Origin of the sequence: Microcoleus sp. CAWBG640 (genome assembly GCF_020883015.1) — a bacterium.
Taxonomy (GTDB): Bacteria; Cyanobacteriota; Cyanobacteriia; order Cyanobacteriales; family Microcoleaceae; genus Microcoleus; species Microcoleus anatoxicus.
The window spans coordinates 1-57,671 of sequence record NZ_JAHRFC010000031.1 but is presented as its reverse complement, the minus strand read 5'-3'; the positions used below and the strand labels follow the sequence as shown (position 1 = coordinate 57,671).

The window sequence follows — 57,671 nt, the reverse complement described above, 5'->3', positions numbered from 1 at the left end:
CGAGCAATCCTTTGAATGTTTCGGGGGTTCCTGAACCGGCGGAATGGCTGCTTTTGGGGTTTGGCGCGATCGGGCTTTTGGCGATTTTATACCGTCAATGGCGATCGAAAATAGTATAAACTACGCACGATCCCAGAAACCGGGTTTTTCACCTAATTTAGAGTGTGTAACCAACTATTTCGTAAAACACCCGGTTTCTTTGTCGGAGTGCGTAAATCCTGTAATTACTGAAACTATTGCTATTGTGGCATTTTCTTACTTCCCTCTTCTATAGTGAGTCTAAATAAGTCCTAAAACTCTCTTCTCTTTCCGTTCTTCGCGTTCTTCGCGCCTTCGCGGTTCGTTATATAACTAATTGATTTCTACAAAAACGCGATCGCCCTCAATCTTAATCGGATACGATTCGAGAGAATCCGCAGGTGCATTCAAACATTTACCGCTATCCAACCTGTACTGATATTTATGAAACGGACAAGTAATGATACCGCCACTTACCTTACCCATGTCGATGGGATATTCCAAATGAGTGCAAGCATTGCGGTAACAAGTGACATTCATGCCTTGACGGTTTAAAATCAGTGAAATCTCCTCAACTTTTACTCGTAAAATATCCGATTCGGGAATCTGATTGAGCGCTGTTATTTCTACCCACATATGATTTTTTGATTTAAATAAATTATGACAGAGATCTTGCACCATTCTCAATTAGCTGTAGGGGCGGGTTCACCAAAGGCCTTTCGGGTTGCAAACAGGTTAAATAAACCCGCCCTCCCTCACCAAAAATCCCCTTATTGACATTGCTGCAAGATCTCAGTTATGACGGACTGATTTGCTGCTTCAGCATCAGGATAAGTTCCAGGTTGCAAATGTAGCTCAGCTATGAGATAATATATCAAAAATTTCTATTTATGAAAATCAAAATCTTGACGGGACTCCTGACAGGGCTAGTTGTTGCTGCTAGCACAGTAGCGCTGTTTAGTCAACCCAGCCGTGCGGGAAATAATAGCTTTTTTTGCGCTACTCTCAACAGACAGCCTGTCACCTTCGCTCGAAACTCGCGGGGGAGTGTACCCCTTGTCCGCTGGACTTCTAACAGCTATTTTCCGCCGCCGTGGACTGCTCAAAGACGCTGCCAAGAGGTAGGTCGAAGATTTCAGCGAAACTACGACAACGGTACTCTCAAATATATTAACACTGGGACTCTGAACGGAGAACCGGTGGTATGTGCTGCTGTTAACAAAGACGATGCTTGTACGAATAGGACTTTGCTATTCACTCTCAAGCGGGGGAGTGATGCTGACGCTACTTTGCAAAGATTGATGGATCGTCGCGGGTTGGCTTCTGGATATGTACTATCTGAAACTGGGCCTGGTTCTGTTGATGTGGAGAGGTATCTGGAAGACACACCGGTTGAGGAAAATGTTTCTCCTATGTCTCCCTAGGTGACTATTCATTATGGGCGATCGATCGCCATAGGGCGTGTTTTGAAACCCGGAGATCCCCCCTAGCCCCCCTTAAGAAGGGGGGGACAAGAGAGCATTCAAAGTCCCCCTTCTTAAGGGGGATTTAGGGGGATCGAAGCTTGGATACAAACGAGAGAAACCCAAGAAAACTCAAAGTCCCCCTTCTTAAGGGGGATTTAGGGGGATCAAACCTTGGATACAAACCATAGAAACCCAAGAAAACTCAAAGTCCCCCTTCTTAAGGGGGATTTAGGGGGATCTAAACTTCGACTCCAACGATAAAATCCAAGAAAACTCAAAGTCCCCCTTCTTAAGGGGGATTTAGGGGATCGAAGCTTGGATACAAACGAGAGAAACACAGGACAACTCAAAGTCCCCCTTCTTAAGGGGGATTTAGGGGGATCGAAGCTTGGATACAAACCATAGAAACCCAAGAAAACTCAAAGTCCCCCTTCTTAAGGGGGATTTAGGGGGATCGAGCCTTCGATACAAACCATAGAAACCCAAGAAAACTCAAAGTCCCCCTTCTTAAGGGGGATTTAGGGGGATCAAACCTTCGATACAAACGAGATTTCCGAAGGTACAAATTAAATTAAATTCAACTCATCTCTTCCATTCACCAATAAAATCAATGAACTTCTCTAACAAAATTCCCATCGCCTTAATCGGTACAGTTGCAACTATTGTCATCGCCCAACCAGCCACATTTGCCGCAATATCTGCTGATGAAGTCGGCAAAATCGCTAAATCAATTACAGTCCTGATAGACAGTAAAAATCCCGGTTCTGGAATTATTATTAAGCGAAATGGCAACACTTACACGGTGCTCACAGCCCGTCACGTTTTCAAAGATGCTCAAGCTAAATATGAGATTGTCACCCCTGATGATAAGCGGTATTTGCTCAATTATAGCAGTGTGAAAAAACTGCCAAATATTGACTTAGCAGTTGTCGAGTTTACCAGCACTCAAACTTACAGCGTGGCTAAGATTGGCAACTCAGATTTGGCGACAGAAGGGAAAGCTGCTTATGTGGCAGGTTTTCCGAAGACTTCAGCGGCGATTAATACTTCGATTTACAATTTCACGGATGGGCGGATTACTGCTAATGCTTCTCGACCTTTAGAAGATGGTTATGCGTTGGTTTATAGTAACAATACGCTGCCGGGAATGAGCGGTGGGCCGGTGTTGAATGAGAATGGCGAGGTGGTGGGAATTCACGGGAGGGCGGATACGAGGGCGGCGGAATCTAGCAGTATTAATCAGAATATTCAAATTGCTAAGACTGGTTTTAATCTGGGGATTCCGATTAATACGAGTTTGAGATTGTTGGCTTCGTCTCAAGTGGATTTAGGGGTGAAGGTTCCGAGTGCACCTGTGGCGACTGGGCCGAAAGCTGATGATTTCTTTATTCAGGGTATGGAAAAATTAAATAAAGGAGATTATCAGAATGCTATACAAGATTTCAATCAAGCAATTCAGCTTAATCCTAATTATGCCGATGCCTACATAGGTCGGGGAACAACCCTAAATGTTTTGGGAAATAAGCAGGGTGCTCTTGATGATTATAACCAAGCTTTGCGAATCAATCCCAATATTATTAGTGCTTATGTTGGTAGGGCAATGATACGGATTGATAAAGATAAGCAGGGTGCAATAGATGATTTGAATCGAGCTGTGGGAATTAATCCTAATGATGCTGATTCCTACAACAACCGAGGAATTGCTCGCTCTTTCTTAAAAGATAGGCAGGGAGCAATCAAAGATTATACGCAAGCCCTGAGCATTGAGCCCAGCCGTTTTGATTTTTACTTTAACCGGGGCGTTGCCCGCAAAGATTCGGGAGATCACAAGGGTGGGCTTGCAGATTTCAGTCAAGCTTTGCGAATTAATCCTAACTTTGCCCCAGCATATAAAGCTCGCGGGTTCGCACGCTATAAACTGGGAGATAAACAGGGTGCAATTCAAGACTTACAAAAAGCCTCAGATTTATTTATGGAGCAAGGAAATATAGATCAATACCAAGATACACTAAAAATAATTAGGATATTTAGGATATTTTAATATTATCAGGTAGAATCAATGAACTTCTCTAACAAACTTCCAGTCACGTTAATTGGTGCAGTTGCAACTATTTTCATCGCACAGCCGCTAGCAGTTTTTGCCATATCTCGCGAAGAAGTGGACAAAATTGCTGAATCAATCACAGTGTTAATTGACAGTAAAAATCCTGGTTCCGGTGTAATTGTCAAGCGGGAAGGCAACGTTTATACGGTGCTGACAGCCCGTCACGTTTTCAAAGAACCTGAAGCTAAATATGAGATTGTCACCCCTGACGAGAAGCGTTATTTGGTCACTTACAGCAGTATCAAAAAAATGCCAAATGTTGACTTGGCTGTTGTGCAGTTTACCAGCAGTCAAAATTATACTGTGGCTAAGATTGGCAACTCAGATTTGTCAATCAGAGGGAAACAGGTTTATGTGGCTGGTTTCCCGAAGACTTCAGCAGCAATTAAGCGCTCGATTTACCAATTTGAGAAAGGGGAAGTCACTGCTAATGCTTCTCGACCTTTAGAAGATGGTTATGCCTTAGTTTATAGTAACAATACGCTGCCGGGAATGAGCGGAGGGCCGGTGTTAAATGAGAGTGGAGAGGTGGTGGGAATTCACGGCAGAGGAGAAACTACGATTGTTAAATCTGATATTGACCCGACGATTGCCGTACTTAAAACTGGCCGAAATCTGGGGATTCCAATTAATACAAGTTTGAGATTTTTGGCATCAGCTCAAGTGGATTTAGGGGCGAAGGTTCCGAGTGCGTCAGTGGCGACTGGCCCGAAAGCTGATGATTTCTTTATTCAGGGTGGGGAAAAGTATCAGAAAGAAGATTATCAGGGTGCTATAGCAGCTTACGAGCGAGCAATTAAACTTAATCCTAATTATGCCCTTGCCTACAATAGTCGGGGGGCTGCCCGTTATAAATTAGGTGACAAGCAAGGTGCGATTGATGATTATAGCCAAGCTTTGCGAATAAATCCTAACTTAGCTTCTACCTACAGCAACCGGGCGGCCGCTCGTGGAGAGTTAGGAGACAAAGAAGGTACGATCTCAGATTTCAATCGAGCTTTGCAAATTAATCCTAACTTTGCTGATGCTTACTTAAACCGGGGGATGTTTCGTTTTGCTCGATTACAAGACTACCAAGGTGCGATCGCTGATTATAGCCAAGCTTTGCGAATTAACCCTAACTATGCTAATGCCTACTTCTTGCGAGGAAATGCCCGTTCTGACTCAGAAGCTTACCAAGCTGCAATTGAGGACTATCAGAAAGCAGCCGACTTATTTCAGCAACAAGGAGATAAAGGTCTGTATCAATATACTCTAAAGATGATTCAAGTAGCTAGAAATTCTGAAAAAAACGCGCCAAATCGACCAATCTCTAACAACATACTCAGTATTTATTACTCATTAATACCCGGTAAATCCTCTGTACTTCCCTCCGATGGAAGTCTGTACGAGCTACATACTTTTGAAGGAAGAGCAGGTCAATCAGTTACAATTAACGCAGAAAGCCGTAATTTTGATATTTCTGTGGCACTCTTTAGCGCGGATGGAAAAAAGCTAGCAGAAAATGACGACATCAGCCGATCGAATTCCAATTCATCCCTCACCGTCACCTTAGCTACTAGCGGCCTCTATGTCGTGAGAGTCAATGCTAATAAAAAAGGTGAACAAGGTCAGTACACTTTGACAGTCCGCTAGTATTAAATTACCTACAGACTTTTATAATGACTCAACAGCCCAGAATACCCGATTTAGAGACAAGACAACAAAATGTTGCTAGGATGCGAGAATCTTGTCGCCTGCTTGATGCTTGGACGCTAAAATTAGATGAAGTGCTGGCAATGTTAGAAGCTGATAACCGCCGTCAGCGACAAGAACGTTTAGATGGTAAATATAGGCGAGTACCAGAAAAAGTAGCCGAATCCTAAATAATTGCCCAAACCTTTTGACTACAATATCTGTTGCTCATTTGATGGCAAAATAAGGATTAACTATCATTATCTAATTTCAGGGGAGGAATTTGATCGGCAGTTAAAGTAATTACTTTGCCATCTTGCCAAATGCTAATTGATTCCCCTAATTTCCGGTGTTTTTCTATAGCTTTAGCAATAGCAATTTTAACCCCAGCATCAATTTTTTGATGGAGTTCTGTTAGAGTAATTTGCGGTTTACGATCCAAGGGTGATTTGGTTCCAGATTGGGGGTTCATAAATAATGACCTCTTGATTGTTACCGGATGCTGCCACTAATTGAGGTTGACTTTTAGTATTATTATACACCATCCAATTATCGCATAAAGGTAAATACAAATCTATTAAGTTTTTCCGTCCCCGTTCGTAGCGACGGCGGATAGTATCTTCTGGGATATTGTGGCCCCCACTTTCTACCCGTCGGCGTACCCGCGCAATGGCTAATTCAGGACTTTGTAACCAAAAATAAATTAAGTTGATTTGATAACCTTTAGTTTTACACTCTCGCAAAAATCGGGCAAAATTTCGAGCAGCTAGAGTAGTTTCAAAAGCAAAATCAGCTTCAGCCTTGACTAAAGTTGATAGTCTTTCTAACATTAATCGTCCCGCTTGAATAGCTACAGATTCAGGGTTAAAAGGAGAAAGACCCGCCGCTATTTCATCGGCGTTGACATATTCAAAAACTTCTAGGAAGTAAGGTAAAATTTCCCTAGCGGCGGTGGTTTTCCCAGAACCGTTAGCACCGCCAATAATGTATAAATTAGGCATTTAATAATTATTAGTTTCTCAAATATTCTGTAGTTTGCGCGTCCAATCTCCTATCCCCTTATAGCAAAATTCCCAATCTGCCAAATCAATTTCCCACAAATTACTAACCTTTGATTCTAGATTGACGATAAAAACTTCATCTTCAGAAAGTCGCTGGTTAAAAGTGAGATAATCCATCCCATATTTAGCTTGATACTGAGCATTTCTGTGTCGAAGTTCAGCAACTTTTGCGGTAATCTGCTCGATGGTATAGCGTTGGATTGCCAAATCCATAGCCGCCTGCAAATCACCCAAAGCACTCAACACTTCAACATATTCGTCTTTGATTGATACTGTCACCATAATCTGACAACTGCCTCAATAAATTTATTTGCTGTCTTGAACTTCCAGCGACTTAATCATTTTCTCAACAACCGGCAAAAACTGATCATACTTCCCCGCTTCCGCCTCATAGGTTATCAAATAAGCCTTGTCATTTTTCATTGTCCAAACATTCAATTTTTTAAACTCTTCATTCCCTTCTTTTGTTGTATAAACAACTCTATACCCGTTTTTCCCAGCCAGAGTAGATTCTTCCTCTTTATCTATCTTAGCATTTTTATCTAAATGCAGGATTTCTTGTTTAGATAACTTGGTATATTCATCAAGGGTTTTATTATTCGTCGTAGGTTCGACTGTCACAATCAACCGTTCTTGAAATTTATCGCCCTCGTTTTCTTTAGGTGAAATAAATTGAACCACCTCTTTGGTAACGGCGTTAGACTCTTCTTGTTTAGTCCAATTATCGGGATATTTGATTTTAATACCTTGGGCTGTATTGTCATAACTTGCCAGATTATCAGCAGCCTCCAATCCCAGAATTATTCTAATTTCTGGTGTCAGAAATCCTGCTACACCAAATATAGCAGCCAAACCAACCCCAAGCAAACCAATTATATGATCTCGCGTCCAGTTACTCATTAATGTCAATAAGTTAGGAGATGATATTACAGTAGTAGATGTTGAAATTCTCCTCAAATTATTGAGAGCTTGCAACACCTCTGCGGCTGACTGGTAGCGATCGCGAAAATGATACCGCACCATTTTGTTTAAGATATTAGCAAAGCCGTCGCTAACTTGAGCCCGATCGCGCCAAACAATTTCACCATTAGCATCCTTTGGTAACTCGTGAGGAAGTATCCCCGTCAGCCATTCAATCCCAGTCATTCCCACAGCATAGATATCGCTGCCAAAGTTAGGATGTCCGTTATTTTGTTCTGCTGGCATATAGCCATTTGTGCCGATGCCAATAGTCGGCGGATTTGACCCTGTGGTGTTAACTATGTGAGTGCTAATTCGTTTAACAGCCCCAAAGTCAATTAAGAATATTTTGCGATCGGAATTGCGCCTCATTAAATTAGAAGGTTTAATATCCCGGTGGATGACTTTGTGCTGCTGAACAAACACCAATATTTCTACTATCTCCTGCAAAATAGCCATAACTTCCGACTCGCTAAGCCGCTGGCCAGGGGTAATTTCTTTACTTAAATCTCTCCCCTCAATCAACTCTTGAACTAAATAAAATTCCTGATTTTCCTCAAAATGATCCAAAAGTTCAGGAATCTGAGGATGAGTTCCGAGATTGTGGAGAGTGTCTGTTTCTGTTGTAAATAAACGTCTAGCTATCTCTAGAGTTTGCGGATCGGTAAACTGCGGCTTGAGTTGCTTGACGACACACCGAAGATTACCCGATCGCCTTTTATCTTCAGCCAGGTACGTCTGACCGAAACCACCGCCTCCCAAGTGTTTGATAATGTGGTAGCGTCCTGCGAGTATTGGTCCTTGCATAAGATTTATGTTGGGTAGCAGTAATGTGGGGGCTGAACTATTGATAGTTTAGTTTAGTTTGGGAAACCTGTCATGTATAACAGCTAGCTTCAGACTATCTCGATTTTGTCGAGTATTAGGGATGAATCTGACTCAAAATCACCCGCAACCGATCGTAATCATCCTTCAACAAAACACTCAAACTCCTCCCCGCTTCCACCAACCAAGATCGATCGCGCTTTCGCAACTGATAAACCTCCCGAATCGCCGCCGCCGTCAGCGCCTCCACCGGCGCATTAGCCACCCCCAGCAGCGTCCTCAAAAAATCCAACTGAGCACTAAAATCAATCACCTCATCCGGTTCGCACCGATACACTGCCTGGTGAATTTGCGGCGGCCGTGGCGGAATATACTGATAAATAGTTCCCCGTTGTGGTGCATAACCGTTCAAGCTTTCACCAGCCGTTTCAAAACCCACAATTGCCGATCGAAACTCGGTCTTTAACATCGCAAAAATCTGCGGTTGTTCCTCCCGCAACTCTTGCAACGACATCCCCAAGGCCCGTGCTCTGTGCACCGTGTCGATCGGGCTAGTTGTCGCATGATAAACTATTGCTATCACCAGATTTCCCGACTGTTCGTCCGTCGCTTTCACCCAACTCCCGAAAGGTGGCATCGGTGGAAAACTCAAGTCTTCTGGATCTAAACATTGGGCTAAAAATTCTGTAGTTGTGGTTTCAATAATTTCGCCAATATGGTCGTTGAGACGCTCTTTCTCTGGAAATTGGGGGAGGTTTATACGCATCTTGGGAATTGGGAATTGGGAATTGGGGATTGGGGATTGGGGATTGGGAATTGGGAATTGGCAGTACCCTGAGCGTAGTCGAAGGGTCGAAGGGTTATTGATTATTTGTTATTTGTTGGGTGGGGGCGGGTTTATTGAGATTGTTGATACTTCTTATATATTGTTGGTGAACCCGCCCCTACGAAAATTCATCAGGAAATAATTTGACTATTTGGTTCGGCCTGCGGTAGCATCCACAAGTTCTAATTGTGACAGCCGAAATGAAATCAGTTTGTCCCAATTGCCACCTTCAAATAGTACCGCGACTTTCCCGTCGGTGACTCGCTGGACAAGTCCTTGAAAGCCGTAGTAAATCTCGGTGGTATCTTTAACTCGAACTGCTGAACCTGGAAAAATCATATTTTTTTGAATGTTGTGTTTGCTGTTTATAGCTTACCGTTTTTTGGCGATCGAGTTTGGAGACGGCAGTGCCCATTGGTGTCAACTTAAGCTGTCAGCTCGCCAAGCCCGTCTGTGGGCCCGCGAGTCCGCCAGGGAATGAATTCCCTGTCTAATAGCGAAAGTCCTCTTAAGAGGACTAATGAGTTCTTCAGTCCTCTTGAGAGGACTTTCGCTTTGAGACAGGGGTTTCAACCCCTGTCGGACTGTGGAATGAACGTTAAGTTGACACCAATAGGTATTGCCGTCTCCTGATTTAAGCTAAGGCTGCTACAGAAACTTTACCCGCAATCCTACCCGCGATCGCCCGCAACTCCCTCGCCGAAGCAGAACCCGGTTGTCCCACCACAATTGGTACACCGGAATCCCCACCTTCCCGCAACGGAATTTCCAGCGGAATCCGCCCTAACAGCGGCACTCCCAACTCCTCCGCCGTCCTTTCCCCGCCACCAGAACCGAAAATATCATATTGCTTATCCGGCATATCCGGCGGCACGAAATAGCTCATATTTTCCACAATTCCCAACACCGACACTCCTAACTGCTGGAACATCTTCAACCCTTTGCGGGAATCCAACAGCGAGACAGTCTGCGGCGTAGTCACAATCACCACACCGGCCATTGGTACCGCTTGGGCCATCGTTAACTGCGCGTCTCCAGTACCCGGAGGCATATCCACAATCAGATAGTCCAAATCGCCCCAATTCACTTGGTAGAGAAACTGCCGAATGATCCCATTCAACATCGGGCCTCGCCAAATTACAGGCTGGTCTTTCTCAATTAAAAAGGCCATCGACACCAATTTGACGCCGTAATTGAAGGCTGGTTGAAGGGTTTCGCCACTTTTTCCCTCTTGAACCATGACTTTTGCATCACCGAGTCCCAACATGGTCGGGTCGTTGGGTCCATAGATATCGGCATCTAGCAAACCGACTTTAGCACCGGTTTGAGCCAGGGCTACTGCCACGTTTACCGCCACTGTACTTTTGCCGACGCCACCTTTGCCGCTGGAAATTGCGATAATATTTTTAACGCCTTCTATGCCTTGGCGATCGACCATTCCCTTCTGTTGCGGTGTTTCTGCTGTCACCTCCACAGTCACTGTTTCGACACCGGGCAACTGTTTGACCGCTCTTTTGCAATCATCCACAATGAATTCTCGCAGCGGACAAGCTGGCGTTGTTAGCACCAAGGTGAAGCTGACGACTCCGCCGTCGATTTGGATGTTGCGGATCATGTTCAATTCCACCAAACTCTTTTGGAGTTCGGGGTCTTGGACTGGTCGCAGGATTTCTAAAACTGAACTAACATCAAGTGTATTGGGCATTATGTTCTCCACCATAGCTCTGCAATTGGGTCTGTAATTTGCGATCGATCTTTAAGTATATTTTTATTGCCATTTTTTAATGTAACTTCATAGATATCTTTTTCAGACTTGGGGTGGCATAATTACAGGACGACAGGATTTGGGAACTATCGTACATCTCAAACTCACATCCGATCGCTAAGAATTTCTACGACTGAAAGCAATTTGGTCAAAATCCCCGAATTGATCCGTGGTGGCAATTCTTCAATCTAAAATCTAAAATCTAAAATCTAAAATCGGATGACAGTTTCTACAACTCTTAAAACAGCGACTTCCCCGTTTTTGCCACCCACTGACTCCAGAGCTAGAGTCAGTGAATTTATGAAGACCATACAAGATGAAATTTGTCAAGGCCTAGAACAACTAGATGGCAGTGGCAAATTTAAACAGGATTCTTGGGAACGTTCCGAAGGCGGCGGTGGACGTTCTCGCGTCATGCGCGAAGGGGATGTGTTTGAACAAGGCGGAGTGAATTTTTCCCAAGTTTGGGGCGAAAGTTTGCCTGCTTTGATTTTGACCAAGCACCCAGAAGCGGCGGGTCACGATTTTTATGCTACTGGTATTTCGATAGTGCTGCACCCCCGCAATCCCTATTTGCCGACGGTTCACCTGAATTACCGCTATTTTGAAGCTGGGCCGATTTGGTGGTTTGGCGGTGGTATCGATTTGACTCCTTATTACCCGTTTGCTGAAGATGCTACTCATTTTCACAACACTCTGAAAGCGGCTTGCGATAAGCACCATCCCGGATATTATCCGGCTTTTAAACTCTGGTGCGATGAATATTTCTATCTCCCCCACCGCCAAGAAACTCGCGGTGTCGGTGGCATCTTTTTTGACTACCAAAATGGTAAAGGCCCCCTTTACCGCGACCAGAATGTCAAAGGGAAGGCTGCGGCCTATAGCAACGAAATCGGCAAGCCCGAAGATCGGAGTTGGGAGTCGGTGTTTGCCTTTGTCCAGGACTGCGGTAGGGCATTTTTGCCGGCCTATGTCCCAATTATTGAAAAACGTCGCTCGACACCCTACGGCGAACGGGAGCGCAATTTCCAGCTATACCGTCGCGGTCGCTATGTCGAATTTAACTTAGTGTACGATCGCGGCACGACCTTTGGTTTGCAGACAAATGGACGCACTGAATCGATTCTGATGTCCCTACCGCCTTTGGTACGCTGGGAATACTGTTTTGAGCCAGAAGCCAACTCTCCAGAAGCCGAACTGTACTCCAAATTCTTAAAACCACAAGATTGGGCAAATTAGATGCCTCTGTAGTTACCGACCTGAGTTAAACTACTGGGAAAGTAACCACCGCGATAGATAATAATTTTGAGGGAAGGGTCAGTGATTCATATTGATCAAAAAACCCACACGCTTCAAGACGGTACAACAGTTATCGTCTTAGCACCGACAGGACGGCTGGACATCACAACAGCTTGGCAATTCCGCCTCAAGTTGCAAGAGTGTATTTCCAAACTCAGCCGCCATGTTGTAGTGAATCTTGGTCAGGTTAACTTTATTGATAGTTCTGGCCTGACCTCACTTGTAGCTGGTATGAGGGATGCGGATAAAGTCAAGGGGAGTTTTCGGATTTGCAATGTTCATCCAGAAGCCAAACTGGTGTTTGAAGTCACCATGATGGATTCTGTGTTTGAAATTTTTGAGACTGAAGAAGAAGCTTTGGAGGGGGTGCCTCGCGCTAGTTGAGGACATATTGCATCGGTTGCGATGTAAGCAAATCTGAAGATTGAGAGTCCCATACTCCCAGGAACACAGCAAGGGAAGAACAGGCTGAAGGTAAATTTTTGCCTTCTGTCCTAGATAACTAAATCTTTCTTCCTTGTTCTTGAATTTCCACCCATCCCCCCACCCCCCTCCCCCCTTGGGTGGGGCACTAGGGGGGTGGGGGGTGACTTCTTCCTTCAGACCAATATCTCAGAAGCGAAATCCTGACGCTTGACAAATCTAAAAGGGCCCATTAGAGCTCCCCAAATAGCCTTGCCTGTTTTGGGGTCTATTCCCTTGTCATAGCTGAGAAATTCTGTGGCGGCGGCTTCAAATCCCAAGTCTACTTGGTAATTTTGCCCTCCGTAGGCAAAGCAGCATGGAGTACCCACGGGCAAAGATGCCCGAAACCGATAACGGTTGGGGCCTAAATTTTGCACCGCAACTGAAAGGGTACAGCCTGGAAGGAGTTGGATTTCCTCCCGATTTACTTTTCCTAGTAAGTCTGGGTTGCGACCAGCTCCTTTGATGGCTTCAATATCCTTGAACATATAATACTGAGCTTCTAGCAGTCCTGGCGCTGTCTGTGATTGCCTCAGTTGCACGATGCGGGGACGGTATGGTTTGTCTAATTCCAGAATGTTGGCTTGTTCTGCAAACAGGGCAATGCTGGGTTCTGAAAATAGAGCAACGGGTACTGGTCTTTGCCAAAAACGAAGATGCACGTACCATACCGGCTCGGCAAGTGCTTGTTCCCGATTGTCAAAATCGCCAGCCATGTATGTGGCTAAAGCGATTAATTCTGGAGAGAGTGTCATGGATTCTAGATTTGAGATTGGGGATTGAGGATTTGGTCGCGCAGGTGAATCTCGCGGTTGGGGATCGCATTCCTTGATGGCGATCGCCATCGTAATATTAGACCTTTTAGCTTGACATTAAGACTTGATTGTGCAATCCCAAAGCAAATTTCAACTAATCAGAATATTAAGTTTGTTAACGATTCCAGCTAAGATATAATTGTACAAAAGCCCCTAAGAAAATTAGGAAAATATGTAAGTCAGCGCCTGTAGTTGATTTATCCGGTCAGGTTTTGGCTTCGGTAGTGGCGATACCGATGTAAAAAAAATGGCACTTTTTGTCAGCCCGATCGCACGCAGTTCCAATCCCCGACTTTACTCATGCCGCTGAGCACGCTGGCTACGGCAAAATTATTATTAAGACTCAGGTGAACAAGAACCGTACTGTTTCAGATACTAAGCGAAGTTTCTATACGATTCACACTCGGCCGATCAATTCTATTTACCGTCGAGTGGTAGAAGAGTTGATGGTAGAAATGCACTTGCTTTCGGCAAATGCCGATTTTCACTACGACTCAATCTATGCTTTGGGTGTAGTGACAGCATTTAATAGATTCATGTTGGGATACGTCCCAGAACAAGACCAGGACTCAATTTTTAACGGTTTGTGCAAAGCTGTAGAGGACGATCCCGATCGCTATAAGCAGGATGCTCACAGACTTGAAAGCTTAGCCCAAAGACTTTCGGGTAGTGAGTTGCTTTCGTGGCTAGCTCGCTCGACCAGTTTTGAGGATACAGGAGATTTGCAAGGGTCTTTAGAGGCGATCGCCAATAACCCTCAATTTAAGTACAGTCGCTTATTCGCGATCGGCTTATTCTCCATGTTAGAAAAAGCTGACCCCAACTTGGTCAAAGACCAAGCAACCCTCAACGATACACTCAAAAAAGTCTGTGGGGGGTTGCATTTACCCGAAGACAAAGTTAGCAAAGATTTGGACTTGTACCGCAGCAACTTGGAAAAAATGGCTCAAGCACGAATCGTGCTCGAAGATGTAATCCAAGCAGAACGGAAAAAACGGGAAAAACGCGATCTAGCCAATCAAACCAGTCCTAACCCATCCCTAGACTCAACTGAAAGCACAAATTAACGATTTTTGCAATAGAAATAGCCTTTTTGAGACAGACAGGCTAGAATTTAGATATCCGACTTTTTCAAGAGGTCGGATATTTTGATATTAGAACTAATTTAGCTAAGGTTGTTGCTCAAAATTAGTAGCATTCGCCTGCAACAAATTGCTTAAGCTGGAGATAACTTCATTTCCAGAAGACTGCTTAGCAAAAGCTGTCGGGTTGACAGGTTCTGGTCTGTCCAAGTTACGGGCGATCGCTGCGTTGACTTCTTTGGAAATCAATTCATGAAGTTGCTCTTTAGCCCTAGCCCTTTGAAAGTGAGCTCCTTCTTCAGTCGTAGCATAAAGAGGCGGCAATCTATTTAAAGCATAAGCCGCAATATCTCCCACATCAAGAGTCTGGTCGCTACTGGCCTCAATTTCAGCAACCCTGGCGATCGCATCACTAAGCACCAACTCTTCCATCACATTGATGAACTGTTTGCGAGGAAGAACCACAACTTCCCCAGTTAATAAAGCTCCCATCAAACGATCGAGAGCCATATACTCTTCGATCGACAATTCGGAAGCCGTATTGCAAATTCGTCCTACTTCAGCTTCCATAGACGGCGTTAAATAGCCATCCTGCAAAGCTTGTTCAACAATTTTTTCAATACTCATATATGCTTCCCGCTCAACGGCATCATCAATAAAGTTTTGTGAAGACGCGATTACTGCGTCTGGAGATTGGAATTTGGAGCCGGTCGTTGAGAATTTTTCTAAAAATTCTAACTTAACACTTATAACTTAACTTACAAGTGCGATCGGCACGCCCCAGCCACAAACTTACCCCATAATGACTGGTAAATTCATCAAAGTCTGGAAAAATTATTACTCAATTCCCTGAAGTCGCCAAGGTACCGGATCGATCGACTGCCCGTTTACATACAGTCCCCAGTGCAGGTGAGGACCTGTGGAAGCCCCCGTGGAACCCAAAGCGCCAATTACTTGACCAGGCTTCACGAAATCGCCTTCCTGGACATCAATGCGACTCAGGTGCATCAAAATACTGGCCAACCCTTGACCGTGGTCAATACCAACTACATTGCCATGGATTTTGAACCCTTGAGATTCGCGTCCTACCAGAGAAACCCGACCAGCAGCCGGTGCGATGACAGGAGAACCATAAGCACCAGCATAATCAACACCACGATGGTAGTAATCCTGGGCAAACACCCCATTATAGTATCGGCGCACCCCGTAAACAGTAGTAATTTCGCCAGCATTGGGGCGCAACAGAGGGCCATTCCAAAACTTTTGAGTTGTCACCAGTGCTTTAAAGGCATCTACGCGATCGAATTCGGCATCAGTACCTTCACTGTCTTTCCCTGGTGGTAGCGTGATAGATTGAGTCGGAAAATTGCGATCGCGCACTTGCACGCTCAAGTTTTGCACCTTTCCGTCACCAGTGACTTTGATTTGGCGCGCACCAGCTTTTTCTAGTGGCGTCGTCGGTAGCAGAGCCCGAAAGCGGTTATTCCCCATCGGAAAAGCTGGGTAGTTTTTCTGCTGTAGAGAAACCGTTGGAGTTTCCCCAGGGCTACCATCTACCTGAATCAAGACTGACAAAGTGTCTCCTAATTCGGGATTTGGCGGACTCACCTGAACCTGCAAAGCTTGCACCGGCAAGACAAAACTCAGAATGCTAGCAACAATTGGGCCACTCAAACTCGCTCTTTTCATAATTCTTCTCAACATATAGTAATCCTCGGATCATTTGTGAATTTCTTACTCCCGGACCTTAATCAGGGGATGGTTGGGGTAGGGTAAAAAATTTACTACTCATTAAAGTACAAAATAATTTGGCAAAATAGAGAAAATCACCCAATATTCCCCAAACCCATGAATCACACCTCTGACAACAACTCCCCGTTAGACGATTTCATGCAATCCCTCGGCCTTGATACCCATCAACCAAACAACATCGAACATTCTCACAACAACTTACACGACAGCAGCCAACTCCACAACCTCAACCACCCAGCAACATCAGACATCACCCACAACAATTGGACAGATAATTGCCACAATATCCACCAGCAATATCCCCAAAGCGACTGGACTCACAGCAACGATATTCACCACGCAGATAATCAGTGGCAAAATCCAGAACACGGATTCGCAAGCGGAATATCAGCAACTCCCAGCGATTGGACTGATACTTCGCACAATTTCCACCAGCAAAATCACCAAAGCGACTGGACTCACAGCCACGACATTCACCCCACAGACACTCACCAGCACAATTCCGAAACCGGATTTGCATCAGCAACAAATCATCACGACACCCACACAAATGCAGCGCCCCATGTCGTCAATTCCTCCTATTCTAATTCAGGAGACGGCCCATTCATTCACATAGACCGCAGCGGCGACGTGCACCTACACAAACTCGACGGAACCACACAAATAGTAGGTCACGTACACGGGCGAGATTTCTACAACTCAGCCAGCGAACATATCGGATATCTTAGTAAAAACGGACACATTTGTCGGTGGGCCGATGACACATCCGTAGGACGAGTAGAATCAGGACACATTTATCGAGAAAATGGCAAAGAAGTCGGTAGAGCCGATACCGATTTAGAAGGTGCAGCCCATATGCTATTTGCAGTTCGCGGCGGCACTTACTAATCTTTGTATTCAAGTAGTTTGCGGTAGTTACAAAATATTTCAACAATTGGAATCGGAACAATATCTTTTGTAGTAAGGACTTAAGTCCTTTCTAACTGGCTAACTGGTAACTGGTTAACTGGTTCCCAGGCTCTGCCTGGGAATCCATATCTAGAGGCTCTGCCGAATCTCCAGAAACCGGGTTTTTCGCAAAATCTATGGAGAAAACCGTAAATCTCAAAAAAACCCGGTTTCTTCAACCCTACCCTAATCTCCAGAAACCGGGTTTTTCGCAAAATCTACGACTCAAACCCCAAATCTCGAAAAAACCCGGTTTCTTTAACCCCATTCACCTACCCAAAGGAACAAACAAATGACAAAAGCACTACCAGGAAAAAAAGGATGGCTAGCCCAAGTTGGCGATTTCGCTAAAGCCGCATTCATGCCCGCAGTATATAACACAGACCGCATTTCCGAAACCCACATCGAGAACACAGGCAGAACAATCCAAGCCAACAAAGAAATCGAAGCAAGCAGGCAAGAACTCCGCCAAAAAGAACTCGTACTACAAGAATTTCAACGACAAGCCAACCTCACTTTTCAAGCCGAAGAAGGTAATCTCAACCGCTCCTTACAATCAGAACTAGCAAGACTAAACCGCGAATCCCAAACCCAAGAAGGAATGCTAAACCGTCAAATGCAAGAACAACTTGCAAAAATCAACCGCGACTTTCAAGCCAACGAAGGCAAACTCAATCGCGAACACCAAATCCAACTAGAAATATTTAGAGGCGAACTCCAAAAATGGTGCATCGAACAGCAAAAAGAACTGCAACTACACCTCAAAAACCTCGACGCTCAACTCGCCCGCGAACTCCGAATTTATGACCGACAAAGTAGCATCGAAGCTATTCAAGAACAGAAAAGACAAAACAACTCTCCCATCTGGTTAATCGCCCAAGATATAGTCAACTCCAATCCCGCTCAAAACCCGATTCCCCTGCGAGTTTTCCTCTCGCCTCCCAGCCTACAATTCGACCGTTCCGGCGATGGGAATGATGCCGCCAAAGGCTTTCCAGATATGGAAAAATTTCTGGGAATTTACCTGCAACAATTCTTTGAAAAATATTCCGCCCAAGGAAGACCAATCGAATTTTTATCTGGTGCTTGGACAAGCAAGTTTTTTCACAGCCAAGCAGCCACAAAAACCATGTTTAACGGCTTAAAAACCGAGCCGACATTAATTTTAGAATCCGTTGCGGAAGGCGATATTTTCAACCTCAACTTTGGTTATTGGGGTTTGAATTGGGCAACTTATCGTTACAAATCACCGATTCCCATGCTACCTTGGCGCGAGGTACTTTTTGATTTTGCTAAAGACAGGGCATTGCAGTGGCAAGCTCAGCGACAAGCCTACATTGCTCAGGGTAATAGCGCTGAAAAATTTGATAAAGTTTTAGGTAATGAAGCTGTTAATAGTTTCTTGCACAACCTCGAAATTATTGACAATGAACGGATGTGCGAAGCAATGGGAATTGACCCCACCGACAGCCCGCGTCCCTACAGCATTCACAAAAAAGATTATGAAAGATTTCAGCAATTTATCGGTGTTTGTCACTGTTTGATTGCTGGATTGCTGGCCGATGAATACTTTTTGATTCACGTCTCCTCAGACGTGCGGCAGCGGCCTCTATTGCCTCAGTTACTCCCTGATTTGTTGCAAGATATGCCCAAGGAGGAACAGGAACAATTAGTAGAAATAGCGATTAATTTCTACGAAATGTTGTATAATATTATTGGCGAATCTGAATCGGCATGGATTCCTGAACTGAAGTTAGATTTAGCTGAAGGTTTGCTGAATTTGCCGGATAAGCGTTGGGCGGCGACACAAATTTTTGAGTCGGTGAAAGCTTGGCTAAAATTACGCGGTTTGTCGGTACCGGAAACAAACAAGGAAATTTTGGATGCCCTCGATGTGGCTTTGACAATTGATGATTTGAAATATGCTGGAAAACTGAATAGCTGTTTGGTGGCTGTGGGCAAAACTCGCCAATTTAGCGTGATTGAATCTTGTTACAACCGAGCGATTGGGCGCTGCAAACAGGAAAACTATGCAGCGGCAATTGTGGATTTCAATCAAGTGCTGCAACTGAATCCTAATTTTGCTAAGGCTAATTTCAATCGGGGATTGGCCTATGCTAAGTTGGAGCAGTATCGGGCGGCGATTGAAGATTACACTCAATATTTACGGCTGGACCCCAACAATGCTGATACTTGGAACAATCGAGGTAATGCTTATTACAAGTTGAGAGAATACGAGCAGGCAATTTCTGATTACAATCAAGCCTTAAATCTCAATCCAAATTTGTCGAGTGTAGCGCACAATCGCGATGTGGCTCAAGGTGTTTGGGATGAGAAAAAATGGTTGCGGCAACAAGAAGTAGAGAAACAGCAGCTTCAGGCTGAACAAGAACGTCAGCGGAAATTAGAAGCAGAACAGCAACGTCGCGCTGAAGAAGAATCTAAGGGGAAAGAATTTCAGTTCGAGATTGTTACTGTTAATAATCGAGGGCAAGAAGTTAGCCGCAAACCGGGGAAATCTTATCAGAAAGTTGCAGATTTGGGCAATGGGGTAAATTTGGAAATGGTTTATATTCCCGGTGGTAGCTTCCAGATGGGTTCATCTGAAAGTAGTTCGGAACAACCAGTGCATCCAGTAACTGTACAACCTTTTTATCTAGGCAAATATCCGATTACTCAAGCACAGTGGGAAGCGGTGATGGGAAACAACCCATCTCGTTTCAAAGGTGCGAAACGTCCTGTAGAACAAGTAATTTGGGATGAGGCTGTGAAATTCTGCCAAAAACTTTCTGAAAACACAGGGAAGACTTATCGTTTACCTGCGGAAGCGGAATGGGAATATGCTTGTCGCGCCGGAACTACAACACCTTTCTATTTTGGTGACACGATTACGCCGGATTTAGTTAATTATGATGGCAATAATCCCTACGGTTCTGCGCCGAAGGGACTTTACCGCGAACAAACAACGGATGTGGGGAGTTTTCCGCCTAATTCCTTTGGTTTATACGATATGCACGGGAATGTTTGGGAATGGTGCAGCGATAAATGGCATGGTAATTATAGTGGCGCACCGACTGACGGAAGTTCCTGGGAAACTGGAACAGATAATAACCGGGTGCAGCGTGGTGGTTCTTGGTACGGCAATGCGGTCAATTGCCGTAGTGCCAATCGTAGCTACTACTCGGCGGGCGACAGGTGGAGGGACAGGGGTTTTCGCGTAGCGGTTGCTTCGATTTCTTCCTCGTCCTAGTTTTCCCGGCGAGGACTCTTCTCTACTCTCTAGCCCTTTTTCCCTTTTCCCTCTTTCCTCTTTACCCTTTTAGGCGCGTCAGCGCCCTTTAAATTTTTTTGGAAAATGGGGGTGACATCAAGTAGTAGGGTGCGTCGCCCGCAACAATCTACAAATCAAATCGACAATCTCACAGCGACGCACCGCAACAGACAGTCACTTAGGTGCGTCGCCATCTCAAGTCTGCCAATTTCATCTAAAATCTCACAGCGACGCACCCTACAAATTTGTAGCACCGCGACAGTCACTTGCGTAAACTTTTCTTACATTCGACTTAAGTAGCGATTTATTTGAGATTATTAGAACGTATCCATTTTTCTCGTGGAAGCGAGAGAGTGGAGAAGGGATAGGCACTTCCGAGTGCAGCGTGGTGGTTCTTGGAACGACAATGCGGTCAATTGCCGTAGTGCCAATCGTAACTACAACTCGGCGGACAACAGGTGGAGGAACAGGGGTTTTCGCGTAGCGGTTGCTTCGATTTCTTCCTCGTCCTAGTTTTCCCGGCGAGCACTCTTCGCTATCAGAACTAGCAGATGGGAATTTGTTAGGCGTGTAAGAAGAGTCCAGACCTGTTCCCGTGATGAAAGCAATTTTATCCGAATATAAAACCGAATCGGGGAGCTTGGTAGGAATTCCGAACAGTTTCCCGATTTACAATTACAATACTCGGCGGTTGAAACCGCGTCTACACAGACGAAACCCGCCTTCGCGGGTTAAGATTTTAATGAATGAATTGCCAATTATTCAAAAAACCTATGACTTGATTAAATGGTATGTTCCCATTTTAAACCGACTGCCAAAAGATTACAAGTTTACGCTAGGTAACAGAATTATTGAGGGAATGTACGATTTCTTAGAAGGTTTAATTATCGCCCGTTATGCCTCGGAGAAACTATCTTTACTGACCACCTTAAATGCTAAGCTAGATATCTTGCGCCATCAAACCAGATTGCTAGTAGATTTTAATGTTATGTCAACAGAACGTTATGAATATGTAGGAAAATTATTCAATGAAATCGGCGCGGAACTAGGCGGTTGGATTAAACAGCAGCGACAAAAGAAATAACATTAAAAATAATGGTACAAATTTTAGATCCCCCTAAATCCCCCTTAAAAAGGGGGACTTTGAGAAGAACCCCTAAATCCCTCTTAAAAAAATGCCACAAATCTTAGATCCCCCTAAATCCCCCTTAAAAAGGGGGACTTTGAGAAGAACCCCTAAATCCCTCTTAAAAAAATGCCACAAATCTTAGATCCCCCTAAATCCCCCTTAAAAAGGGGGACTTTGAGAAGAACCCCTAAATCTCGTTTTTAAGGAGGACTTTGAGTATATTCTTGTCCCCCCCTTATTAAGGGGGGCTAGGGGGGATCTAGCATTTGCAGCAAACATTAAAGCAATTGATATAAAGCCATGAAGCGTTACGGTAATCTTTGGCAAAAAATTGTAGATTTTGGCAACTTGCTGTCAGCAGCAAAGCTAGCACAGCAAGGAAAAAAATTTCGCCCTAATGTCCTTGCTTTCAATTATAACCTAGAACGAGAACTGTTTAAACTGAAAGAAGAACTAGAATCAAAAACTTATCGACCAGGCCCTTATAAAACCTTTGAAATTGTCGAACCAAAGCGGCGGATGATATCGGCAGCGCCTTATCGAGATAGAGTGGTTCACCACGCTTTGTGTAATATAGTAGTCCCGATTTTTGAACACACTTTCATCCACAATTCCTATGCAAATCGCATCGGTTTTGGGACTCACCGCGCTTTAAGGAAATTCACAGATTTTGCCCGTTCTAGTTCTTATGTTTTCCAGTGCGATATCAAAAAATATTTTCCCAGTATTGACCATGAAATTTTAAAGTTATTGGTAAGAAACAAAATTAAATGTGCCGATACATTATGGTTGATTGATACAGTTATCGATAATAGCAACCCGCAGCAATCTGTGGTAGAATATTTCCCAGGAGATGATTTACTATCGCCGCTGTCGAGACGTAGGGGTTTACCAATCGGCAATTTGTCGAGTCAGTTTTTTGCGAGTGTTTATCTCAATGGTTTTGACCATTTTGTTCTCGAACAGCTAAAAATTTCTAAATATGTCCGTTATGTGGATGATTTTGCCTTGTTTAGTGATGACCGTTTGCTACTGCAAGATGCTAGATTGGCAGTAGAGGAATATTTGGTTAAGTTACGGGTGAAAATTCATCCGATTAAAAGTCAGTTATTTGAGACAAAGCAGGGAGCAACTTTTGTGGGGTTTCGGGTGTTTCCCGACACTATCCGTGTGAGACAAGAAAGTTTGCGTAGGGGCCGTCGTCGGTTGAGGCGCTTGCAAAGAGAGTACGCGAATGGTGAAATAGAGTTAGTACAATTTGCTCGATCGCTTCAAAGTTGGGTGGCGCATTTGCAACATGGCGACACTTGGAATTTGAGACAAACAATGTCGATTTGTGGGATCAAAAATAAGGTTTGAAGCAAATATTTGGAAAAAAAACCAGTTCCTGAATTTTCGCACGAGGACTAATTCCCAATTCCCAATTCCCAATTCCCAATTCCCAATTACTAATTACCAATTCCCAATTACCAAACTATAATATAACTTTACACTTTTTTCATATAAGTTGTGCAAGAAGACTTCCGACTGATCGTTGACTTAGTTCTAGTTCTCGCTGCTGCCGCAGCAGGAGGATTGTTCGCATCGCTTTTGCGACAGCCGGTAATTCTGGGCTATCTCCTCGGAGGGATGGTAGTGGGGCCTGCTGGTTTAGGGCTGATTAAAGAATTAATTCAGGTAGAGACTTTGGCTGAATTCGGCGTTGCTTTTTTGTTGTTTGCGCTGGGAGTTGAATTTTCCTTCGCCGAACTACAGAAAGTTAAAGCAATTAGTCTCGGCGGTGGGACTTTACAAATTGTCCTCACCATCGCAATTACTACTTTCACCTCTTTAGCTGTAGGCTGGGTAGAATCACCAGCCCAAGGCGTGTTTCTGGGGGCAATTCTGTCACTCTCCTCCACAGCAGTGGTACTGAAGTGCTTGATGGAACGCAATGAAGCTGGTACTTCCCACGGTCAAGTAATGCTGGGAATATTGGTAGTTCAAGATTTAGCATTGGGACTAATGCTAGCAGTTTTGCCCGCCCTCAACCAGCCCATAGAAACCATTGGGATCACGATCGCCTTTGCGCTGCTGCGAATTAGTTTATTTGCTGCGGGGGCTGTAGTTGCGGGCATTTGGGTGATTCCTCGCTTGCTGCGCTATTTGGCTAGAACAGAGAGTCGGGAACTGTTTTTGCTGGGAGTTGTGGTTTTGGCTTTGGGGATTGCGCTGCTGACTGAATATTTGGGTTTCTCGATCGAGATGGGAGCATTTGTAGCAGGTTTAATGATTTCGGAGGTGGAATATGCTGACCAAACTCTAACTTATGTGGAGCCTTTGCGAGATATATTTGCATCCCTATTTTTTGTCACCATTGGAATGTTAATCGACCCGTTTTTTCTCTGGAACCATCTAGAATTAATCCTGGGACTGGTATTTTTAGTATTTGTCGGCAAGTTCTTGATTATAACGCCGATCGTCCGATTGTTTGGCTATCCACTAAAAACAGCATTAATCGCAGGTTTGGGCTTAGCTCAAATTGGAGAATTCTCCTTTGTTCTCGCCAGTTCCGGCCAAGCATTGGGACTGGTTTCGCGAAATGTTTATCTATTAATTTTGGGAACGACAGCAGTTACCCTGGTACTGACACCATTTGTATTGAGAAGTGTCCCACAGTTATTGAAGTGGGCGGAAAACTTCGGGCCTTTGCGGCGCTATTTTGATGAAACATCTCAACCTGTGGAAATAGCTGAAAGTTTGCCGGAACAAAATCATATTGTGATTTGTGGCTACGGGCGAGTTGGTAGGAATTTAGTCAAAATGCTGCAAAGTCGCAACTGTTCGGTGGTGGTAATTGATGAGTCGGAAAGTAGAATTCAAGAGTGTAGACTCCAGGGAATTCCTTATATTTATGGTAATGCTGCTAGCTTGCACGTATTGGAAGCTGCGGGGGTGGAACGGGCAAAAGCAATGGCGGTGACGCTTCCCGATCCGATGAGCACTCGTTTGTGTCTCAAACGTGCTTTAGAATTAGTGCCTGATTTAGATATTGTGGTGCGAGCCAACAAAGATAAAGATATCGAATTGCTTTATCAACTTGGGGCTTGGGAAGTTGTGCAGCCGGAGTTTGAGGCTAGTTTGGAGCTTTCTTCGCATTTGTTGGCTGGTATTGGTTTGTCAGGTATTGCTATTGGCCGGGAAGTCCAGCAAATTCGCAGCAGTCGCTATCTGGAATTCCGACCTTCACGGGGAAATGCTGCTATTTCGCGGGATTTGCAAGTGGCGGTTCGGGATATGAACAGTGGTTGGTACAACCTCCCGGAAGGTTCTCCTATCGCTAGCATGACTCTGGAGGAAACTAATTTGCGGCAGTTGACAGGGGTCAGTGTGATGGCGATCGTCCGTCAAGATGGGGAAGAAATTGACTATCCTAATGGTAAGACTGCTTTGGAGTCTGGCGATCGCCTTTTGGTAGTCGGAGAACCGGAAGAACTTGTGAGTTTTGAGTTGCTGGCGAAGGGCGAAGCTGCTGTGCCCCAGGGGGATAGTTCTTGTCAGTGGCTGAGATTGCCAGCAAACAGTCCTTGGGTGGGCAAAAAACTCTCTGAGGTGGAGTTGCTGACTCAGTATGGGGTGGAGGTACGCGCCATCCGACGGGAAGGGAAATTTAGTCGCTGGCCCGATGGCAGTACGGATTTGCAAGAGGGCGATCGTTTGTTGTTGTGCGGAGGCTTCTACGAAATCGGCTTGATGCAGCGAACTGCTGCACCTCTGATTCAGCCACCTGTGGTCAAACTGCCTTTTGTCACCGCTCAAGTTAGCGAAAAGCTGTTTAGTGATTAGTCAGTGGGCAGTGGGCAGTGGGCAGTTGGTGGTTGGCAGTGGGCAGTTGGCAGAAATTATGCCCCATGCCCCATGCCCTAATCGCTGGTTTTGATATAAGCAATGGCTTGTCGCGAAACCAGAATTTGTTTTTCTGAGTCATCAAGGACGCAAATACAGTTATTGTCTTGCCAAAAAATTTTACCCACTAGCACGTCGTTGGTCACGAGTTTTAGTTCTATCTGTTGTTTGTCTTTGATGTAGCTTTGTATTAGGCGAACGCTGGGCAATCCGGTCTCAAATTCAGACATACTAGGAAATGGGTTATTTGGTCATTAGTCATTAGTCATTAGTTATTAGTCAAAGGACGAATGACTAATGACTTTAGAAGTCTATCAAGTAATCAGTTTTAACCAAAAGGGGTTTTATGCCGATCGAGTTTGCGAAGTATCATGGACTGGGCAATGATTTTATTCTGATTGACAATCGCCAGTCCTCAGAACCTGTGGTGACACCAGAACAAGCTGTGGTATTGTGCGATCGACATTTCGGGATCGGTGCAGATGGTGTGATCTTTGCTCTCCCTGGGCAAAATGGCACTGACTATACGATGCGGATTTTTAACTCCGATGGTTCGGAACCTGAAATGTGTGGTAATGGGATTCGCTGTTTGGCTAAGTTTATCGCCGATTTGGAAGGAGTGGAAATTTACCCCCCCCAACCCCCCCTTAGTAAGGGGGGGAGTGAATCTCAATCTGGTCTTAGTCAGGGGGGGAGTGCATCTCAATCTCGTCTTAGTCAGGGGGGGAGTGAATCTCAATCTCGTCTTAGTAAAGGGGGGAGTGAATCTCAATCTGGTCTTAGTCAAGGGGGGAGTGAATCTAAGACGCAGTACCGCATCCACACTCTGGCGGGTGTGATTAGCCCGGAATTGCGATCGGACGGTCAGGTTAAGGTGGATATGGGAGTTCCTCGGCTGCTGGCTGCGGAAATTCCGACAAGTTTGGCGGCACCGGATGCCAAAGTGATAGATGTGTCGATCGCGGTGGCAGATCGATCTTGGTCTGTTACTTGTGTCAGCATGGGTAATCCTCATTGCATTACTTTTGTGGAGGATGTTTCGGCTGTTAGTTTGGAAACTGTGGGCCCTCAATTTGAACACCACTCAGCATTCCCACAGCGTACAAATACGGAATTTATTCAAGTGATACATTCCGATTATGTAAAAATGCGGGTGTGGGAAAGAGGCGCAGGTGTTACTCTAGCTTGTGGAACTGGTGCTTGTGCTGCTGTGGTGGCTGGGGTATTGACTGGTAAGTGCGATCGAACCACTTCTGTTGAACTCCCTGGCGGCGTGTTGCAAATCGAATGGTCAGAAGTCTCAGGACGGATTTATATGACTGGGCCGGCACAGCGAGTATTTACGGGCTTGATTAGTCAATAGTCTGTTAACAGTTGACGGTTAACCGTGGATAGTTAACTGTTAACTGTTTGTTCAAAAATCTCAATTGTAAAATTAATTAGGTGAGCGTGCATGGCTGGAGGTATTTATCTGATTCAGGATGACGACAGGCTGCTGGAAATGATGGAACAGCCCTATGATTCAGAAGATCAGTTACAAGACTTGCTTGTAACTTATCCTAATCTGATTGCTGGAGACCAAATAGATCGGGCTACAGCGCGTAAGTGGTTGTTGATTTCGCGGGAAGTTTCAGTGCCGAGTGATGAGGAAACAGCCGTGCAGTGGTCTCTGGATCATTTGTTTATCGACCAAAATGCAGTGCCTACTTTGGTGGATGTCAGGCGCACTCCTAATGCTGCTCTCCGCCAACAAGTTTTAGGTCAGTCGATCGACTATGCTGCTAATGCCGTAGTTTATTGGCCCATAGATTCAATCATTGCTTTTTTTGAAGCTAATTGTCGCGATCGGGGTCGCGATCCAGAACAGATTTTTGAGGAATTTCTCGGTGCGGATGCAAATGAAGATCGGTTTTGGCAGAAGGTGAAAACTAATTTACAAGCTGGTAAAATCCGTTTGGTTTTTGTAGCTGAGGAGATTTCTTCTGAAATGCGCCGGGTGGTGGAATTTCTCAACGAACAAATGGACCCGGTTGAAGTTTTTGCCCTGGAAATTAAGCAATATGTAAGTGAAGATGGTCTCAGAACTTTGGTTCCGAGAATCATCGGTCAGACAGCAGAAGCACAGCAGAAAAAATCGAGTGCAACGCGGGAAAGAAGACGCTGGGATGAATCGTCATTTTTTGCAGAACTGAAGGCTAGACGGGGCGCAGAAGAGGCGCAAATGGCCAAAGAAATTTATGTTTGGGTGAAAAATCAAGCACCGGAAATGGATATTCAGTGGGGTACGGGGGACACCTATGGAGGTTTTGCGGCTCACTTACATCTAAAAGCAAAAAAACCCTATCAGTTGTTTACGGTTAATATTGCTGGAAAAATGGAGATTTCGGCTCACAATTACGGTTCGCAGCGGCCGTTTAATCGGGAGGAAAAGTGGCTGGAACTGAGGAATAAGTTTAGTTCGATTGGGCTGTCGCTACCTACAGAACCTGGTGAGGTGCGATCGCCTAGTCTGGCTTTGTTTACTTTACAAGATGAATCAGACCTCAACCAAGTTATCGAAATTTTTGATTGGGTGGTTGCAGAAATTAAAAGCTAATAGTTATTAGTTATTGGTCATTAGAGAACCCCCCCTGCCCCCCCCTAGGGGGGAAGAAATTGGGCATTAGGGAACCCCCCCCTGCCCCCCCCTAGGGGGGAGAACATTGGGCATTAGGGAACCCCCCCCTGCCCCCCCTAGGGGGAAGAAATTGGGCATTATCACTAATAACCAATAACCAATAACTAATAACTAATATCGAATGTTTGCTTCTTTCATGCGACGCAGGGCTTCTCCCAGGCGATCGCAATCGGCAATCAAACTAACTCTGACATATCCTTCCCCACCAGGTCCAAAAGCATTGCCAGGAGTTACTACAACACCAGTTTGCTGCAAAACATTCAGGGCAAAATCCGTGGAACTCATGCCGCGAGTACAAGGAACCCAAAGATACATTGCAGCCAAAGGTTTAGGAATATTCCACCCCAATTCTGCCAATCCTGCCACCATATAATCTCGGCGAATGCTATAACGATTCTGCACTTCTTGCAAGTAACTATCGGGCAATTGCAGTGCGGTTTCTGCGGCGGTTTGCAATGCGGAGAATATACCGTAATCTAGGTTAGTTTTTAATGTCCGCAAACCTTGGATAATCTTGCTATTTCCTACTACAAAACCGACTCTCCATCCAGCCATATTGTAGGTTTTTGACATCGTGTGAAATTCGACACCGATTTCTTTGCCGCCGGGAATTTCTAATAAACTTGTGGGTTGATAGCCGTCAAAGGCTAATTCGGCATAACACAAGTCATGAACTAACAAGATTTGATGCTTGTGCGCGAAAGCCACAACATCTTTAAAAAATTCGCGGGGTGCAGTCGCCCCAGTCGGATTACTGGGATAATTGAAGTAGAGTATTTTGGCTTGTTGCGCTACGCTGTCGGGAATGTCGGCTAAGTCAATTACCCAGTCGTTTTCTGGTTTGAGGATAATGTTGTGAACTTTTGCGCCGGCGATAATCGGGCCGCGAAATAATACGGGATAAGCAGGACTTGGTACTAATATTACATCTCCTGGATTGATGTAAGTCATCGCAAAGTGCGCTAAACCTTCTTTGGAACCCAATAAAGGTAATGCTTCGCTTTCTGGGTCTAATTCAACGTTGTAGCGGCGGCTGTACCATTTGGTAATGGTACGGCGAAAACTTGTTGTTCCTTCAAAGGGTGGATAGCCATGATTTGCTGGATTTTGGATGGCTGCGACGGCGGCATCTACTACTGGCTGGGGAGTCGCACCGTCTGGGTTTCCCATTCCCAAGTCTATTAAGTCTAGTCCTTGTTCGCGGGCACGGGCTTTGAGTTCGTCGAGACGGGCAAATACATAGGGTGGCAGTGTTTGCAACCTGTCAGCAGGGCTAATCCAATCCAAGGTCATTAGTTTGTTATCAGTTGTTAGTGTTAGTTGTTTTTGGTCAAAACTGTACTATTTAAAAGTTTAGTCGATCGAGGACTATAATCCTGACTACTAACCCTTGTCATTTTTCTGGGTTGGTAGTGAGGACTTTAGTCCTCAAAGGTTTACTCGATCGAGGACTAAAGTCTTGACTTTTGAAGGCTGTTAATTCTTGACTTTTAATTCTCCCACAGGTGCGGTGGTAGAAACCATCGCTGCCATTAATTGTTCGGGAACTACTTTGAACGGTAGTCTGTGGATGTCGGAGTTGGGATTGCAAGCTATTTCGGCGGAGCGCTGCAATTCTGTTAGGCTAATGTCTCCAAGTCCTAGACTGTCTAAAGTTTGGGGTAATCCAATCTCGCCGTAGAATTTTAACAGTTGCTGTCTGGCTGTGGCCGCCAGTTGATTGTTTTGCAGCATTTCTTCTAGTCGCAGTTGGACTAAAATACCGTAGGCAACTTTTTCGCCGTGCAATGTTCCGTGACTTGCTAATAGATGAGTTAGGCCGTTGTGGACGGCGTGGGCGGCGACGGTGCGACATTGAGCACCCCCTATGCCGCCAATTACTCCTGCTAATAATACAACGGCATCTGTCACTTCTTGCCAGGTTTCGCTACCGGGTTCTTGGAGGGCGATCGCCGATTTTTGAAATAGGATATCTCGCAATATTCTAGCTTGTTGAACTGCCGAAACGATCATGGTTTGTTCGGAGTGTCCGCTGCTGACTGAGGCTTCGTACCATTTGGCGATCGCATCTCCGATTCCTGCTACTAATGTCCGCTGGGGGGCGGTTTGAATCAAGTCGTAGTCTAGTATCAGTAAATCTGGACATCTGGCTAATGTAACATCGTATTGGAAGGCACCTTGTTCTGAATAGATGTTAGAAAGGGCTGTCCAAGCGGCGCAGGTGGCTGCGGAGGTGGGAATTGTGGCGATCGGGATTTGGCACTGATAGGCTAGGAGTTTGGCTGCATCTAAGGCCTTGCCGCCACCAACCCCGATGATGAAATCAGCTTCATGGGTGGCGGCTGCTTCACGGAGGTTTGCCAAACTCATTTCGCTGCAATCTGTACCGTAGGCTATTTCAGCAAACTGTAGGGGCGGTGCCCCCGTGCCCGCCCGTGCCCCCGTGTCCGCCCGTGCCCCCGTGCCCGCCCGTGCCCCTGTGTCCGCCCGTGCCCCGCCTGCCCCAGCGCCTTGGAGGATTGGTTGCAGGAAAGGTTTGGCGGTGGCTAGGGAGTTGCTACCGCCGACGATGAGGGGGCGTTTTCCGAGACGGGCGATCGCCTCACGCGATCGGGCTAGGGCATTTTGACCCCGCAATACACAAGCGGGGGCAATTGTCAAGGATAATAGTGATGTGTCGGTTTTGGTTGAGGTAGAGGTTTGAGTCATTGAGCTGGGAGCGTAGTGACGAGTTGTGGAATTAGTGGACTTATAGGATAACTCTAACAAGGCTTTGGCAACGGTCGTGGTTTTCTCAAGTTTTTGTTAAGTATTGTGCGGGGTTGGAAGATGGGAAAGGGGATTTGAGGGGCGATCGGTATGATAAATATAGAAATATAGGCAATTTAAAGGATAAGGCAATGCTGACTAAACAAGATTGGGACTGGTTAGCAGTGTGTTCTCATTATCAAACTGCTGTCACAGTCCAGACACTTCTCAAAGAAGGAAAATCTATGGAAGCCACGGCAGGTTTAGAATCTTTAATTGAAGCAATGGTAAGAAGTGAAAAACGTGCATTAAAAAGCCAATTAATCCGTTTAATGCTTCACATTATTAAATGGAAATGTCAACCTCAAAAACCAACTTCTAGCTGGGCTATCAGTATTCTCACGGCGCGCCGGGAAATAGAAGATATTCAGGAAGAAGTCCCGAGTTTGAATCGTGATGCTGTGGAATCTATTTGGGATAAATGTTTTCAAGCAGCCGTAAAAGAGGCTGAAACCGAAATGAGGAAAGTTAAATGTCACTTAACATCCCTTTCTTGGTCTGAAGTTTTTGAGGATGAATATACTTTACCTGATGGCGATGGCTCAGATTAAAAGTAAAAACATCTGATTTTATATCCCCGAATTATTCAAGGGTGGCATATAGGTATTCTGTATTTTTAATCATTGGAAATCGGCTGTTTTCTTTTCCTAAACAAACCGGACATACTTAAACCAGTCACTAGCAAACCAATCATTCCCAACCCGTTTAAAACGGGGTAAATTGCTTGCAAATTCAAGATTTCACCTGTATGGATTTTCAATAAAAATCTGGCTGAAATTCCTGTATCTATCGGCCACTCTTTAACCATGCTTGCTAACATTCCCGTCACCACAGTCATCGTCAGTGGCAAAGCAATAATAATACCTAGAATACGGTGATACTTGCGAAATGCTTTCTTCATAAGGATTAAAGATATCAGTAAATTGAAGTTATGTAAGGTCTAGGGTGGAGTGCTTGTTTCTGGATACTGTAAACTTATAACTAGAAACAAGCAATCAGTAGGGAATTTTAGGACTTGGGAATGCTACTAATAGTCTTATCCAAAGACTGTAATTCTGCCATCACCTTGTCTTTATTGGGCTGAGACTTTTTGAGTTCACTCGTCAATTTTTCTGCCATATCTTCCACTGCATCGTAGCTTTTGGGGGCTTTAGCCTTGATGCCGTCTTCAACCTTCTTCCAGGCATCCTCGAATTTACTAAATTCTGTCTTGGCTTTCGCAAAGTTGCCAGTTTCAACTGCTGCTTTGGTGTTGGAAACTACACGACTCAACTCTGCATAGTTTCCCTGGGATGCTGCTTTCTCAGTTTTATCAGCAGTGCCAGCATTTACAGCAGTAGCAGCAGGAACGGCTGACGGTGAGCTTTGGGGAGTGGAAGCTTCCTTACCGCTTTCGCAACCAGCCAAAGTTAGAAGGCCGATCGCGCTCAGGACAATGATTTGATTGAAACGAGCCATGAAAAATCCTCACATAGATGGATACTAGAATCTATTGTGTCACAAAGAAATGCGATCGGTGGGAATAAATCAAAATCTTGCGGGATGGTCGATTTTGAAGTTGGAAGTGGGTTGATAGTTTGGTAAGTTTGATAGTTTGGGTTGAACCCAGTCAAACCCAACCTAGTGACTACCCTATTGTGTATTCTTGAGACTCATAAAGCTAATTCAGGGAGCGACATTCCCGATTTTATGGACGATAATCAACACAGATAATTAAGCCTATTACTAATTCTTTCACAACCGTTTCAGAAACTTTTCCGATACATCTGACAAATCGCTCAGTAGTTGCACTCCGAACTTGCAAAACATTGCCTCCTGAGTCTGCGTCTAAACAGTTTTCTTCAGTTCGCTGAATCAGAATCATGAAGGGGCGATTTTGAAATTTAGGTTGCCATGTAGCCACAGGAATTATAATCCGTATGGGAATAGAACTAAACATTTCCGAACTAATCACAACCGCAGGACGTGTTTTTTGAATTTCTTGCCCTCGGGTTGGATCGAGTTGTACCACCCAAACCTCTCCTCGTTTTGGGTTAGCAGTCATACTCAGTCTCCCAGTCTTCGCCATCGAGTACAGAAAACTCGGTTAATTCAGGATATGTCAAAAAATCTTCGGCTGTGGCAGGTATAAATGGTGCTAGTATTTTATGGCGTTCTGCGATCGGCAGGCTAGCAATTTCTCTAAGTGATAGCTTGAGAGTAGGTGCGGTTGCTGACGAACTGTTAGACTCAGAACTTTCGCTGGGTAACTGCTTTTTCTGTTCCGCTTTTTGCACGAGGAATTGTGCAAAGTCGAGCACTTCTTGTTGTTTTTCCGTTGGCAACTGTCGCAGATTCTCTAACACTGCTTGCTCAAAATTAATTGTTTCTGCCATTTCAATTACTTTCCCTAAGCGTTTATCGGTGTTGCTGCTGAAGTAAAATTTGCTTAGTTTCCTCTCGATTCAACTTAGAAAACCAAGTATCTTTATCCCAAATTGTTTGAATTTCAGTCAGCTTTACCTGAATATCCTTTGCTTGCAATTCCCGCATCAAATCCCGCTGCAAGGCTGAGAGATTCAGTCTATCTTGCTGTTCCTGTTCCTGCAACTCAATGCGACGTGCCGTTTGTGCTATGGTCAGCTTTAACAATTCGTTATCTGTGACATTTTTCGCTTTCGCGTATTCCAGCATTTCTTGAGAATAACGCTGTTTTGCTCGCTCTATAGCAATCCTAAATCATTTGTGAATTTCTTACTCCCTCCCCTTAATAAGGGGAGGGTTGGGGTGGGGTAAAAACTTTACGACTCATTTAGGACTGCTATATCTCAGTCGAATCCGATGAATTATTGGGAGAGGGAATCAGGATATCTCGGTACTTTTGAGAGTTATTGCCGAAGGCTTCTCCTAGTTTGTAGCCGATATTTCGGGCGATGGGTGAGAGCACTTCCAATATGTAGGGCGCGATGGCGAGGATTGCTTTTGCGAGCATAGATGTGGGTGAGGATGTGGTTGTTAATAGTGTAGCAGCTTGTAGGTTGGGTGGAAGAATGTAACCAACTCAATCTTTTTTTTGATCGCGCTCTATCGTGGCTAAATCACGGCTTAACTTTCTACGTTTGGGATTAGCACGCACAATGTGTTGGTGGTTATCGCTTGCTGGATAGAAATAGAGCGAGTCCTTGAATTTAACTTTATCAACACTTCTGCTTTTTCCTTGAGCTTCAATGCTTTTGCCTCTAGTAACAGGAACCGTTATATGAGCAATAAATTGCTTTCCCGAAATTTCATTCTCTGCCAAATTGCGCCTCCATTTTTGGATAAATAGTGGCAATTCTGACGTTCGCCGAAGGGCATATAAATAATTGCATAACCGCGATTTATAGGGATTTATAACCCCTTGCAGCAATTGACTAAAATAAACAATTTCGTACTCATCCCCCAATTCCTTCTGAAGTTGTTTCCATAAACTAATACCTTCTCTTTCAAAAGCTATCTCTTCCTGTGCACTCGCAAAACCAGCCGAAGCCGGATCATCCCAGTCAATAATTCCATCATAAATCTTTTGCCAATTGAGTAACCGTTCAATTGTTGCCTCACTCAGCGGTAATTCCCAGGGTTCAATATCACCACCATCATCTCTATCCCACAAGGGATAACAACTATAATCAGGCATTAACTTAATTCTTTGCAACATCATGATCTCTCCTGAGTAAACCGACGGATTAAATTTTGCCTGGTGGGATTAGCGCCAACAATATAGCCATTGCTTGCTACTTCCACAGAAATATATTGTATCGCACCATTCAACTCAATTTCATAAACTGTTCGACTTCTGCCTTGATTGCCTAAAATCCTACCGTTGATGACAGCAGCGATAACAGCATCAATAATTTTATCTTCAGGGATTCCCCTTCCTGCAAAATTTTCTGCGTGTTGCTTCCGAATGTGTTGCCACCCAGAACCATCATTACCAATCTCCAAAAAAACAATTTTACTATCCGGCAATCTGGCAATCCGCAGAATGTCATCTGGGTTATGCTTAACTCCAGTGGCCCGCAGTTGGGCGATTAACTCCTCTCTCTCAACCTCACCCATCAATAAAATTACCTCTAAACGTGCGATAATCTAAAATCTAAAATCTAAAATCTAAAATCGAATGACTGAACAGCCAACTGCAACCTACCGCACTGAAAGCGACTCGATGGGAGACAAACAAATCCCATCAAATGTCTATTATGGCATCCAAACTCTGCGCGCTATCGAAAATTTCCCGATTAGCGGGATTAAGCCTTTATCGACTTATGTTGATGCTTGTGTTTTAATTAAGAAAGCTACGGCGATCGCCAATGGTGAACTCGGCTGCATTCCGCAAGATATCAGTCAAGCTATTGTCCAAGCAGCCGACGAAATCCTAGCTGGTAAATTGCGGGATCAATTTGTAGTTGATGTCTATCAAGCTGGGGCCGGAACTTCTCACCACATGAATGTTAATGAAGTTCTTTCTAATCGCGCTTTGGAAATTATGGGTGATGAAAAAGGCAACTACAAGCGTGTTAGTCCTAACGATCATGTAAACTATGGACAATCGACCAATGATGTGATTCCGACGGCGATTCGGATTGGCGGATTGTTGGCGCTGGAAAAAACTTTGTTGCCGGCTTTGTTGAAGGCCGTAGCCGCTCTAGAAAGCAAAGCCACAGAATTTCAAGATATTGTAAAATCAGGCCGCACTCATATGCAAGATGCAGTGCCTGTGCGACTCGGTGAAACCTTCCGCGCTTGGGCTCAAATTCTCAGAGAACATACCTTGAGAATTCAAACTGCATCGGCGGATTTGACATCCTTGGGATTGGGTGGCAGTGCGGTGGGTACTGGCTTAAATACTCATCCTGAATATTGTCAAAAAGTTGCTGAAATTCTCTCGACATTAATTGATAAACCTCTGAAACCAGCGACACATTTAATGGCGGCTATGCAGAGTATGTCGCCGTTTGTAAATGTGTCTGGTTCGCTGCGAAATCTGGCTCAAGATTGCGTTAAAATGTCCCATGACTTGCGTTTGATGGACTCCGGACCGAAAACGGGTTTGAAAGAAATTCAACTGCCTCCGGTGCAGCCTGGTTCGTCAATTATGCCGGGAAAATACAATCCTGTGATGGCGGAAATGACTTCGATGGTTTGTTTTCAAGTCATGGGTTATGATAGTGCGATCGCCCTTTGTGCCCAAGCGGGACAATTGGAGTTGAACGTGATGATGCCCCTGATCGCCTACAATCTGATTCACAGCATCGAAATTTTGGGCAATACGATTAGTGCCCTGAGCACCAAATGTCTGGCAAAAATTGAAGCTAAGGGCGATCGATGTCTCGCTTATGCTGAAGGTAGTCTCGCCCTCGTTACCGCCCTCAACACCCACATCGGTTATCTCAACGCGGCGGCTGTTGCCAAAGAATCCCTAGAAACTGGCAAATCTTTGCGGCAAATTGTGCTAGAACGCGGTTTAATGAGTGCAGAAGACTTGGCAAAAGTTCTAGACTTAGAGAAAATGAGTGCGATGCCCACCTCTTCTGCTAAGTAAGCTCAACTTAAAAAAACAGAATACTCAGATCCCCAACTTTTTTAATAAGTCGGGGGTCTAACAGCAGATATCCCACCTTAAGTTATTCTTGGATAGTGTCAAGTTTCGGAGCAACATTTATGCGCGCAGGTTCTTTTAGTAAGTTAGTCCCTGATAGAGAGAATACAACGCAAGTTACCTTTTATTATGTGGAAGGTCAGGCAGAAACGTTTACAATTTCTATGCCTGCACGAGATTTTCAAGAGGAAGTAATGAATTTATTAAGCCAACCTTGGTTGACTTTTCATTTAAACGATCAAACCGTTTTTATCTGTACATCCAGAGTGGTGAAAGTGGAAATAAAACCCGCGATTCCAGAACTTCAAGGTCAAGGAATATTCCCTAACTCCCAGCGAGTTACGACAATGCAGCGTGGAGCTGCTGGCAGATTACCAATGGATATATAATTTAGTTATTGGTTATTGGTTATTGGTTACTTGCTACGCTCAGGGCGCAGCAAATAACCAATAACCATGAACAAACAACAAATAACCCATAAAATCATGCCTAAAGTTAGTTTAATTAGAGCTAATTCCTACGATCGCCAAATCTTGCAAAAATCCTTAGAAAGCTTGATAGCACCCTTGGGGGGAATGTCAGCTTTTGTCAAAGGTGGCGATCGTGTTCTACTCAAACCCAATCTCCTCACAGGTTCTCGCCCCACCAAAGAATGCGTCACCCGTCCAGAATTGGTCTATTGTGTGGCAAAAATGGTAATAGAAGCGGGTGGAAAACCGTTTTTAGGTGACAGCCCAGCCTTTGGGAGTGCTATGGGTGTTGCCAAAGCCAACGGCTATTTGCCACTGCTAGAAGAACTGAATTTGCCAGTAGTAGAATTTCAGGGAAAACGTTACGAAACTGTCAACGATGACTTCAATCATCTCCGGCTGTGCAAGGAAGCCATGGAAGCAGATGTGGTAATTAATTTGCCCAAATTGAAATCTCACGTCCAATTAACCGTCACCATGGGTGTGAAAAACTTGTTCGGCTGTGTTCCTGGTAAAATGAAGGCTTGGTGGCACATGGAAGCTGGTAAAGATAGTGCTAGATTTGGTGAAATGCTGGTAGAAACTGCACGCACGATTAACCCAAATTTGACTATTCTCGATGGGATTATTGGTCACGAAGGTAACGGGCCCAGTGGCGGCGAACCTAAGTTTTTGGGAATTTTGGGCGCATCAAGTGATGTGTTTGCTTTGGATAGAACAATTGTTGAAATTATTAATGCTAATCCCGCTAGTGTTCCGACTGTGGTGGCGGCGATGAAGTTGGGGCTTTGCTCGAATTTAGAGGCTATTGATTTTCCGCTGTTGCAGCCGGAAAGTCTCAAGGTGTGGGATTGGAAGTTGCCGGAAAATATGATGCCGATCGACTTTGGTATGCCTCGTGTGGTCAAGTCGGCGTTCAAACACCTTTATATCAGGTTTATCAAAGAAAGGTTCAACATCAAGGCTTCCGATTAGCTCTCGGAAAAGGAATCGGTAAAATTTTCTGTTGTTATGCCTTGTGCTTCGCCCTGTTAATTGTGAAGAAATATGACGCATATGTTAGAAAATAAAATATATTTTATGTTAAGCTTTAATAAGCCAGTTCTAAATCCTATGGTTTAAACTATTTGTATCACTGTATCGAGACTTCGTGAATGAGTCGTGGTGTTTTGCCACCTGGCAGCAATGGGAGATAATATCTAGGTATAAATACTTCTAATTGCGGTCAATTGGAACTAGAGTTAGTGGGAAGTTGCACTAAATCTTTATAATTGAGAGATAAATTATAAAGACTCAGTAAAGCTCGAAAAAGTATATTGACAATTGTACTGATCTTGCATGATAATCCCCACATATCAACTAAATCCGGCTTGAATAACCCCTTTATTTATTAGTCAATAGAATTCGAGCGAAAGCTGGTATGTTAGCGGTTTCAACCGCCTAGCCTTCGAGGGGTAATAGACCCGTATTTGATCGGAAAGATGGCTGTTATTAAATGTACAAAGTTTAATCCAGTTGCTTTATCCATCTGTCGGTATTACAAAGCTCTGAAACAGTTTCAGAAACCCTTCTCGTATCAGGGATGGAAACCTAAATTCGGTTGATATATTTTATGGGTATGGATGTTTTTTTCAATTCCACCAAGGATTCATTACTAGATCGACAATAAAAAATCACCACCACAAAGGAATATCTAGCAGATGCCTACTAACAACAACCTGACAATCTTACAACCTCTACAAGCAAAACTATTGCCCGATGGTAAGGTTTTACTCACCCGTAAACTAATAGAAGCGATCGTTGAATTAAATAATTATTGGGATGGTTCCATTACTGTGATGATGGAAGAATCCCAATTCGAGAACGGCAATATCGATCAAAAAGTATTCAAGATTAATGAACTACCTTTTAATTTAGAGGTGATTTCTTTCGATCTGATTACGCCAGCTTTACTGAAAAAACACCACAGCTCTGTAGTATTAGCAGTGCCCGGATACCGACAGAACCATATTGCTCAAGTCTGTAAGTTAGCGGGAGTGCCGTGTATTTATGTTTCTGAATACACTTTGAAAACGCGCAACCAAATTGCGAGTGTAACTACAAGTAATCCGATTATGCGCCTGCGGAAACTGCTGTGGGAATACAATCAGGAAAAAAAGCAGTGCAAGGCGATCGTCATGGCAGATGGATTGCAATGCAACGGCACTCCTACCTACGAAGCCTACAAGCATATCAATCGCAATCCACTGTTTTTCTTTGACACCCGGATTAGCGAGGATATGTTAGCCACAGAGGCAGAAATTGAAAAACGCACTGCAAACAGCTCGCAAGCTCAGCCTTTACGTTTGTTGTTTTCAGGTCGCCTGGTTAAAATGAAAGGAGCCGATCATTTACTTTTGGTTGCTCAAGAACTCAAGCAAATGAAAGTTAACTTTGAACTGTTCATCAGCGGTTCAGGTGATTTAGAAAAGACGATGCACAAGACCATCGCAGCTAATCAACTTCAGAACGTGGTGAAAATGCTTGGCGTACCAGACTTTAAAACTGAGTTTTTCCCCTTTGTAAAGAAGAATATTGATTTGTTTGTTTGCTGTCACCGTCAGGGCGATCCTTCCTGTACTTACATAGAAACTATGTCTTGTGGAGTGCCGATTGTGGGCTATGCTAACGAAGCATTCGAGGGGATTTCTGCAATGTCGGAAACCGGATGGGTTGTACCAATGAATCAACCTAAAGTGATGGCCCAGAAAATTGCACAACTCAGCCAGCAGCGGGAAGCAATTAAGTCTATGTCGTTCAAGTCTCTTCATTTTGCTCAAAAGCATACTTTTGAGAAGACTTTTAAAGCTCGCGTAGAACATATGCAGCAGGTGATTGCCCAATCAAGGCAGGCTCAAGAAGCTACGGAAAATCGATTGTCTGAAGAGACAAATCCGATTTTTGCGTAATATTCAATTCTGCGATTCACGCTGATTACCCCCTTTATCCTGTGGCGATTGAAACCGCTACTACTATCATTAAGTCTGCTTTAGCCGACTTAAGATCTAAAGGGGGTATTTGAGGTTACTGCTGTTTGCACTTCCATGGGATTTGATTTTGGTTACATCAAATCCTCTCTTCATCATCCTGTATTAAACTCTCTCTTCTCTTCCTTCGCGTCCTTTGCGCCTTCGTGGTTAAATCATTCCGATACAACCGGAATTGATATTACATCACCATTGCGCCCGATCGCTAATAATGCGATCGCCAAACTCAGCTAAAAACTCCCTGCTGTAGCAGGGCTGTCTATGGATTATCTTTAATAAGCACCCTGATAAATTTACAGTCAAAAGTCAAACCAATTAGTTATTATCTCGACTTTTTACTTTTTACTTCTGAAAACCCACAATTCCCAACCACCTTGGAATATTTAACCGTACAATACTTCTTTCATAGGTGGCGTAGCATCTTTAGGATCGAACTGTTTTAATTTCAAGGCTTGTAGTAAAAACAGCCAGATATAAAGTGGATTCAACAAAACATACCGCTGCCAAAGACGCCCTGGTTCCATGACAAGTCGAAACAGCCATTCTAAACCTAACTTACCTAAAAACTCAGGAGATTTAGCCAAATTTCCTGAATGAAAATCGTAAGCAGCACCTACAGCAATCAGAGGCATTGATAATTCATCGCGATATTCGTAGGCCCAAACTTCTTGTCTGGGACACCCCAAACCTACAAAAGTAATTGCTGCACCGCTGTCGCGAATTTCCTGAGCGATGCGATGTTTTTCTTCCGTAGTAGTCTGTCGGAATTTAGAAGGCTGCATTCCCGCAATAATTAACTTGGGAAAACGCTGGCAAAGATTTTTAGATAAAGCCTCAAGTACACAAGGTTTAGAGCCGTATAGATAGATAGACAACCCTTCGACGGCGGCACTTTCGCAGATTTCTAACATCGCATTCGGCCCGCAAACGCGATCGGGCAATTCTGTATTATAGAGCAAATTTAATGCCCATCTGACTGGTTGTCCATCTGGCAATACTAAGTCGATGTGATTGAGGCGATAGCGGTGAGTGCTGTCAAGGACTCCTGTCATTACGCCGTGCACCGCTAAAGCCGAAACCGACATTGGTTTGCCGGCGCGAGCTGCGCCAATAATTTTGCTAACTGCCGCTTTATAATCAACCGCATTTACTAAGATTCCCAGAACATTCTTTTTACCCTTGTCAATCATTTGGCACCTCTTTAAGCCAACGCTCGTGGTTACATTCATAAATTTCCTGAAGAATTTGTTTGACGTTATATTTCATTTTCCAATCTGGGTAGTGACTCTCGAATTTTCCATTGTCACTAATCCACCATATATGATCGCCTATGCGATTACTTTCAGCATAGGTCCAATTGAATTTGCGATCGGCTATTGTCTCGCACATTTCGATAGCTTCTAGCATAGAACAATTGCTGTACCTGCCACCTCCTGTGTTGTAAACCTGTGCGCTTCTGGGAGCTTTGAAAAATTCATAAAATGCTGAAATTAAATCTGCGCTATGAATGTTGTCCCGGACTTGCTTACCTTTGTATCCGAAAACGGTGTAGGGAGTTCCTGTCACCGCGCATTTCATTAAATAGGCCAGGAAGCCGTGCAATTGAGCTCCTGAATGATTCGGGCCTGTCAGACAGCCTCCCCGAAAACAAGCCGTGTTCATATTAAAATAGCGGCCGTATTCTTGAACTAAAATGTCGGCAGCTACTTTGGATGCACCAAACAAACTGTGCAAACATTGGTCGATGGACATATCTTCCCGAATGCCCCCTTCGTAAGTATGACCCGGTGCAATTTCCCACCTGTGTTCTAATTCCACTAAAGGCAATTTGTTTGGTGTATCCCCGTATACTTTGTTGGTAGAAGTGAAAATAAAAACGGCTTTGGGACAGTACAAACGAGTTGCTTCTAAAAGATTTATCGTGCCGTTGGCATTGACGGTAAAATCTATTTTAGGAGCACGGGCTGCCCAATCGTGGCTCGGCTGGGCTGCGGTGTGAATTACTAATTCGATCGACTCGCCGTACCGCTGAAAGATATTGGTAATTGCTTCATAGTCGCGAATGTCAATATCTAAGTGGTAATACTTAGTCCCCAAGGATTGTTCTAGCTGTTGGCGGTTCCAATTTGTAGAACCATCTGCACCAAAAAAGAACTGGCGCATATTATTGTCAATGCCGACTATATCCAAGCCTTGTTTAGCAAAGAATTTACAGGCTTCAGAACCAATTAAACCCGCAGAACCCGTAATAATTGCAACGCTCAAATTTTATCCTCCTCACAAATATTGTTTGATATTTTGGCGATCGAATACATCAGAAGTTAGCCAGATTTTCGATCGAGTAGATCTTCGCACAATTGGGCAAAAAATTTACCTTTAACATCCCAATCATATACTTCTTTGACGCGCTTTCTACCTGCTTCACCCAAACGCGATCGCCCTAAAGGATCTTTGCCTAAACACACTATAGCTTCTGCTAAACCTTCCACAGCGCGATCGGGGTCTGTAGCCGGAACTTTAATGCCCGTTTCAGCAGTAACCTGAGTAGCAGGACCACCCAAATCCAAACAAATCACCGGACGACCTATCCCCATCATTTCCGTGCAGACAAAACCGCCAGAATCGTGCAAACTAGGGTGGAGGAGAACGTGAGATTCCCCCATTTTAGAAAGAGTTTCACCACGAGGTAGAGAACCCCAAAAATGAACCTGGTTTTTGATTCCCAATTCTGTTGCCAAGGTTTCCAAACGCTGCCTTTCTGGACCATCTCCCACAATCCAGTATTCCGATTGTTCCAGCTTCGCCTCCGCAAATGCACGGAGTCCCAAGTGCACTCCTTTCCAGTGTAAGAGACGACCGACACTGATGAATCTAATGGGTTGTTCCGGGGGAGTTGGGAATTGTGCTAGTGCTTGAATTTCCGGCTGCGACAAACCGACTTGCGAGAAAATTTTCACATTTTTTGCTTTCAGAAATCGGAGTCTTGCAGCCGTTTCTTCGGTAGTTGCTAACGCGACAACACTGCGACGCGCCGTCAGCCCTACAAACGGATCGCGTTCCCCCAATCTTTGAGCCCATTCCCGGAGAGTTTCGTAAATTTTGCCCCGGCGGCTAAAATCTTGCCAAAAAGGCTTTGGTGCTGCTTCTGCACCCCCCACAGGCCCCCAAATGAAACGGTGCGGTAGTAATGCCAGGAAGCTGGGAGACCAATGTTTCACATAAGTTACGTGCTGTACTATGTCAAAACCGATCGCGCGATCGAGTTTCCGAGCGATAAAATAAGCCCAGATTTGCCACAAATAGTAATGAAGTTGCAGCAATCCTTGTTTCCCCTTCCAATCTTCGCTCCACCCAAAGGGGTCAAAATAAATAAAATGCAAATTGGGTACTGGATTGCGTTCTAATTCTGCTTCTATGTACGATCGACAAAAAGTGCGAGTAAATACCCAAGTTTCGTGATATTTAGCAGCTTGAATCACTGTATTCCATCCGACTCCCTCTTCAGAGCCGAGATTTGGTTCGCAAGCAAAAGCGGATAATAGAACTTTCATCAATTATTTGGTATAGGGCATTGGGCATTGGGCACCTGTGCTGAGCGTAGCCGAAGTATTGGGCATCGCTGCACTGGGCATTGGGCATTGGGCATTGCTAACAAATAACAACTGTCAACTAACAACTGCGAACAGTTAACAGTTAACTGATTTCATTAAAAAAGAGATAACTTCGACATAACCTTTAGCCGCCGTTTCAGGAGTTTTTTGAGCAATTAGCTGTCGGGAGCGCTCCCCCATCGACTCAATCAAATCAGGATTATCTAGAAAAACTTGCATCTTTTCTGCTAACTCCTGAGCCTTACTAGGATCGAAAATATAACCGTTTTCCCCTGACACAATCAATTCACAGGAAGCCGCACCCTTTGAACACAATACCGGTTTCCCAAACACCATGGCTTCTGGTACAACCATTCCCCAGACATCCTCAAAAGTAGGAAATACAAAAACATCAGCTTGGTCAAAATAAGTCCCCAAACTTCCGTAATCTACCCATCCCACCCACTTTACTTGTTCGTAAAAATCTTGTTCTCTAATAAAACTTTCCAGTTCCTCCTGCTGGTCTCCCTTGCCAACAATCAGTAAAGTATAATCAGAATATCCTTGTTTTTTGAGAAGAGCACAAGCTTCTAACAGCGTCTTAATTCCTTTTCTGGCGGTAATCCGCCCCACATATAAAAAAATCGGCTGCTTGAGGTCTAATTTTTTGACCTTAGTTGTGGACAAAGGTTTCAGCAGCGTTTCCGCATCGGGAACTAAATAAGTTCTCGTAAAAACTTCCGCTTCTGGTACATTCAGCGATTCTACCAAATATCTTTTTCCTGCTTCGCTGTTAGAAACAAAAGCATCAGCAAACTTCGCTAATATGCGTCTGACAGATGTCCGAAAACTCGAATCTCGAAAATCTGTGTTCGGGGAACTACCATCATAAATAATGGCAATTCGCCACCGACAAATAGGTTTAAGAAGCACCACCAAGACAGTCCACAAAGAAAAAGCTTGAGGAAAAACTATATGAGGTCTAAATTTGAGCAAATGACCTATGATACTGGGTGATACGGCGATAAAACCGCGATCGTACCCTGTTTCAATCTTTTCGGTTTCGACAAACTTAGTCTCGCCTACCAATACAATCGAAGATGCTCCTGGTAGCGTCGGATCGAATCCAGACCAAACACGACCAGTATAAAAAACTGTATTCTTAAATACTTTGGTAAATTCTCTCAATACTGGCTGCCAGTAAGCTCCCAATTCGACTTCCGGGACTAGCCAAGCGACGCGGATTTCATCCATGCGATTCACCTTTTAGTTGTAGGAGTAGAGCTGATTAGCCACGATAGCCTAAAGGCCCTCGGCGGACTGAGGTGAGAATCAACCTCAAATAAGGTAGCAGCCAATATATCGGCCACAATATATTTGTGTGCCGCTTTACGAGCACTTTTGACTCTTTGGGACTAAAACCTTTGGGTTGCATTACCTGTTTCCAGCGATCGAGCAAACTCATGTTCGGGTCTTCCCAGCAGTTACCCTCAGACGGGTTAGCCGAGCAGGTTCCGACGTATCCGGGAACTACCCAAACTGTACAATTTTGTTGCACCGATCGCAAACCGTAGTCAATATCTCCCATGCTGTGAATAAAAGCTGGGTCTAAGTTACCCACTAATTCAACTACCTCTCGCGGTATCAAAACGCAGTTGCCGTTCATTGTACTGCACTGTTGAGCTTCGGCGATCGGTTCCAGCAGACGAAAATGCAGAGGGTGCCACCAGCTAGTCCGCAACCAGCCCCCGTAAGTCAGCGCCCCAGTTGTCGCATCGTGAGTAGAACCCACTGCAATCGGTCGCCTGTGGCCTTGCTCGGCCAAGCTTCTGGACGTTGCCAGCAGAGTGTTCACAGCCGACGGTTCCAGTACAGTGTCATCGTTGAGCCAGAGGTAGTAGTCATAATCATGCTTCATCGCTTCCGCCAATCCCTGCCGCATTCCCCCATTCCAGAACAAATTCCCATCTCCGCCCAGCAATTTCACCTGGGGATAAGTCTCCTGCACAGCTTCGCGAGTACCATCAGTGCTGGCATCGTCCACTAAGTAGACCACCAGCAATACATCTGCTGGTAGTATCTGATTGAATAATGCCGCGAGACTAGCTAAGGTCTTTTGCTTGCGATTGTGGCAAGTTATGATTGTCGCTATAGTGCTGTGTGGTTTCATCAATCTATAATAGTTTCATTCAATATTATTGTAGTCTGGAAAAAATTATGAGGCAATTCCTAAAAAAAATAGCGTACCAAATGCTTAAGCCTCTGGGATTTGATGTCCCGCGAAAAGGCATGAGAACATCTATGTACGGTATGCTCGATCAGTTGATCGAGTTGGGTTTTCAACCAGAAACAGTTATAGATGTCGGCGTTGCCTACGGGACTTTTGAATTGTACGAAAAGTTCCCCACAACCAACTTCTTACTGGTAGAGCCTTTGATCGAATACGAGAAAAATTTAAAAGCAATTTGTCAAAAATACCATGCTGAGTATATCATGGCGGCAGCCGGTGCTCAAGCGGGAAATATTACGATTAATGTTCACCCTCAACTCTACGGATCTTCTACTCTCAACGAGTCAGAAGGCAGTCTTGCCGACGGTATACCTAGAGAAATCCCTCTAGTTGTTCTCGATGATGTGTGCCGGGGAAAAAACTTAAAAGCCCCTTATTTATTGAAAATTGATGTCCAAGGTGCCGAGTTGAATGTTTTAGATGGCTGTCGTCAGATGCTTGAGGATACAGAAGTAATCATACTGGAAGTATCCCTGTTTCAATTCTTTGTTGGTGGCCCGCAATTATACGATGTTGTGAGTTATATGAAAGAGCGCGGATTCGTCACCTACGATATTTTTGGAGGTTACATCCGCCCTCTCGATGGAGCGTTGGCTCAGGTAGATATGGTGTTTGTTAAAGAAAACGGACTATTTAGAAAGTCTCATTTTTTTGCGACACCACAGCAGCGGAAACAGTTAGTTTAATTGGCTGCACTGTTGGCGGCGCTGGCGAGTTCAGAAAACAGCGACAAGTAGCGGCGAGCTTGTATGTCTGAGGTGAATTCTTGTTCGACTTTCTGGCGCGCCCTGGTGCAGAGTTTTTGGTGTCGATCGGGATTTTCTAGTACCCATGCAATACCTGTAGCTAAATCTTCTGTTTCATAAGGTTTAGCTAAGTAGCCATTGGAGCAATGCTCGATCAAATCTGGCATTCCCCCAATCTTGAATCCGACACTGGGGATGCCACAGGCTGCCGCTTCCATCACCGTATTCGGTAAATTATCGTAAACAGAAGGAGCCACGAACACATCCGCTGCTGCATAAACTATTGCCAGAGAAACGTCGTCAGCGAATTTACCTAAGTAATGCGTGTTAAAACCAAGTTCAATCGGATTGGCTGCTCCCGAAGAACCAAAAACTAGCAACTGTATGCGATCGTTCCAGCCCGATTTACTGAGACTTTGCAAAGCCGGTATCAGCAAGTTAAATCCTTTCCACCGATCGCCCGTACCGCTAGCACCGCCAAAGAGTACAATTTGTTTATCTTGAGGTAAATTCAGGATTTCTCTAGCCCATTGCCGGTTGATGGGTTTGTACTTTTGAGTATTAATCCCATTCGGAATTACCTCAACTCGCTCGTCTTTAAACAGAGAACTAGAACTAGCACATTTCGCCAGCCAAGCACTAGGGCTAACCAAAGTTAAGTTAAGATTTTTCCAAGCTTTCGCTTTCCTCTGCCACACCCAACGCGACAAATCCCCATCCTTGCTGCTGTGGAGTTGGTGACAGCTACCGCAAGATTCAGTATAGCGATCGCACTCTTCGCTATAGTGACATCCACCAGTGAAAGGCCACATATCATGGAGAGTCCAGACTAGGGGTTTATTAAACTTGGGAATGGTTTCTACTTGCATATAACCACCACAAACCCAGTGCAAATTAATAATATCTGGTTGGATTTTGGCAACTTTCGCAGCCAGGGAGTCTGGTAGCCATTGAGGAGAAAATATGGCGGGATTTCTCTGAGGATAAAGCCGTAATGGAGCATTTGATATAGTCGAAATAATCTTATCAAACTTGCTTGCTACCCCATCCTGTGACACAATGACATTTGCATCCCCACTTATCTTATTTTTCACCAGCATTTGGGAAGACACCCCAATCCCCTGCAAACCTGCGTGCAGTCTATAAGCTGCGCGGGCTGCACCACCGACCGTATCAGAACTATTAAGAACTACAACCTTCATCTACCTTGCCTGTCCTCTAGATTTAGAACGTCTAATGCGATCGGATTTGTGTCAACACTTTATGGACTTTTTTTTGTATCTTCTTTAGCAGTGGCGGATCGTAATCATACAAAGTATTTTGAGTGAAATTATCTGCTTGGGCATCCCGAATTGCAAAGGGTGGGTGTTTCAACGGAAATGTTAGGGCTTCCGCTGCCATATTATTATATGGACTGGTGACATCCCCCGTGTGAGTTCCCCCCGTACCGTGTCCGATGTTAGAAGCTAAATTGACATTAGCTAGAATATTCATACCATTTTGAATAAAGCTAGCAAAAGCCCACTGGAAATCCCAAGTATCTATCTTTTTCTCATAACAAAGCTCAAAAGTCTTTGTCCAAACTTTTACTGCTTGCGGATCTCCCAGTACATCCGCCAAAAAATTACCATCGCGAATTTCCGGCCACAACTTCATATCTAAATCGTAGTGCTGCCAAGCTCGTCTCCAAGTCGCCCAACTCCAGCAGTGATTGTAGCGAGAAAAGTAGTAGCTGTAATCAGTTCTTTTTCGCCCAAACTGAACATTTTGACCGGAGATTGACATGATTCGGCGATCGTCTCGGTAGCGATCGAGCAATTCTTCAGCAAAACGGAAAAAGGTCGGATCGGGCAAACAGTCATCCTCAATAATAATCGCCTCTTCCACCGTATCAAACACCCAATCTATACCGCTAGAAACCCGTAGCCGACAGCCCAGATTTACGTCAGCATAATTTTTCAATACTTCGCAGTCCCAATCTACTCGCTCAATAATGGCGCGAACGCGATCGCAATCTCGGTCTTCCCCCAGTCTATCTGCGCGGGGTCCGTCCGCAACTACTAACAGTTTCGGTGGCTTCACTTTGCGAATTTCTGCAAACACCCTTTCGGTTTCTTCCGGGCGTTTAAAAATAATAAATGCGACGGGAGTTTTCAATTGCCAATCAGACATTTAAATTCTCTACTATAATTTTAATTCACAACATCAGCAGTCATGTAGGATTTAAACTCAGGAAAAGTCAGAACCATCACAGTCGCTATGAATGCCAGTGTATCATTTTTCGTCTGATACGGCAAAAATCTATAGCGACCAGAAGCCATTCTAGGGTTGCTTTCTTGGTAGATAATATCTTGAGCAAAGTTGCCCCACCGCTCATCTATTAAATCAATGGTCATGCCCGCATGGGCCGAAGGCAGTAGCATATTAGAGCCGTGCAGACCAATTACTAAACGGCTTTCTGCATACAAGTGGCATATTTCCTGTTCAATTTTTTCAGTAAAACTATCCACCCTATAATCTTTAATCCATTCTGGGAACTTAGTTGTTGTCCCCAGACCAGCCACTGCAAATTTAGCCGTTGGTATCTGCAACCTGATTTTCTTAAATACTTCCTGAATCATCAAATTTTGGAGCCCCAGTGCAATTTTTTGACCCTTCAGCTTTCTCAAAACTCGGAACAAAAAACGATTAACTAACAAACGATCTTCGCGCCAGATAAAAGTAATTTTGATTTCTTCTCCCTCAAAATTGTGTTTGGGCACTCTTGTAAACCTGGTGATGTCAAACCGACTCGGATGAGAATAGGCTTCGCTGACATAAATCTCCTCAAAACGTTTAGTTTCTTCCTGCACAAACTCGGCAAAGCTGGGGTAATAATTCAGACCATTTTTTAAAGAGATAGGTACTGTCCAGACTTCCGCCACTCCTTCGGGAACCATCCACCTTAAAAACTTAGGGACGATCGTAATTAGCCCAAATTCCGGGTTGCAATCCAAGTGTCTTTCTGCATTGAGTAACTTTAACAGGGAGTGACCGTAAAGATAGTCAATACAGTTTAAGATGATTACCCGATCGCACTTCTTAAAAATTTCTTTGGTGATTTCAAGTTTCTCAGGTCTCGGATTTTGGAGTGAATGGAGCAAGGGTTTTCCTAACCATTCTGCCATCCTCTTATCCCCAGAAAAAACCTCTCCTTTTGCTAAATCAACTTGAATGGATGTGTGAGACCCATGACCAACTCTCAATACATCGATTATTTCAGTGTCAGAGTCCTTTAACTTAGATTTCACACAAATCTGAATCCCCTGCCATAGGACCTCGATGGGTGTGAGTGCAGCACCTGTTCTGGGACAATTGGATTGCTGCTGAATGTCGGGTTTGATTTTAATCATAAAAACCTCACGGGAGCTTGGAAACCCAGTGGCTTTAGCCCTGGGAGGAAAAGGGACGCAGGATAATTTAGTGTCCCGTCAAGAGTTTTAAAATCCATAATTGTATCCATCTTTTTGATGAATGAGAAAACAACATTTGTAGTTAATTCCTTGAATTAATCCCTGGACTGCTGACACATTAAAACTGCCAGATGAGCGGACAGCGACCCTGCCCGTATAAGTGCCAATCTTTTTACCCGAAGTAACAACAGCTTTTATAATGTCACCCGTCTGAAAACCTTTGACAAATTTTAATCTCGGAACGTACCGAGAAGGAAATCCAAACTTGTCTGTGCGACACATCTGTCTTGAACCATGTCCAGTGGCTTTGATATTTAGGGGTTGATTTGCTAATACAGAAATATTAGGCGCATCCCCTACGCAAACTGCATCAAAGAAGTGGGTTTTTGGTAATTTTAACCGTAAACGGTTGAATTTGGTCAATCCGCCTGAACCCGTGACAATGACCTTGCCTGTTTCTTTCAGGCGATTAAACAAAGCCCATCGGGTTGAGTTGACAGCAGCCGCATCCTTCAATGGGCGCTTAGCTTGTGCCAAGATTTTCTTCAAAATATCGGGCTTTCTCGCCAAGAATATCTTGATATCCTTAGTCCCTTTTTTGGTATTACAAGGTTCACAGGCTAAGCACAGATTAGATACTCTATTGGTTCCACCTGATGATTTAGGATGAATGTGTTCAACTTGTAGCGGTACATTTTCCACACCACAGTAAGCGCATCGTCTATCCCATTTTTCAAGAAGATACTCACGGACTTCGTAACCTTGCAACTTTCCTTGTTGATACTCAATTCCTGATATTTCTGGGGTTTCCATTTTTGGCAAATCGAATCTGACTAATTCTTGAAAGATTGTGTGAACTGGTGCAAGTCTTGACAACTTGTTTACCCAAGTTAAAGTCGTTTCTACACGGTGGCGAAGACTAGGTGCTAACCAACCTTCGGGTCTAGTTCGGTTCAAAAACCTCGCTTGACGATACCTTGTGTGCCGATTTCTGCGACTGCGCCGTAGAGAGCGACGAGACTCTAGCAATCCCTTAATTGCTTGACCGCGATGAGTTAATTCAGCTACCCACATTAGCTCGGAGTCTCGAAGTATAGCTATTCCAGTAACTTTTGAACCAGGGTCTATCTTTAAAGTTACAGGTTGCGGGTCTTGAGACACCACTTTTTTCAAAATTATTGTGAAAGGGTAAAGTCGGAAAACTTTACATTTACCAACCTTTAATAGTTTGCGTGCCAAAGACGGTTTGCATGGTGTTAGTGGTTTGCGGTTGGCATCTAAAACAAAAACGTAATTTGGTTGGATAGACATTGTTGTGTCTCTTCGATTTCTCGTAAAGTTCGCTTTGCCAATGTTATAAGGGCTTTTTACGCTTGCAGCACTGTGTCAGTGACCATAAAACTGTTTAACTGCAAACAACAGAGCGGAAAACTAGCGTCGCATTCTCCGGTGTTATAACCCCAATAACGTAGCCAATTAAGGCGCGAGGCGGGTAAGCACGGCTTCAGTTTATTTGCTGAAGCCCCATGTCTTTAGACCGGGGTTGCTTACTTTATTAATCCCATTATCCGAAAACCCGCTTTGTACAAGTTAAGCGATTTCCAAATTAATTTACCAAAAGGTCGCAATTCCTTAATCATGAAATTGACTAAAATAATCACATAGAAATAAGTAATCAGAGTAGCTACCGTTGCACCAATCGCTCCATAATTAGGAATCAGAAACCAGTTTAACCCCACATTAAAAATGGAGCCGATGACTGTCAAGTACAGACTGTACCGCAACTGACCCTCTATCGTAAAATAGGTGTTGCGCGCCACCCCAAAGTTACTCCCAAATTGCGCCCAAACATAGATTGCCAGTACCGCTGCTGAACTACTATACTTGTCACCGTAAAGCACCTTTACTATCCAAGGAGAAAGCAATGAAATCGGGAGTGCCACTCCCAACCATAGTATCATCATACTATCACAGTAAATTTGAAATTTATTCATGTATTCTTCATAATTTTTATCTCTTAAATTAGCTAATTTGGGAAAAATAGATGAAGATATAATCATCGGCAAAAAATCGCAGACTTCGGAAATCTTAACCGCCGCAGCATAATATCCCAGTTCAGCATTTTTATTCATCCCACCCAGCATGAGCTGATCGGTTTTCGAGTACAAGAAAACTGCAAAGGCTGACAACATAATCGGCCAACTCTCCCGCATTAGTTCCTTGCCCCTAGACCAACTGAATCGCCAATCCTGAATTTTATTTCCCGTAAGCTTATAACAATATAAATAGGCCATGCCGACGATCGCCACCTCTGCCAAGCGAATGCCTGCAAAGGCAAGTAGTGGTGCCCCCAGCATTACCAATCCAATTCTGACTCCGGCAACTAACAAACAGACTGAATTCTTGGCCACCACTGTATATTTTGACTGGACTTGGGACTCAAACCAAAAATTTATCGTCTCAAAAGCTTGAAATACCGTCCCGGCTGCGATCAAGCCCACTAACCAGCGAGTCAGAGTGTCATTCGGCTTGAATAGGGAAATCATCACCACAGTTAACAACAGAGTGATGCAGCCACCAGTAAATTGCATCGCGAAGGCTGTCCCCAGGGTTTCGTTTTTGCATTCAGGATTGCGAGCGATATCCCGGATGACGATACCACCCAATCCCATGGTTGCTACCGAACTAAAGACGGAAACAAAGGCGATCGAATAGTTGAGCAAACCAAATTGCACCGGCCCCAGATAGCGTGCCACCCAAAGCCCTACGATCAAACCCAGAGCCATCTGCAAAATTTGGTCCGTGAACAGCCACGCCAGATTCACGAGTACCTGACGAAGACCTGGCCCGATTTTTTGACTGGCCACTGCTAGTTTATCTAACATTAGAAAGTTTTGAGTCCTTAAATAGATAAATCAGTTTGTTGAGACTTCGATAGTCAATGCCCAGAGTAGTAATAATACCATAGCTCGGAATTCTACTCATTGGTCAAATTTTAAACTTAATCTAGATTGAGTCGGAATCCCGATCAAGACTCCAACTCCCGTTGGTCGCTCAGGTGGGGCATGGATGAAGATTTGGCACTATCTATACTGAGCCTAACAGTCAGTATCACGTAGCCCAGCCAGACATCCCCAATCTCACCTATAGAACCTTCCGTTATATTATTTAAAATAATAAACACTAAGTAAATAATTGGGATTCCCGATTGAGATAGCGGGCGGCGACTCAGTTCTCTGACAGCAAAAATTAAATTAGTTAACAGAGAAACTAAAATTAGAATCATGCCTGGATAACCAAAAGAAAGCAAAATTGATATGGCACCATTGTGAGCCGTTTTGGGCTGAAACCCATTGGTCGTATATATAAAATAAGCTGGGGTTTGCTCTCCGACTTCATCTTGTTGAAAAAATCCATCAAATCCATAGCCAAACCAAGGACGCTGATTGGCTGCATCGATTAATTTTGGCCAGAATTCCGTGCGTCCAGTCAAGGTCAAATCCTTTCCCAAGCCTCCCACAACAATGGACTCTAAGTTATCGATAATATAAACGCTGGCAATGATTCCCAGCACCGTAAATCCGACAATAGAAGTAAAAGCCCATTGAAATTTTAATTTACTCAAAAAACTTAATGATGATACTACAACTATGAGCATCAAACTATTAACTAAAGAACCGCCAGAGCTAGTAGCTCTCACCAAATAAAAGGAAAAAAACATTAATCCCAGAGCTATCCAGCGTTCTTTCTGAGTTTTAGCACCTTGGGAATAGTGAAGATACCAAAGTGCTGTACATATAACCATGATGCTACCGAAAGCATTTTTGTGACCCGTAATTCCGGCAAATTCGCGTCCCACATTCGGGCGTCGCAAAAAACTAACTAGAGCGAGGGAGGTATAGCCCGCTCGCAGTAACCCCGATAGCTCATGCCACTCATATCGTGAACCTATATAAAAACTAACAATTGTAAAACCTGTAAATGCCATTCCTGCTTTTAGTGTAATATCAGGAACTAGCGACCAAAGTGTCGATGTAATTGGCAACAAAAAGTACACAAAACCCGCAGGGTTTCTCAATATTAATGATGACAAACCTTCCACAAATTGCTTGTTTAAAAATTTGACTAATCTGCTACATAAAAGAAATGCAATCCATGGATAAAAAAGAAAAGGAATTTGATAAATAATTCCTTTTTCTGCTTCAGCAATATTTACAAAATGCAGGTAATTAAAAGGAGGTAAATTGACGTGAGGAGATACGAATATGTACAAAATAGTAAACCATCTTTCTAAAGTAAGACCAATTTTTTTTTGACTAGCTATCTGAAAGATGAAGAGAGTAAGAATAAATACGCTCAATCCTAATATAATTAGCAACAAATTATTGCTGAGAATTAGTTCCTTAATTATTTTTGCCATAAATATATTTGTTTGAGTTCTAAGAGGTTCAAATTTGAGATTTGAGATTGGGAATTAAAGAAGTGTTAATTAACTGGCGAGGGAATGTCGCTTGAGTGAGAAGTGCTATAGATTGTAAATTTCTTGAGCCCTATCAAAAATCCTCTCGCCTCTGACTCTCTCCACCTCTAACACCACCATAGACAATATAGATGCACAACCGCCCGTCTGCCATAAACAAGGCATTTCCATGATGAGCGATTAAACTGGTGAAAGATGCTAGTAATCAAATAGGTAGCCTGTGGTTAACAATGATTTTCCTAAACAAATAACCCTGTCCGTATTGAGTTTAACCTTGTGGACGATCGCCTGGGCGAGTATGATTTCCCTAGGAAGCCCAGGGAGTGCTACGGCGCAAGTCCGATTACGTCCCGGTGCAGCCACCACACCCCCTACAGGGTTGAGGAGATCCCCGGAAAGCTATAAACTCGGTGGAGGCGATCGCATCCAAGTAGAAATACTGGAAGTACCCGAACTCACCCGCGGCTACGAAGTTCTCTCCGACGGTTCTGTCAACCTACCCCTAATCGGTTTAATATCAATCCGTGGCCTGACCTTAGTAGAAGCCACCACTATTATCCGCAACGCCTACCGCCGCGTCCTCAAAGACCCGATAGTCACAGTCAGCCTCGTCGCCGCCCGCCCCCTCAACGTCGGCGTCATCGGAGAAGTCACCAGGCCCGGAAACTTCACCATCACCCTCGCTTCAGGTCCAGGTGTAACACCCTCAGTCCAATACCCAACCGTCACTCAAGCCATCAAACTCGCTGAAGGTGTCACTGGTGTCGCCGACATCCGTAACATCCGTGTCCGCCGGCCCCAACCCGACGGTCCAGACCAAGTGCTCAACGTCAATCTGTGGAAATTCTTGCAGGAAGGAGACATCTCTCAAGACATCATTTTGCAAGACAGAGACACCATTGTGATTCCCACCGTCACCAACTTCAACCAAGCAGAAGCACGCCAATTCGCGACCGCCAACTTTTCCCCACCCCCAGAAAAACCTAGATCCATATCCATAGTCGGCCAAGTCACCAGCCCTGGAGCTTACGTCGTCATTGGTGGGAACACCACCAACGGCCTGAGCCGGGAAGGATTCCCCACCGTCATCAGGGCTATTCAGCTAGCCGGTGGCATCACTTCAGAGGCAGATATCCGTCAAATTCAAGTGCGTCGCATCACCAGAAAAGGCGAACAAATTATCCCAGTTAACCTGTGGCAATTCCTAGAGTCCGGCGACGGGTCTCAAGATACCATCCTCCAGCAAGGAGATACGATCGTCGTTCCTAAAGCGACTATCGTCAACCCCGCCGAAGCCGGTCTCTTGGCTAACGTTAACTTTGCTCCCCCCGCCATCAATGTGTTTGTGGTAGGAGAAGTCAGAACTCCTCTGGAACCAATCAAGTTGCCGGCCAATGCTACCTTGAATCAGGCTTTGCTCTCTAGAGGATTTTTTGGCTACGAAAACAGCAGAGCTACTAGAGAAACTGTTGACCTAATTCGTCTCAATACTGACGGTACCGCCACTAAACGCACGATCCAAGTCGATTTAACTCAAGGAATTAACGAGGAAAAAAATCCTCAACTCCGCAACAACGATATGATCGTAGTCTCGCGCAGCGGTCTCATCAAATTCGTAGACCGTATGAATACAGTCCTTGGGCCCTTAGGCCCTGCTACCGGAGTGTTAAATTTTCTCAACCTGATCCGCTCTATATTCCGATGAGCAGGTATTGGGCAAAATTGCAGGAAGTCTTAATTTGGCGATCGGGCCCGATCGCTCGGTTAGAATAAACTAAGGAATAGCATTTTCCCGGAGTTGTGGCACTGTAGTATCTGGAATATCAACCTCTAAAATATCGGTAGCATCTTAAATATCAACCTCTCTAATACACAGACTGAATATGGATACCAGAAAAAATTACCAACCGTTCCTACCAAAATCTAATGGTCAATTGTCTCCCTTGTCGGCTCCTAACTACAGAGATAAGTTTGAAGAAATAGAAGAAGAAAAACTAGACTTATCTTGGCTATTTGGGGTGGTACGTCGCCGCCTCCTAGTAATGGTAGTAACCAGCATTGCTTTGAGTTCCCTGGTGGGAGTGGCGATCCTCAAAAACTCTAAAAACATTACCATCGACTATGAAGGCTCGTTTTCCTTGTTGGTAGAACCAGCTACCGCTGAAGGTTTACTATCCAAACAATTAGATAATACCGTAGCTGCTGACTTAGCTAAAATCAATATAGAAGGGATTAGTTTAGTAGATTATGAAACGCAAATTAGGATTTTACGCAGTCCCAGAATGATGCGACCAGTGCTACAAAAAATGCGGATATTGTATCCTAATATTACCTACAATGACCTCATGTCAAAAATATCAATAAACCGGATTAGCTATGAAAAAGATGGCAAACAGCAAGGGACAAAAATTTTAGAAATTAAGTACAAAGATTCAAATCCCAAAAGAATTTATGCTGTATTGGATCAAGTTTCTAAAGCTTATTTAGAGTACAGTTTGCAACAGCGACTAACAGGTATTAATCAAGGAATTAAGTTTATAGATATGGAGATGCCGAAGCTCCGAGAAAGAGTCGAAGTTTTGCAAATACAAGTCCAAAAACTGCGTCAGCAGAGCAACTTGTTTGACCCCCAGCTAGAAGGAAGATCTCTGTCAGAACAAGTTCAGAGCATTCGGGGACAGCAAGCCACACTCCAAGTACAGTTAAAAGGTATGCGAACTGTCTACCAAAATTATCAAAAACTACTGGAACAGAATAACCCCGTTGGCATATTAATCACCCAAGGACAAGGTTACGCAGGATTATTAGGTGAAATCCAAAAAGTTGACTCAGAAACTTCCCTAAAATTAGCTCAGTACAGAGAGGACAGCTTGCCGATTTTAGCACTCAAAAAAACGAGGCAAGAACTAATATTAACAGCAAGTCAACAAGCTAAAGAAGTGGTGATGAAAAATTTGAACAGCCAAATCCAAGAAATTGAATCACGAATTTTGGCAATGAATCAGTTACAAAAACAAATGAATCAAAAAAATAGAGAATTTTCCTTGACAACTAGAGAATACGACAACTTACAGCAAGAACTGCTAGTGGTGACTAAAAGTTTGTCCGACTTTTTGGCAAAACGAGAAGCTTTGCGGATAGATGCGGCTCAGCAGCAAATACCTTGGGTA

Annotated in this window: 55 protein-coding genes and 1 pseudogene (1 of these 56 running past the window's edge); 23 read left to right on the top strand and 33 right to left on the bottom strand. The window is 44.2% G+C overall.

Going from position 1 to position 57,671, the window contains the following annotated elements:
• On the top strand, positions 1–119 hold the 3' end of the coding sequence (locus AAFP11_RS16795; RefSeq protein WP_341738102.1) for a TIGR02921 family PEP-CTERM protein. Its footprint begins 2,758 nt before the window's first position; 119 of the gene's 2,877 nt are visible here — the last part of the coding sequence; its start codon lies off the left edge, out of view; its stop codon occupies positions 117–119.
• A 232-nt stretch (positions 120–351) separates the two neighbouring features.
• On the opposite strand, the gene AAFP11_RS16790 is transcribed toward AAFP11_RS16795, so the two are convergent.
• The gene (locus tag AAFP11_RS16790; RefSeq protein WP_341738101.1) at positions 352–654 is read right to left on the bottom strand and encodes a Rieske (2Fe-2S) protein; all 303 of its coding nucleotides are present in this window, start codon (positions 652–654) and stop codon (positions 352–354) included.
• 254 nt (positions 655–908) lie between these two features.
• On the opposite strand from AAFP11_RS16790, the gene AAFP11_RS16785 reads away from it, so the two are divergent.
• The 4 genes from AAFP11_RS16785 to AAFP11_RS16770 all read left to right on the top strand — a co-directional run bounded on the left by AAFP11_RS16785 (position 909) and on the right by AAFP11_RS16770 (position 5,453).
• Positions 909–1,442 (top strand): COP23 domain-containing protein, encoded by a 534-nt coding sequence (locus AAFP11_RS16785; protein WP_341738100.1) that lies wholly within the window; start codon positions 909–911, stop codon positions 1,440–1,442.
• A gap of 652 nt (positions 1,443–2,094) precedes the next feature.
• Complete coding sequence (locus AAFP11_RS16780) at positions 2,095–3,525, top strand: tetratricopeptide repeat-containing serine protease family protein (RefSeq protein WP_341738099.1); 1,431 nt, start codon at positions 2,095–2,097, stop codon at positions 3,523–3,525.
• Between the two features lie 18 nt (positions 3,526–3,543).
• Positions 3,544–5,223 carry a tetratricopeptide repeat protein gene (locus AAFP11_RS16775; protein ID WP_341738098.1) on the top strand — a complete coding sequence of 560 codons (1,680 nt, stop codon included), beginning with the start codon at positions 3,544–3,546 and terminating at the stop codon, positions 5,221–5,223.
• 26 nt (positions 5,224–5,249) lie between these two features.
• Positions 5,250–5,453 (top strand): hypothetical protein, encoded by a 204-nt coding sequence (locus AAFP11_RS16770; protein WP_096830256.1) that lies wholly within the window; start codon positions 5,250–5,252, stop codon positions 5,451–5,453.
• A gap of 59 nt (positions 5,454–5,512) precedes the next feature.
• On the opposite strand, the gene AAFP11_RS16765 is transcribed toward AAFP11_RS16770, so the two are convergent.
• The 7 genes from AAFP11_RS16765 to AAFP11_RS16735 all read right to left on the bottom strand — a co-directional run bounded on the left by AAFP11_RS16765 (position 5,513) and on the right by AAFP11_RS16735 (position 10,639).
• The gene (locus AAFP11_RS16765; protein ID WP_333307758.1) at positions 5,513–5,704 is read right to left on the bottom strand and encodes a hypothetical protein; all 192 of its coding nucleotides are present in this window, start codon (positions 5,702–5,704) and stop codon (positions 5,513–5,515) included.
• Complete coding sequence (locus AAFP11_RS16760; protein ID WP_341738097.1) at positions 5,694–6,263, bottom strand: zeta toxin family protein; 570 nt, start codon at positions 6,261–6,263, stop codon at positions 5,694–5,696. Before AAFP11_RS16760 ends, AAFP11_RS16765 begins: the two co-directional genes overlap by 11 nt.
• An 18-nt stretch (positions 6,264–6,281) precedes the next feature.
• Positions 6,282–6,605, bottom strand: a complete 324-nt coding sequence (locus AAFP11_RS16755) for a hypothetical protein (RefSeq protein WP_341738096.1) — start codon at positions 6,603–6,605, stop codon at positions 6,282–6,284.
• 24 nt (positions 6,606–6,629) lie between these two features.
• Positions 6,630–8,090, bottom strand: coding sequence for a protein kinase (locus AAFP11_RS16750; RefSeq protein ID WP_341738095.1), 1,461 nt, complete (start codon positions 8,088–8,090; stop codon positions 6,630–6,632).
• Positions 8,091–8,205: 115 nt separating this feature from the next.
• Positions 8,206–8,874 carry an HAS-barrel domain-containing protein gene (locus AAFP11_RS16745; protein WP_341738094.1) on the bottom strand — a complete coding sequence of 223 codons (669 nt, stop codon included), beginning with the start codon at positions 8,872–8,874 and terminating at the stop codon, positions 8,206–8,208.
• 207 nt (positions 8,875–9,081) lie between these two features.
• On the bottom strand, positions 9,082–9,273 hold the full coding sequence (locus AAFP11_RS16740) for an NAD(P)H dehydrogenase subunit NdhS (protein ID WP_293271046.1): 192 nt from the start codon (positions 9,271–9,273) through the stop codon (positions 9,082–9,084).
• Positions 9,274–9,568: 295 nt separating this feature from the next.
• Positions 9,569–10,639: an Mrp/NBP35 family ATP-binding protein gene (locus tag AAFP11_RS16735; protein WP_341738093.1), complete on the bottom strand. Its 1,071-nt coding sequence runs from the start codon at positions 10,637–10,639 to the stop codon at positions 9,569–9,571.
• Positions 10,640–10,918: 279 nt separating this feature from the next.
• Between AAFP11_RS16735 and hemF the strand changes: the two genes are divergently transcribed.
• Both hemF and AAFP11_RS16725 read left to right on the top strand, forming a co-directional pair.
• Complete coding sequence (gene hemF / locus AAFP11_RS16730; protein ID WP_341738092.1) at positions 10,919–11,938, top strand: oxygen-dependent coproporphyrinogen oxidase; 1,020 nt, start codon at positions 10,919–10,921, stop codon at positions 11,936–11,938.
• Positions 11,939–12,019: 81 nt separating this feature from the next.
• A complete protein-coding gene (locus AAFP11_RS16725; protein ID WP_006631392.1) occupies positions 12,020–12,382 on the top strand; it encodes an STAS domain-containing protein in 363 nt (120 codons plus the stop codon).
• 215 nt (positions 12,383–12,597) lie between these two features.
• Here the strand turns inward: AAFP11_RS16725 and AAFP11_RS16720 are convergent, their stop codons facing one another.
• On the bottom strand, positions 12,598–13,218 hold the full coding sequence (locus AAFP11_RS16720; protein ID WP_341738091.1) for a chromophore lyase CpcT/CpeT: 621 nt from the start codon (positions 13,216–13,218) through the stop codon (positions 12,598–12,600).
• A 317-nt stretch (positions 13,219–13,535) separates the two neighbouring features.
• On the opposite strand from AAFP11_RS16720, the gene psb29 reads away from it, so the two are divergent.
• Positions 13,536–14,345, top strand: coding sequence for a photosystem II biogenesis protein Psp29 (gene psb29 / locus AAFP11_RS16715; protein ID WP_341738090.1), 810 nt, complete (start codon positions 13,536–13,538; stop codon positions 14,343–14,345).
• Between the two features lie 102 nt (positions 14,346–14,447).
• Here the strand turns inward: psb29 and AAFP11_RS16710 are convergent, their stop codons facing one another.
• Together AAFP11_RS16710 and AAFP11_RS16705 are read right to left on the bottom strand one after the other, a co-directional pair.
• Positions 14,448–14,987 carry a late competence development ComFB family protein gene (locus AAFP11_RS16710; RefSeq protein WP_341738089.1) on the bottom strand — a complete coding sequence of 180 codons (540 nt, stop codon included), beginning with the start codon at positions 14,985–14,987 and terminating at the stop codon, positions 14,448–14,450.
• 210 nt (positions 14,988–15,197) lie between these two features.
• The gene (locus tag AAFP11_RS16705; protein WP_341738088.1) at positions 15,198–16,049 is read right to left on the bottom strand and encodes a M23 family metallopeptidase; all 852 of its coding nucleotides are present in this window, start codon (positions 16,047–16,049) and stop codon (positions 15,198–15,200) included.
• Positions 16,050–16,208: 159 nt separating this feature from the next.
• On the opposite strand from AAFP11_RS16705, the gene AAFP11_RS16700 reads away from it, so the two are divergent.
• From AAFP11_RS16700 to AAFP11_RS16680, 5 genes are all read left to right on the top strand, one after another.
• Positions 16,209–17,000 (top strand): hypothetical protein, encoded by a 792-nt coding sequence (locus AAFP11_RS16700; protein ID WP_341738087.1) that lies wholly within the window; start codon positions 16,209–16,211, stop codon positions 16,998–17,000.
• Between the two features lie 352 nt (positions 17,001–17,352).
• Positions 17,353–20,310, top strand: coding sequence for a tetratricopeptide repeat protein (locus AAFP11_RS16695; RefSeq protein ID WP_341738086.1), 2,958 nt, complete (start codon positions 17,353–17,355; stop codon positions 20,308–20,310).
• Positions 20,311–20,929: 619 nt separating this feature from the next.
• Positions 20,930–21,415, top strand: a complete 486-nt coding sequence (gene avd, locus AAFP11_RS16690; protein ID WP_341738085.1) for a diversity-generating retroelement protein Avd — start codon at positions 20,930–20,932, stop codon at positions 21,413–21,415.
• 345 nt (positions 21,416–21,760) lie between these two features.
• Positions 21,761–22,819 carry an RNA-directed DNA polymerase gene (locus AAFP11_RS16685; protein ID WP_341738084.1) on the top strand — a complete coding sequence of 353 codons (1,059 nt, stop codon included), beginning with the start codon at positions 21,761–21,763 and terminating at the stop codon, positions 22,817–22,819.
• A gap of 150 nt (positions 22,820–22,969) precedes the next feature.
• A complete protein-coding gene (locus AAFP11_RS16680) occupies positions 22,970–25,285 on the top strand; it encodes a cation:proton antiporter (protein WP_341738083.1) in 2,316 nt (771 codons plus the stop codon).
• 77 nt (positions 25,286–25,362) lie between these two features.
• Here AAFP11_RS16680 and AAFP11_RS16675 read toward each other — a convergent pair whose 3' ends face one another.
• The gene (locus tag AAFP11_RS16675; protein WP_341738082.1) at positions 25,363–25,575 is read right to left on the bottom strand and encodes an RNA-binding protein hfq; all 213 of its coding nucleotides are present in this window, start codon (positions 25,573–25,575) and stop codon (positions 25,363–25,365) included.
• Between the two features lie 116 nt (positions 25,576–25,691).
• Here AAFP11_RS16675 and dapF point away from each other — a divergent pair, with 116 nt between their 5' ends.
• Both dapF and AAFP11_RS16665 read left to right on the top strand, forming a co-directional pair.
• Positions 25,692–26,708 carry a diaminopimelate epimerase gene (dapF, locus tag AAFP11_RS16670; protein WP_341738081.1) on the top strand — a complete coding sequence of 339 codons (1,017 nt, stop codon included), beginning with the start codon at positions 25,692–25,694 and terminating at the stop codon, positions 26,706–26,708.
• Positions 26,709–26,798: 90 nt separating this feature from the next.
• Complete coding sequence (locus tag AAFP11_RS16665) at positions 26,799–27,941, top strand: hypothetical protein (protein WP_341738080.1); 1,143 nt, start codon at positions 26,799–26,801, stop codon at positions 27,939–27,941.
• A 192-nt stretch (positions 27,942–28,133) separates the two neighbouring features.
• Here AAFP11_RS16665 and AAFP11_RS16660 read toward each other — a convergent pair whose 3' ends face one another.
• Positions 28,134–29,315 carry an aspartate aminotransferase gene (locus AAFP11_RS16660; protein WP_341738079.1) on the bottom strand — a complete coding sequence of 394 codons (1,182 nt, stop codon included), beginning with the start codon at positions 29,313–29,315 and terminating at the stop codon, positions 28,134–28,136.
• Positions 29,316–29,498: 183 nt separating this feature from the next.
• Positions 29,499–30,731 carry an iron-containing alcohol dehydrogenase family protein gene (locus tag AAFP11_RS16655; protein ID WP_341738078.1) on the bottom strand — a complete coding sequence of 411 codons (1,233 nt, stop codon included), beginning with the start codon at positions 30,729–30,731 and terminating at the stop codon, positions 29,499–29,501.
• Positions 30,732–30,922: 191 nt separating this feature from the next.
• Here AAFP11_RS16655 and AAFP11_RS16650 point away from each other — a divergent pair, with 191 nt between their 5' ends.
• Entirely contained in the window at positions 30,923–31,381 is a 459-nt protein-coding gene (locus AAFP11_RS16650; RefSeq protein ID WP_341738077.1) for a DUF29 domain-containing protein, read from the top strand.
• Positions 31,382–31,446: 65 nt separating this feature from the next.
• Here AAFP11_RS16650 and AAFP11_RS16645 read toward each other — a convergent pair whose 3' ends face one another.
• From AAFP11_RS16645 to AAFP11_RS16610, 8 genes are all read right to left on the bottom strand, one after another.
• The gene (locus AAFP11_RS16645) at positions 31,447–31,731 is read right to left on the bottom strand and encodes a peptidase (RefSeq protein WP_341738076.1); all 285 of its coding nucleotides are present in this window, start codon (positions 31,729–31,731) and stop codon (positions 31,447–31,449) included.
• 107 nt (positions 31,732–31,838) lie between these two features.
• Complete coding sequence (locus AAFP11_RS16640; RefSeq protein ID WP_341738075.1) at positions 31,839–32,288, bottom strand: hypothetical protein; 450 nt, start codon at positions 32,286–32,288, stop codon at positions 31,839–31,841.
• A 229-nt stretch (positions 32,289–32,517) separates the two neighbouring features.
• On the bottom strand, positions 32,518–32,874 hold the full coding sequence (locus tag AAFP11_RS16635; RefSeq protein ID WP_341738074.1) for a type II toxin-antitoxin system PemK/MazF family toxin: 357 nt from the start codon (positions 32,872–32,874) through the stop codon (positions 32,518–32,520).
• Positions 32,864–33,205: a DUF2281 domain-containing protein gene (locus AAFP11_RS16630; protein ID WP_341738073.1), complete on the bottom strand. Its 342-nt coding sequence runs from the start codon at positions 33,203–33,205 to the stop codon at positions 32,864–32,866. The genes AAFP11_RS16635 and AAFP11_RS16630 overlap by 11 nt, the downstream gene beginning before the upstream one ends.
• A gap of 22 nt (positions 33,206–33,227) precedes the next feature.
• A complete protein-coding gene (locus AAFP11_RS16625) occupies positions 33,228–33,503 on the bottom strand; it encodes a hypothetical protein (protein WP_341738072.1) in 276 nt (91 codons plus the stop codon).
• Between the two features lie 127 nt (positions 33,504–33,630).
• On the bottom strand, positions 33,631–33,801 hold the full coding sequence (locus tag AAFP11_RS16620; RefSeq protein ID WP_341738071.1) for a hypothetical protein: 171 nt from the start codon (positions 33,799–33,801) through the stop codon (positions 33,631–33,633).
• 69 nt (positions 33,802–33,870) lie between these two features.
• Positions 33,871–34,509 (bottom strand): hypothetical protein, encoded by a 639-nt coding sequence (locus AAFP11_RS16615; RefSeq protein WP_341738070.1) that lies wholly within the window; start codon positions 34,507–34,509, stop codon positions 33,871–33,873.
• Positions 34,506–34,907, bottom strand: a complete 402-nt coding sequence (locus AAFP11_RS16610; RefSeq protein ID WP_341738069.1) for a hypothetical protein — start codon at positions 34,905–34,907, stop codon at positions 34,506–34,508. The genes AAFP11_RS16615 and AAFP11_RS16610 overlap by 4 nt, the downstream gene beginning before the upstream one ends.
• A gap of 61 nt (positions 34,908–34,968) precedes the next feature.
• Between AAFP11_RS16610 and AAFP11_RS16605 the strand changes: the two genes are divergently transcribed.
• From AAFP11_RS16605 to AAFP11_RS16590, 4 genes are all read left to right on the top strand, one after another.
• Positions 34,969–36,390 carry an aspartate ammonia-lyase gene (locus tag AAFP11_RS16605; protein ID WP_341738068.1) on the top strand — a complete coding sequence of 474 codons (1,422 nt, stop codon included), beginning with the start codon at positions 34,969–34,971 and terminating at the stop codon, positions 36,388–36,390.
• Positions 36,391–36,509: 119 nt separating this feature from the next.
• Positions 36,510–36,836 (top strand): hypothetical protein, encoded by a 327-nt coding sequence (locus tag AAFP11_RS16600; RefSeq protein WP_341738067.1) that lies wholly within the window; start codon positions 36,510–36,512, stop codon positions 36,834–36,836.
• Between the two features lie 96 nt (positions 36,837–36,932).
• Positions 36,933–37,892, top strand: coding sequence for a DUF362 domain-containing protein (locus tag AAFP11_RS16595; protein ID WP_341738105.1), 960 nt, complete (start codon positions 36,933–36,935; stop codon positions 37,890–37,892).
• A gap of 725 nt (positions 37,893–38,617) precedes the next feature.
• A complete protein-coding gene (locus AAFP11_RS16590) occupies positions 38,618–39,865 on the top strand; it encodes a glycosyltransferase (protein WP_341738066.1) in 1,248 nt (415 codons plus the stop codon).
• Positions 39,866–40,326: 461 nt separating this feature from the next.
• Here AAFP11_RS16590 and AAFP11_RS16585 read toward each other — a convergent pair whose 3' ends face one another.
• The 5 genes from AAFP11_RS16585 to AAFP11_RS16565 all read right to left on the bottom strand — a co-directional run bounded on the left by AAFP11_RS16585 (position 40,327) and on the right by AAFP11_RS16565 (position 45,703).
• Positions 40,327–41,133, bottom strand: a complete 807-nt coding sequence (locus AAFP11_RS16585) for a WecB/TagA/CpsF family glycosyltransferase (RefSeq protein ID WP_341738065.1) — start codon at positions 41,131–41,133, stop codon at positions 40,327–40,329.
• A complete protein-coding gene (locus AAFP11_RS16580) occupies positions 41,126–42,208 on the bottom strand; it encodes an NAD-dependent epimerase/dehydratase family protein (RefSeq protein ID WP_341738064.1) in 1,083 nt (360 codons plus the stop codon). Before AAFP11_RS16580 ends, AAFP11_RS16585 begins: the two co-directional genes overlap by 8 nt.
• A 56-nt stretch (positions 42,209–42,264) precedes the next feature.
• On the bottom strand, positions 42,265–43,494 hold the full coding sequence (locus AAFP11_RS16575; protein ID WP_341738063.1) for a glycosyltransferase: 1,230 nt from the start codon (positions 43,492–43,494) through the stop codon (positions 42,265–42,267).
• Between the two features lie 135 nt (positions 43,495–43,629).
• Entirely contained in the window at positions 43,630–44,787 is a 1,158-nt protein-coding gene (locus AAFP11_RS16570; protein WP_341738062.1) for a glycosyltransferase family 4 protein, read from the bottom strand.
• Positions 44,788–44,821: 34 nt separating this feature from the next.
• On the bottom strand, positions 44,822–45,703 hold the full coding sequence (locus tag AAFP11_RS16565) for a glycosyltransferase family 2 protein (RefSeq protein WP_341738061.1): 882 nt from the start codon (positions 45,701–45,703) through the stop codon (positions 44,822–44,824).
• 47 nt (positions 45,704–45,750) lie between these two features.
• Here AAFP11_RS16565 and AAFP11_RS16560 point away from each other — a divergent pair, with 47 nt between their 5' ends.
• Positions 45,751–46,509 carry an FkbM family methyltransferase gene (locus tag AAFP11_RS16560; protein WP_341738060.1) on the top strand — a complete coding sequence of 253 codons (759 nt, stop codon included), beginning with the start codon at positions 45,751–45,753 and terminating at the stop codon, positions 46,507–46,509.
• On the opposite strand, the gene AAFP11_RS16555 is transcribed toward AAFP11_RS16560, so the two are convergent.
• The 6 genes from AAFP11_RS16555 to AAFP11_RS16530 form a co-directional block, all read right to left on the bottom strand.
• Positions 46,506–47,771 (bottom strand): glycosyltransferase family 4 protein, encoded by a 1,266-nt coding sequence (locus AAFP11_RS16555; protein ID WP_341738059.1) that lies wholly within the window; start codon positions 47,769–47,771, stop codon positions 46,506–46,508. The two genes, AAFP11_RS16560 and AAFP11_RS16555, sit on opposite strands and share 4 nt — an antisense overlap.
• 31 nt (positions 47,772–47,802) lie before the next feature.
• Positions 47,803–48,741: a glycosyltransferase family 2 protein gene (locus AAFP11_RS16550; protein WP_341738058.1), complete on the bottom strand. Its 939-nt coding sequence runs from the start codon at positions 48,739–48,741 to the stop codon at positions 47,803–47,805.
• Between the two features lie 20 nt (positions 48,742–48,761).
• Positions 48,762–49,961: a hypothetical protein gene (locus AAFP11_RS16545; RefSeq protein WP_341738057.1), complete on the bottom strand. Its 1,200-nt coding sequence runs from the start codon at positions 49,959–49,961 to the stop codon at positions 48,762–48,764.
• An 87-nt stretch (positions 49,962–50,048) separates the two neighbouring features.
• Complete coding sequence (gene iscB, locus AAFP11_RS16540) at positions 50,049–51,332, bottom strand: RNA-guided endonuclease IscB (protein ID WP_341738056.1); 1,284 nt, start codon at positions 51,330–51,332, stop codon at positions 50,049–50,051.
• 236 nt (positions 51,333–51,568) lie between these two features.
• Complete coding sequence (locus AAFP11_RS16535) at positions 51,569–52,906, bottom strand: flippase (protein WP_341738055.1); 1,338 nt, start codon at positions 52,904–52,906, stop codon at positions 51,569–51,571.
• Between the two features lie 143 nt (positions 52,907–53,049).
• Complete coding sequence (locus tag AAFP11_RS16530; RefSeq protein ID WP_341738054.1) at positions 53,050–54,441, bottom strand: O-antigen ligase family protein; 1,392 nt, start codon at positions 54,439–54,441, stop codon at positions 53,050–53,052.
• 280 nt (positions 54,442–54,721) lie between these two features.
• Here AAFP11_RS16530 and AAFP11_RS16525 point away from each other — a divergent pair, with 280 nt between their 5' ends.
• Together AAFP11_RS16525 and AAFP11_RS16520 are read left to right on the top strand one after the other, a co-directional pair.
• On the top strand, positions 54,722–56,206 hold the full coding sequence (locus AAFP11_RS16525) for a polysaccharide biosynthesis/export family protein (protein WP_341738053.1): 1,485 nt from the start codon (positions 54,722–54,724) through the stop codon (positions 56,204–56,206).
• Between the two features lie 178 nt (positions 56,207–56,384).
• Positions 56,385–57,671, top strand: a pseudogene (locus AAFP11_RS16520) (capsular biosynthesis protein); the annotation flags it as partial.

Coding starts and splice junctions, on each gene's coding strand:
- AAFP11_RS16790 (WP_341738101.1), bottom strand. CDS start 654: ATGTGGGTAGAAATAACAGCGCTCAATCAGATTCCCGAATCGGATATT.
- AAFP11_RS16785 (WP_341738100.1), top strand. CDS start 909: ATGAAAATCAAAATCTTGACGGGACTCCTGACAGGGCTAGTTGTTGCT.
- AAFP11_RS16780 (WP_341738099.1), top strand. CDS start 2,095: ATGAACTTCTCTAACAAAATTCCCATCGCCTTAATCGGTACAGTTGCA.
- AAFP11_RS16775 (WP_341738098.1), top strand. CDS start 3,544: ATGAACTTCTCTAACAAACTTCCAGTCACGTTAATTGGTGCAGTTGCA.
- AAFP11_RS16770 (WP_096830256.1), top strand. CDS start 5,250: ATGACTCAACAGCCCAGAATACCCGATTTAGAGACAAGACAACAAAAT.
- AAFP11_RS16760 (WP_341738097.1), bottom strand. CDS start 6,263: ATGCCTAATTTATACATTATTGGCGGTGCTAACGGTTCTGGGAAAACC.
- AAFP11_RS16755 (WP_341738096.1), bottom strand. CDS start 6,605: ATGGTGACAGTATCAATCAAAGACGAATATGTTGAAGTGTTGAGTGCT.
- AAFP11_RS16750 (WP_341738095.1), bottom strand. CDS start 8,090: ATGCAAGGACCAATACTCGCAGGACGCTACCACATTATCAAACACTTG.
- AAFP11_RS16745 (WP_341738094.1), bottom strand. CDS start 8,874: ATGCGTATAAACCTCCCCCAATTTCCAGAGAAAGAGCGTCTCAACGAC.
- AAFP11_RS16740 (WP_293271046.1), bottom strand. CDS start 9,273: ATGATTTTTCCAGGTTCAGCAGTTCGAGTTAAAGATACCACCGAGATT.
- AAFP11_RS16735 (WP_341738093.1), bottom strand. CDS start 10,639: ATGCCCAATACACTTGATGTTAGTTCAGTTTTAGAAATCCTGCGACCA.
- hemF (WP_341738092.1), top strand. CDS start 10,919: ATGACAGTTTCTACAACTCTTAAAACAGCGACTTCCCCGTTTTTGCCA.
- AAFP11_RS16720 (WP_341738091.1), bottom strand. CDS start 13,218: ATGACACTCTCTCCAGAATTAATCGCTTTAGCCACATACATGGCTGGC.
- AAFP11_RS16710 (WP_341738089.1), bottom strand. CDS start 14,987: ATGAGTATTGAAAAAATTGTTGAACAAGCTTTGCAGGATGGCTATTTA.
- AAFP11_RS16705 (WP_341738088.1), bottom strand. CDS start 16,049: ATGAAAAGAGCGAGTTTGAGTGGCCCAATTGTTGCTAGCATTCTGAGT.
- AAFP11_RS16700 (WP_341738087.1), top strand. CDS start 16,209: ATGAATCACACCTCTGACAACAACTCCCCGTTAGACGATTTCATGCAA.
- AAFP11_RS16695 (WP_341738086.1), top strand. CDS start 17,353: ATGACAAAAGCACTACCAGGAAAAAAAGGATGGCTAGCCCAAGTTGGC.
- avd (WP_341738085.1), top strand. CDS start 20,930: ATGAAAGCAATTTTATCCGAATATAAAACCGAATCGGGGAGCTTGGTA.
- AAFP11_RS16685 (WP_341738084.1), top strand. CDS start 21,761: ATGAAGCGTTACGGTAATCTTTGGCAAAAAATTGTAGATTTTGGCAAC.
- AAFP11_RS16675 (WP_341738082.1), bottom strand. CDS start 25,575: ATGTCTGAATTTGAGACCGGATTGCCCAGCGTTCGCCTAATACAAAGC.
- dapF (WP_341738081.1), top strand. CDS start 25,692: ATGCCGATCGAGTTTGCGAAGTATCATGGACTGGGCAATGATTTTATT.
- AAFP11_RS16665 (WP_341738080.1), top strand. CDS start 26,799: ATGGCTGGAGGTATTTATCTGATTCAGGATGACGACAGGCTGCTGGAA.
- AAFP11_RS16660 (WP_341738079.1), bottom strand. CDS start 29,315: ATGACCTTGGATTGGATTAGCCCTGCTGACAGGTTGCAAACACTGCCA.
- AAFP11_RS16655 (WP_341738078.1), bottom strand. CDS start 30,731: ATGACTCAAACCTCTACCTCAACCAAAACCGACACATCACTATTATCC.
- AAFP11_RS16650 (WP_341738077.1), top strand. CDS start 30,923: ATGCTGACTAAACAAGATTGGGACTGGTTAGCAGTGTGTTCTCATTAT.
- AAFP11_RS16645 (WP_341738076.1), bottom strand. CDS start 31,731: ATGAAGAAAGCATTTCGCAAGTATCACCGTATTCTAGGTATTATTATT.
- AAFP11_RS16640 (WP_341738075.1), bottom strand. CDS start 32,288: ATGGCTCGTTTCAATCAAATCATTGTCCTGAGCGCGATCGGCCTTCTA.
- AAFP11_RS16635 (WP_341738074.1), bottom strand. CDS start 32,874: ATGACTGCTAACCCAAAACGAGGAGAGGTTTGGGTGGTACAACTCGAT.
- AAFP11_RS16630 (WP_341738073.1), bottom strand. CDS start 33,205: ATGGCAGAAACAATTAATTTTGAGCAAGCAGTGTTAGAGAATCTGCGA.
- AAFP11_RS16625 (WP_341738072.1), bottom strand. CDS start 33,503: ATGCTGGAATACGCGAAAGCGAAAAATGTCACAGATAACGAATTGTTA.
- AAFP11_RS16620 (WP_341738071.1), bottom strand. CDS start 33,801: ATGCTCGCAAAAGCAATCCTCGCCATCGCGCCCTACATATTGGAAGTG.
- AAFP11_RS16615 (WP_341738070.1), bottom strand. CDS start 34,509: ATGATGTTGCAAAGAATTAAGTTAATGCCTGATTATAGTTGTTATCCC.
- AAFP11_RS16610 (WP_341738069.1), bottom strand. CDS start 34,907: ATGGGTGAGGTTGAGAGAGAGGAGTTAATCGCCCAACTGCGGGCCACT.
- AAFP11_RS16605 (WP_341738068.1), top strand. CDS start 34,969: ATGACTGAACAGCCAACTGCAACCTACCGCACTGAAAGCGACTCGATG.
- AAFP11_RS16600 (WP_341738067.1), top strand. CDS start 36,510: ATGCGCGCAGGTTCTTTTAGTAAGTTAGTCCCTGATAGAGAGAATACA.
- AAFP11_RS16595 (WP_341738105.1), top strand. CDS start 36,933: ATGCCTAAAGTTAGTTTAATTAGAGCTAATTCCTACGATCGCCAAATC.
- AAFP11_RS16590 (WP_341738066.1), top strand. CDS start 38,618: ATGCCTACTAACAACAACCTGACAATCTTACAACCTCTACAAGCAAAA.
- AAFP11_RS16585 (WP_341738065.1), bottom strand. CDS start 41,133: ATGATTGACAAGGGTAAAAAGAATGTTCTGGGAATCTTAGTAAATGCG.
- AAFP11_RS16575 (WP_341738063.1), bottom strand. CDS start 43,494: ATGAAAGTTCTATTATCCGCTTTTGCTTGCGAACCAAATCTCGGCTCT.
- AAFP11_RS16570 (WP_341738062.1), bottom strand. CDS start 44,787: ATGGATGAAATCCGCGTCGCTTGGCTAGTCCCGGAAGTCGAATTGGGA.
- AAFP11_RS16565 (WP_341738061.1), bottom strand. CDS start 45,703: ATGAAACCACACAGCACTATAGCGACAATCATAACTTGCCACAATCGC.
- AAFP11_RS16560 (WP_341738060.1), top strand. CDS start 45,751: ATGAGGCAATTCCTAAAAAAAATAGCGTACCAAATGCTTAAGCCTCTG.
- AAFP11_RS16555 (WP_341738059.1), bottom strand. CDS start 47,771: ATGAAGGTTGTAGTTCTTAATAGTTCTGATACGGTCGGTGGTGCAGCC.
- AAFP11_RS16550 (WP_341738058.1), bottom strand. CDS start 48,741: ATGTCTGATTGGCAATTGAAAACTCCCGTCGCATTTATTATTTTTAAA.
- AAFP11_RS16545 (WP_341738057.1), bottom strand. CDS start 49,961: ATGATTAAAATCAAACCCGACATTCAGCAGCAATCCAATTGTCCCAGA.
- iscB (WP_341738056.1), bottom strand. CDS start 51,332: ATGTCTATCCAACCAAATTACGTTTTTGTTTTAGATGCCAACCGCAAA.
- AAFP11_RS16535 (WP_341738055.1), bottom strand. CDS start 52,906: ATGTTAGATAAACTAGCAGTGGCCAGTCAAAAAATCGGGCCAGGTCTT.
- AAFP11_RS16530 (WP_341738054.1), bottom strand. CDS start 54,441: ATGGCAAAAATAATTAAGGAACTAATTCTCAGCAATAATTTGTTGCTA.